This window comes from Candidatus Neomarinimicrobiota bacterium (assembly GCA_012964825.1).
In the GTDB taxonomy this organism is placed as follows: domain Bacteria; phylum Fidelibacterota; class Marinisomatia; order Marinisomatales; family S15-B10; genus UBA2125.
On the sequence record DTTI01000018.1, the window covers coordinates 1 to 46,389 of the forward strand.

The following is a 46,389-nucleotide window of genomic DNA, read 5'->3' on the forward strand; positions in this document are numbered from 1 at the left end:
AATCAGGCTGACCAGCTTATCTACCAGACTGAGAAAAACCTCAAGGAATTCGAGGGAAAACTCAGTGATGACGACAAGAAGAGTTTAGAAGAGGCTGTTGAAAAACTTAAATCGGCCTCTGCTGGAAGCAATCCGGAAGATATCAAGTCTGCCACTGAAGCCCTCAATTCGGCTTGGAACAAAATCGCCGGCAAAATGTACGAAAGTTCCAAGCAGGAGGAGGCTGGTGCTCAGGCGCCTCCTGACCCCACCGATGAACCCAAGAAAGGGGATGACAAGGAGATCGAGGACGCAGACTTCGAAGTCGTAGACGATTAACTTCGGTTTTATAACGACTAATTAAATGGCGAGTCTGTCAACTCGCCATTTTTTGTATTTGGAACTTCATTAAGTTAAATTTGTTTTGAAGTAGTCTGTTGTGAGAAGAAGACATAAAGCACTCCTCATCCTTACGCTTGTGCTGGCTCTGCTCAGCGGCAGCGTCATTTATATTGTCTTAGCTCCTGGGCGGTGGACAAGGGAGATTGTCCAATATATAAACCAATCACTCATGTCAGACAGTGGGTGGAATCTTTCGATTGGAAATTTGGAAGGCCAGTTGATCTCTGACATCCACATTGAAAATGTTTATCTCCGGAACACCGACGGCTCCCTTGTCTTCTTCTGTGAAACAAGTGATCTGAATCTCGATTTTACTCAGATAATTACCGGTAATTGGGCACTATCTAATCTTGTTCTAGACAACGTGTTGATCACGCTGAAAGACGCAGAGGGAAATGGTGAACTCAACATGGAATTTATGGAAAAATTGGCCCATAACGATCTGAAGGTAAAGTCCCTGTCTGTACTCCGGTCTTCAATTTTGGTCAAGGAAGGGACAAACGAAAGACTGTACAGCTTTGAAGCGTCCGGTCGTCTCCAACCTGATGGAGAGACAATGTCATTTCATGTCTCTCATGCCATGTTCCACGATTTTCAAACTGACAATCAGCTTAACCTAGAAGATGGTGAACTGAAACTTGGGGCATCTTTTGTCAGTGCCAGCAATGTTTTAGGTGATCTCAACGGTTATCAAATCTCACTGAATGGTGATGCTCAGTTTGCTCATGAGACAAATCTTGCAATGGAATTGAGCGTTCACAATATCGACTTAACGGAATTCAAATCGTGGCAGCTTGCAGACATCCTCCATGCGCAGAATGCTGATCTTCATTTGGACATCGAGTTTGACATAACTCAAGCGTATGTTGAGGCGCGGCTGGAAGAATCGGCCACTTCCACTCTCATTGCCAATATTGAAACTCATTTTGAGATCGATCACGGTGATTATCGGTTATTTGATTCTGTGATTGATATTAATGAGGCTCATTTTTCTGGCAGTGGTAGCTGGAAAGAAGCTTCGGGCATTTCTCTTGACCTCTATGTCTCCAATCTTGATCTCGCTGAGTTTGGTCTTTCAGCTAAGAATACCAACATTCAGGGCACCACCAAAGTTGATCTCGCTCTTACCGATGCCAATGACCTTTCCGGTCTCACAGCCAAGATTGCTCTTCAGAATGACAACTTCGGCAGCACCGAATTTTTGGCTGTCTCGGGAAAAATTGACTATAGTGAGGGGACCATTTCTTTTCCCGATTCACTGACTATAAACATGGGTTTGGGTACCCTTCAGGCAAAGGGTGAAATTGACCTGGAAAGACAGAAAATGGATCTCATCTTTGTATTACAGGAAACGGCGCTTCCGGTATTTGCTTCCTTTGTCGGTTTGGAGGGGAGCCCGGACGGCGTGGCTTACGGCACAGTGGAATTGTTTGGCTTTATCGATGACCCTTCCATCAAAGGAAATCTGACCGTTCGCAAAGCATCTTACAAAGACATTGAAGTCTCCTCTATTAAGTCAAGCTTTATGATTAACTCAATTTTCAAGACACGGCACGGTTCACTTGTAGCTGAGGCCGGCAACACAATTTTTAGGAACGTTAATGTGGATCGTGCCTCACTTAATCTTTACTTTATGGGAGACACTATTCTAATTGCTAATGCGGATGCTAAATCAGGTGACGAGTTTCTTCGTCTGTCCGGGAAAATAATGGAATTCCAATTACTGGAAGTTGATCAGATCCAATCTTCCTTACAGGGACAGTTTGTTTCCAGTTTGGAGCCTTTCTTTGTATCCCATAAAGATAATCAACTTAAGATCGGGCCAGCCCGTTTGAAGATCAATGAAGGTTCACTGGAAACAGAACTTGAATTCAAAGAGGGCCTACTTAAAGAGGGTCAATTTTCGGCAATCAATATTGATTTAGAGGGTATCAGCAAACTGTTTAATCAACCTCTTCCGATTACAGGTTCTGCCTTTGCTGAATTCACCGCCAGCACGGCCCGTGAGCAGTTGTCGATCGAAGGTTCTGTCCAGATTCGTGATGGAATTTGGGAAGGATTCGCCTTTGATGATCTCCTTTTCACCGCCACACTTGAAGGCGATCAGGTTACGGTTAAACAGATGCAACTCAGAAGAGGCCAGGATATTGCCCTCGACATTTCCGGCTTCTACACTGTTGAGACAGGGGCGGATCAGTTTCTTGCTGCAAAATCGGACGGTATTTTGAGTTTTTCAAGCAGTTTCCGGGAATTTGACCTGAAACTGCTATCACCGTACTTGCCAGAATGGTGGGCTCTAGAAGGTGAAGCGACAGGAAGTTTCGCCATGAGCGGTACCTCGAAATCATCTGAAATCGGGTTTTCATTTTCTATTACTGATCTCCGTTTTTCTCTTATCCAGGCTGAGCATATTTCTGCCTCCGGACGATACATAGATCATCGTCTCTATTTCGACGATTTTGTAGGGTTGACCGCGGCAGGGGAATACACCGGTGAGGGTTATCTCCCTGTTGACTTTGGATTAGTGCCTGAGGATGAAGACCGGTGGATTGAATCTGATCCTATCGCAATGCGATTTACATCGAGAACCTCATCTATGGATTTTCTGTCGCCCTACTTTGCAGATATCGATTCTATAACAGGTGATATTGAAATTGCACTCCAAATTGAGGGAACTCCGGGGAAACCGGTGAGGAATGGCTCTATCGATATTGCCCATGGAAAGGTTTACTACGCTTTGCTGGACATTCCCATCTCTGGTATCAACGTCAGCGCTCTTCTTAAAGAAAACATGCTTATTGTTGATAGGTTCACAGCCACTTCAAATATTCCTGATGACACCAACTGGGGGCAGAATTTGCTTTCGAACCTGGCCAAGGTTTCCGGGGGCAGGCTTTTCGGGAAGAAAAGAGAGGGAGTTCGGGACAATCTCAGGATCACCGGCACCATGGACATGACCCATTTTTTCAGTCCGAACCTGGCTTTTCTGATAGATGGTTCGGATGTTTATGTGCGAACACTTCTCGGCGAAATTGAGGGTACAGTTGATATGCATCTCTCAGTCACCGGCAAGGATACCGTTACCATTTCGGGCGAAATTGTACCCACCGAAGCGGTTTTGAGGATGGAGTTTACAGGGGGGGAAGACTACGGTGAAGTTTTCACGGAAGATGGTACAGTTTTCAATTACCGTATCAATTTCCCAATAAACGACAAGCTTTTCGTACAGAATAGCCAGATCGATGCTGAAGTGTCCGGCTATATGTCAATTCAAAAGACCGGTAATGAGCCTTACCGTTATGCCGGTGAGCTTGATGTTATTGAAGGAAAATTCTATTACTACTCCGATGTATTCAATATTGAAGAGGGTCATCTCGCTTTTGATCCCACCGAACTGAATCCCAGGCTCGACATCAAAGCCACCACAGATATTGCGGGCGAGCAGATCCTTGTTAGTCTAACGGGTGAGCTTGATGATCCTGTCCTTGTTCTTGAACACAGTGAAAACTTTTTTAGCCAGGAAGATCTGCTCCAGCTCCTGACTCTTCAGAGGCGGTTTGATGATGACATCACCAGGGGTATCGGAAGGCAGTCTGCTTTTCTTTTCGGGAGGTTTCTTGAAAATGAGCTGGAGAAAAACCTTGCCCGATCAAACCCTCTTTTCGATGAGTTTGACATTGAAGGTTCCTCGATACTTATCGATCCTACAGAAGAATCAGATCTCGCAGTGAAGGTCGGTACCCGTCTCACATCAAGTCTCTCCCTGAGCTACAAGAGAAGTTTTTCTCTTGCGCAACCGAACCAGTTGGGTGTAGAGTATCGTCTAAACCGAAACGTTTCTCTTGTGGTGACGTATGATGAAGACGGACAGGTCCACCTCAAATACCGGCGCAAGTACCGGTTCTAGATTGATCCCCAAATTCAGTACGCCTCTGGCGGCACTGGCACTAGCCGCTGTGGCATTTGTCTCTCTTCATGGTCAACTTTCCACCGTCAGATATGTTGTAGGAATTATCACGTTTGATGGGAATAAGACCATCTCAGCCAATGTTCTGAAAGAAGTGCTCCAACTGAAAGAGTCAAGACTCTGGAACTTCACAGAGTTCAATCGCAGGTCTTTGAAACTGGACGCCTTTAACTTAAGAAACTATTATATCTCGAAAGGATTCCTCGAAGTAGAAGTGGAGGAATCTTTCGAGACCCTGAATGATAACAGTGTCGATATTGTCTTTAAGATAAACGAAGGAGCAAGGTCCAGACTCCGCTCTGTCACTGTCCAGGGGAATCGCTCCCTGGAAGAGAGACAGATTCTTCGGCTTTTGGATTTGAGGATTGGGAGACCATTTAATCTTGCTGCCTTCGGTCGAAATTTCTCTGACCTGGAGTACAAATATCATACGCTGGGTAAACTTTTCTTCAACATGGAACACATTTATGCGCCCGGAACGGATATTGATCTCACACTCCTCATTGAGGAAGGTCCCGATGTATACATTGATAAGATTCAGGTTGTGGGGCTGGACAAGGTGGACAGCTCTTTTGTCCTGAGGGAGTTGGAGTTTCGCTCCGACGATTTGTACAATGCTGAAATGGTCCAACTCTCTGAGCGGCAAATATTTGAAACATCTCTCTTTTCTCTGGTAGATATTCTTCCCAAGAAAAGTGAACGGACAGGTAACTGGGTGAATGTAACAATTGAGGTTCGTGAGATGGAAAAGCGGGATCTACTCATTGAGCCAGGTTTCGCCCATATCCCATCCAGTAGTTCGGGCGGTGAGCCTTTCTCCGGTATTGAGGGTGCCGTACGCCTTGTAGACAGGAGTATCTATAATAGTGGTGTCAGGATGGGACTGAAAAGTTCGGTGGATTTTCCCATTGATGTGCTGGTCAATCGTGGATCAGTCCCTGTAATTTTCCGGTCTGATCTCTCATTCAGCGGCAACTGGTTATTAAAATTCAGGGCCCCCAATACATTGCGGTTTTTTGTGGATCGCGCTCCTGAACTTTTGCGTGTTGATGAACCGATTTTCAGATATGGCACGGAATGGACAGGGCTCCATAGATTTTCTGAAGAGTCTGTTCTAAGAGGTAGTTTGCGATGGACCCGCATCATCTCTGACCGAATGACGGAGGAGGAGCAGCAAAGAGAGCAGCAACGCAGTTTGTCCCTGCGCTTCAGGCACCGTGACCTGGATAATCTCATCACACCGCGGGAAGGGTGGTCCCTGACAATTGATTCTGAAGTAGTGGGGTGGATTCTTGGAGGAACACAGGACTACTACAAAGTTGAATTTGATTTTCGAAGGTTCCAGCCTCTTTCGCGAGGACGTGTTTTCGCTTTCCGGACAAAAATAGGTCGAATGGATCGTCTTTTCGAAGATTCGCCCTACATTCCATCTTATGGTCTGTTTTATCTTGGCGGAAGTACGAGCTTAAGAGGATGGCCGGCGCAGCGCTATCTTACATCCGAAAATGACGGTCTCGTACGTCCCTTAGGTGGCTTGATTAAGGTCCTTTTTAACAGTGAATTAAGAATTCCTCTCCGGGGTGTTCTCGGTGTTAACCTGTTTGTAGATGGCGGTATTCTTGCCGTCTCTTTGAGTGAACTGGCAAACCAGGTCGAGGCGTGGAAAGAGGGTGAAGGGTGGAATTACGGTGCCGAGCTAACGGTGAGCACACCTTTGGGCCCTATTCGACTCTATTACGCAATACCAATTACCAACCCTGGTAAAGCTGTCATGAACCTTGGTGTTCCATACGCTTTTTGAGAAGGGAACTTTTCCAGGAGTCTCTAGTATCTTTAAATAATATTCACCGGTTTCGATTTGTGGGGTCAATAGTAAGAAGCTAAATTCCGCATCTTTTTCAATGTGAGAACTGATACGAATATGACTTTGAATAGAATCTTTTATAGCTGCCTGGCGGCACTGCTCCTTGTAGTCGGATGCGTTAAAGAATCGCCTGCCGATCTTCTCTCACAGAGTAAATCCCTAATTCAGGAGAGAAAGTATTCCGACGCCATCACCGTGTTGCGTCAGTTGATGGATAAATATCCTGAATCAGAGCTAGCTGCCGAGGGGCAATACATGCTTGGTGATACGTACATTGCTTTCAACAAAAATTTTGAGCAGGCACTGAACGAGTATCGAGTTGTGGTTCAGAATTATCCAGAGACACGCTTCGCCATCAATGCACAGTTCATGATCGGCTATGTATATGCCAACTTTGTGCAGGATTACAACCAAGCCAGGATGGAGTATGAAAGGTTCCTAGAGCTATATTCAACTGAAGCTGATAGCGGTCTCGTTCAGTCTGTAAAGTTTGAGCTCGAGAATTTGGGAAGGGATTTAAACGAAATTCCACAACTCAAGCACATTTCCTCTTAGTACTCCTCAAAAGAGCAAATCATGACCGATTTTAACCTTACAGAACTCAACGATAAGATTGCCAAAGAATCAGTTTTTGTTAAGCCGCTCATAGATGAGATCGGTAAGGTCATAGTCGGGCAAAATGAGGTTGTTACAAAAATCCTCATTGGCCTTCTGTCAAATGGACACATCCTTTTGGAAGGTGTGCCGGGATTGGCAAAAACTACCATCGTAAAAACAGTGGCACAGCTCATTGAAACCAAATTTCAACGAATCCAGTTCACACCCGACATGTTGCCGGCTGATCTTATCGGCACTCTTATTTATAATCAGAAAACTGGTGGTTTCGAAACAAAACAGGGACCCCTTTTTGCCAATATTATACTTGCTGATGAGATTAATCGGTCTCCGGCTAAAGTCCAAAGTGCGCTTCTTGAGGCAATGCAGGAGCGGCAGATCACCATCGGGGAAGAGACTTTTCTTCTGGATGATCCGTTCCTTGTTTTTGCCACACAAAACCCAATTGAACAGGAGGGTACCTATCCGCTGCCGGAAGCACAGGTGGACAGGTTTATGATGAAACTGAAGGTCGACTACCCTTCTAAGGATGAAGAGTTGGAGATTCTTCGAAAAGTAGCTGTGATTAACAGTAAAACTGAACTGGTACCTGTAGTAAATCCGTCTGCCATCAAAAAAGCCAGACTGGTGGTGAGCGACATCTATGTGGATGAAAAGATTGAAAAGTATGTGGTGGATCTGATCTTGGCCACAAGGGATCCAGACAGCTATGAATTGGGCGAAATATCTGACTTAATAGCTTACGGCGGGTCACCTCGTGCAACCATTTTCCTCATTCTGGCGTCCCGTGCGCGAGCATTTCTCGAAGGCCGGGGTTATGTGATTCCGGAAGACGTGAGGTATGTCGGTTTTGACATTCTACGTCACAGAATCATACCGACTTACGAAGCTGAAGCCGAAGAAGTATCCTCAGAGGATCTGATACAACGACTCTTTGATACCATTGAAGTGCCGTAGTTCAAGGGTATGATTCCCAAGGAAATCCTTAAAAAAGTTCGACACATTGAGATTCGGACCCGGAATCTGGTGAACGACCTGTTTGGCGGTGAATACCACAGTGTTTTTAAAGGACGCGGCATGACCTTTTCTGAGGTCCGGGAATACCAACTGGGAGACGATATACGTCTCATTGATTGGAACGTCACGGCCCGATACAACGCTCCCTTTGTGAAAGTTTTCGAAGAAGAGCGTGAACTCACCGTTTTTATTGTTTACGATGCCAGCCGCTCAGGACATTTTGGAACACGGTCGCAACTCAAGTCCGAGATAGCTGCGGAGATTGGTGCTGTTCTCGGTTTTTCCGCCATTAAGAATAATGACAAAGTGGGGCTCTTGATTTTCACGGAAGATGTGGAACGGTTTATTCCACCTAAAAAGGGATCTTCCCATGTACTGCGTGTTGTAAGGGAACTGATCTATCATGAACCCCAGGCAAGGGGAACAAATATAGAGGTAGCCATGAGCTATCTCTTGAGAGTAGCCAGTCGCCGGAGTGTCGTTTTCCTTATTTCAGATTTTATGGACAGCAAATTTTACCAGACTCTGAAAATTGCTAATAAGAAACACGATATGGTGGGAATCCAGATTTACGATCCCAGTGAACAGGACATTCCTGATGTAGGGCTTGTTAAGGTACACGATGCAGAAACAGAAGAAACATTCTGGTTGGACTCCACATCCTCCCAGGCACGCAAGGAATACCGTGACATGATAGAACAAAAGGATATTGAATTCCAGAATGAGTGCCGGAAGATGAACTTCGATCTCATACCCATCTCCACAGAGGAAGATTATGTGGAGCCTCTCATGTCTTACTTTCGTTCCAGGGAGAGAAGATTTTGATGAAGTACACTAGATTAGCCACAGCGGCTCTAATTACTGCGGTGGTGCTCATAGGATGTGGCGAGAAGAAAATGGCTTCCAAATCCTTCCATGTTTACGGGATTCTGGATACAGCGGAAGTAGCCATTGGAGACATAGCCCGATTTCAGGTGTGGGCCATGGGAGCCGGTGAAAGAAATATTGAATTCCCGCGGCTTGAACTGGATGATAACAATATATCAGTAGGTGAAGGCAAAAATCTTATCGGAGAAGATGAAGGGGATAAGGGCATTGAATTCAAGTTGACCTTCTGGGATACGGGTGCATTTGAGATTCCTCCTTATGTTGTTCAGATTTTTAAGGGAAATGAACAAGAAGCCGATTATGCCATCCCCACCGATCCTTTCACTGTAACAGTTCATTCAATAATTTCAGAAGCGGAACCCACATTACGCGATATTAAACCACCGGTACCCATACCAACCATTATCTCTTGGAAGATCCTTATTTCTCTTTTGGGCATTGGGTTGTCTTTGGCGGCACTGTTTTGGATGTGGCGGAAACGTGTAAAAGAAGAGCGTGAAGAAAAGGTGGAAGTCATTATTCCTTCTCGGCCTCCCTATGAAATAGCCATGGAAAAACTGGACCAGCTTAAGGAACAGACCCCCATAGATCCTGATCAGATCAAGAATTTTTATGCTGATCTTTCTTATTTGGTCCGTGAGTACCTGGAATACCAGTATTTTGTTCGGGCCAGCGAAATGACAACTACTGAAATCGAAGAAGCCCGTTATCTTATTCCCACGGACCAGGAGAAGCTAGCTGATGTAATCGCGATCTTGAAGATAGCGGACCTTGCAAAATTTGCCCGGTTCCAACCGGATTTGAATCAATCCAAAGAAGATTTGAACATGATAGAGAATTTTCTCAAGTTCACCAGACTGTCGTGGACAAACATAAAAAATGGTGTTAAAAAGATGGAGGTTGTATGATTGAGATCAGGAATCTGACAAAACGCTATGGCTCTTTTCTTGCTGTGGATGATATCACATTTGAAGTGGACAAGGGAAAGATCCTCGGTTTTCTGGGTCCTAACGGTGCCGGGAAAACGACCACCATGCGTATTGTTACCGGTTTCATGCCGCCCACCAAAGGGACCGTAATTGTATCGGGGTTCGATGTTGTGAAGAAGCCACTCGCCGCCAAAAGACTAATTGGGTATATGCCAGAAACACCACCTCTCTATGTTGATATGACTGTAGAAGAGTACCTCAACTTTGCAGCCAAGCTAAAACAGGTGCCGTCCGGAGAGGTAAAAAGTGCCATAGGTTCTGCTTGCGAAAAGGTAGATATCCGTGATGTGCTAGGCAAAGTGATCAAGACACTTTCCAAAGGTTACAAACAGCGGGTGGGACTTGCACAGGCCATTATCCACGATCCTGAAGTGCTCATTCTTGATGAACCGACCATCGGTCTGGATCCTATTCAGATTCGAGAAGTAAGAGAACTTATCAGATCTCTTAGTGGGGAGCATACGATCATTCTTTCCACGCACATTTTGCCTGAAGTCGATATGATTTGCGATGAAGTGGTGATTATACAGAATGGTAAGATTATTGCAAAAGACACCCCGGACGGCCTTTCGAAATCCATGAAGGGGGCAGAAAGATTAACCGTTGTTGTAGAAGGTCCCACCGAGGAAGTTTCTGCTGCTGCCTCAGCCACTGAAGGCGTTATTTCAATTCTGAAATCAACGGCAGAAAATGGAAACTGTTCACTGGTCTTGGAGTGTGACTTCAAATTTCATGTAAGAAAATTACTGTCGAGTGTTATTATAGAAAAAGGATGGAGTTTGCTGGAAATGAAAGTGGAAGAGTCAACTTTAGAGGATGTGTTCATTCATATGATGTCTGGTTCTGAGGAGATGAAAGCATGAAAAATGTAATCACCATATTTAACAGGGAATTCCGGTCATATTTTTCTTCGCCCATTGCCTATGTGGTCATTGGCCTATTTCTGGTACTGACGGGCGTTTTCTTTTATTTGCTGTTGTCCTCATTCCTTCAATACTCGGCAAACCTTCAGTGGCAGGCGGCCAGGATGCGTCAGCCGGCACCTCCAGTAAATGTGAACCATATGATCATCCGGCCTCTTTTTTCAAACATCAGTGTCATTACGCTTTTTGTGGTGCCCATGATCACAATGAGAAGTTTCTCTGATGACAAAAAGACCGGGACGCTGGAACTTCTTTTGACATCACCAGTGACCACGGCTGAGATTGTTATCGGGAAGTTCCTTGCTGCCTTTTCCCTTTATGTCATCATGGTTCTCTTGACATGGGTTTATCCGCTTGTGATCGTCTTCTTTGGAGATCCCGATGTGATGCCTGTTGCTATTTCGTACATCGGCATCCTTGGTATGGGGGCTGCGTCGGTGGGTATCGGTGTTTGGATTTCGTCCATGACTGAAAACCAGATTATTTCAGCTATGGGGACGTTTGTGGCGCTGCTTTTTCTTTGGCTTGTGGGATGGTTTGCCAATTTTTCATCGGGGGCAATGGGTGGCTTTTTCCAGTATCTTTCTATTGTTGAACATTTTGACGATTTCGCTAAAGGGATCTTCGATACGGGACATCTCATGTATTACCTCTCTCTTTGTGGTATTACACTGTTCCTTGCACATCAATCCATTGAAAGCTTGAGGTGGAGGGCGTAATGAAAGATTTAAAACTTTGGCGCGGCGCAACATATGACGGACTCGGAATTTTATTTCTGGGGTGGCTTTACGGTGTATCTATTGTGAAATTTGACTGGGTTGCGTGGATCCTTATTGGTTTGGGTGGATTGTTACTGCTTTTCCCTTTGGCTACCAACTATCGGAAAGTGTTTAGCACCGTCAAATCCCGCCGAACCCAAATTGGTGCCAATACATTTGTTATCATTGTTCTAGTTCTGGTGATAGTTGGGTTGCTAGACTACCTAACAATCCGTCATTCCTGGCGGGTGGATACCACTTCACAGCGGGAGTTTTCTTTATCAGAACAGACTGTCAGCATACTCCGGAATCTGGATAGAGAAGTGACACTGGCGGCATTTGTTAGTGATGCAGAAATCCGCCAAATGGAAGACCGTATGGTGGAGTATACCCACTACTCAGGGAAATTCAATTATGAGATAATTGATCCTATCAAGGAGCCTGAACGAGTACGGGAATTCTTCGGTCCTGACAAGCGGTATCTTGACCTCCCTACTGTTGTTTTGAAAACGGAACTGAAGGATGAGGAGATTAACAGTACGGGAGAAGAAGACATCACAAACGCCCTCATTAAAGTGACCCGGGATGAGAGTCGTAAGGTTTATTTTATTCAGGGCCACGGTGAAAAGGATATTTTCCCAGATGAGCCTGGAATGGCCAGTTCAGAGTTAGTGAAGAACGAGCTGGAAAAACAGCATTTTCAGGTGGATGTTCTGAACCTTTTCCAGGAAAATAGTGTTCCGGAAGATGCAGATGTGTTGATTGTGGCCGGACCTTTAAAGCCGCTGGCCGTCAATGAGGTGGAAGCACTAGGCAATTTTCTTTCCAGCGGCGGGAACGTCCTTGCCATGCTGGATCCTGAATCAGAAAGCGGCCTGGAAGATTTGATGAATGACTGGAATGTAAAGCTTAACAGAGATTTAGTTCTTGAGTCTCACTCGAGTTTTGTTCTCACCGCTTCAGGATTGAACAGGCAGAGCAGTGTCAGTGCAGCCCCTTCATCCGCTGAGTACGGAGATCATATGATCACTAAGAATTTCCGCTATGCCACTACCTTCATTCAAGCACAGTCCCTAAGTGTCGCGGATGAGGATAATTTCGATATGGTAGTGACAGATCTTGTCTATACAAGTTCAAACAGTTGGGGTGAAATGGATTTGGATCGTTTGTACAAAGAAAAGAAAGCGGAACAGAATGAGGGAGATTCAGAAGGGCCTACTACATTGGCCATGGCAGTGGAAAAAGACGACTCTGTTAAAACTCGCTTGGTAGTTGTGGGGGACTCTGATTTTGCTTCAGATGTGTATGTGGGCCAGGCACCAGGGAATATGGATTTTTTCCTGAATATTGTGAGCTGGCTTGCTGAAGAGGAGGACCTTATCTCTGTCCGGCCAAAAGAACCTGAAAACCGATCTCTCACCATGACCATGCGTCAGCAGAAGCTGACTCTCTTTTTCCTTATCATCCTGCTCCCCATTGCGGCAGTGAGGATGGGTATCCACATCTATATAAAACGTTCCTGAGGCTCTCAGATAGATGAAAAAAATTCTAATACTTGCCAGTATCGCTGGCGTACTGGGCACCTTTGTTTACTTTTATGAGATAGAAGGAAGCAAACAGAGGGAGCAGGACGACCAGTTCGAGGCGTCACTCTTAAAGATAAAGCGTGAAGATATTCAGTCAGTTACTTTGATCCAGGAAGAAGGTGAAATCATCAAATATGAGCGTATAGGCGATGGCTGGGAAATTACCGAGCCGGTTCGAACTAATGTTGAGGAATCGACCGTCAACGGAAACTACTCGGCGTTTGCTAACGCCAACATTGAGCGCCGGTTCGATACAACTCCTGAGAAGCTAAAAAACTTCGGCCTAGAGCCGGCCTATGCGGAAGTGATCATAGAATCAATAGACGGCAATAAAGTAGAACTTCTTATCGGCGACGAAGCAGCTACCCGTGGCGACCTTTTCGTTGCTTTCCGCGATTCGAACAGTGTCTTTATCACATCCAACAATCTGAAAACACAAGCAGATAAGACACTCTTCAACCTTAGGGACAAAAAGATAGCACACTATGATAAGGATGAGGTGAACAGGATCGAGCTGGTAACTGAAGCGGATACTATCATCATTGAAAAATCAGGTGAGGAGTGGACTATGACCTCTCCCGCTTTGCCAGTAGAGGTGAGCCGTGTCAACAGCTATCTCAATTCCCTTGTGAATTATTCTGCAAAAGAGTTTGTGTCAGAGGAGTTTGACGATCCATCACAGTATGGTTTTGACAAGCCGGAGGCAAAGCTGACACTCAGTCTCGGTGAAGAAATGGCCACCAAAGAACTGGTCGTTGGTAAAGTGGTGGAAGACGGGGACGACACTGACTTTTATGCTTATGAATCAGGAAGGTCACCTGTTTTTGTTATCCGAGAATCAAACAAGAACAATATAGCTCGCGATCCCTTTTATTTTCAGGACAAGAAGCTGGCAAAGTACGATGAAGATGCCCTAAACGAGATCCGGATCTCTGGCGCCTACCAGATTACCCTGGCTCCTCAGGATACGCTGGGGTGGTTCGTTTCCGGTGATACCACCATCAAGCTGGAGCAATCGGACATGAACCGTCTGTTCTCAGCCATCAGCGGTGTTACGGCGGCGGAACTGGTTTCTGAAAAGAGTAAAAATTGGTCAGTTTACGGTCTTAAAAACCCCTTTCTGGAAGTTGTCATGACAGACACCACAGGTTTATCAACGGGTTACAGTATTGGTAACTCAGATGAAGACAATGACCGTTATGCGGTTTCCAGAGCGAGCTCTCGTATTTACAAGGTTAGCCTATTTTCAGTTGAAAGAATCGTAGACTGGATAGAGGAGATACGAGAGACCGAGCCTAACCTATCAACAGAATAATAACTCCCCCAGCCAGGGTGCAGAACAGGTTCACCGTGTCGTTATTGATGAACCTGGACCCTGACATGAGGGTAGCCTCTCCGTTACAGTGTGGGGCCACATCAACTCTTTTATTGCAGCCACTACATGAGTATGACGCCTGAATGGTAGCGCCTAGAACGGAATCAAACAGGCTCCCCGTAAAACCGGCCACCACCACAAAAGTTATCACCTCCAAATCTTTGATAAAGAACCAGGCCGAGGCTGCTATGGCGGCGGCGCCCAAAAGTGCTCCAGCAGATCCAAGAAGTGTAATGCCCCCTGATGTACCCGACTCTAATTTTCTGAAAGTAACACTGTCTCTTGGTTTCGCTCTTGAGAAGAAACCGATCTCCGTAGCCCAGGTATCAGCTGTTGCCGCTGCCACACTGGCCAGATAGCTGAAGTAGAGAATGTCCGACGGTTCGTAGAACCACCAGATGGTGATCAGAAGCGGGATACCCCCGTTGGCATAGACCTGTACAACGTCCCGCTGGGACCCTTTACCGAAAGATAGTCGGCGCTCTTCTTTCGATTTCTTTGCAATCTTTGAAAGTAAAGAGGAGACCACAAAGAATAAAACAAGCGGTATGACAAATTTCCAGCCGCCAATCCCAAAGATAAACATCCCGAGAATGAAAGCACCCATGGCACCGTCGCGACTGAGAGCCCGCAGACTAAAGGCTCCCTGTGCCAAGGCAAATGATAAAAGAATCCAGAGCAACAGGGACATCATTGTGTTATGCTGAAGGCTATAAAAAAAGAGGTCGTATCCCACAGCAGCAAGGATTGGAACCGACAAGTTGTCCGACCCCTCTTTTGAGACCGCTTCCGCAATAGTGGCTAAGGCTGCTACCAGTAACGATACAGGAACCAGCTCCTGCAGTTGCATCGGCTCCAGCCCTGCTAAGTTCCGGAAGACTATTGTTCCGATTCCCGTCAAGAGGGCTGAAGTCAAGGCCATGGTAATGTTTCCTTGAATGGTCTTCTCATCCCGCCACGGTCGGTACGTTTCGGGATTTCGCACCCATTCTCCTGCAAAAGTTGCTGCAGTGTCAGCAAAGGTGAGGAGCAGGAGGGCCACCTGAAATGTAATCTGACGGTCCCACCAGAAGAGGCAGAGGATGAGATAGGCCAGTGGGAAATAGACGGTGCCATAGGACTTTCTTTTTGTGGCGTGCATACCTTCCAACTTTTCCGAGTTGACAGCCACCAGGTTTACCGCAATAAATATGATCGCAAGGGCTACCGGCGGTCCGTTATTGATGAAAAGGAAAGGAGACATAAGGACAATCATTCCTACCAGAACGTGGACAAATTTCCTGCTCGCTTCAGGTGTCCAGTTGAGTTTAGTTCGTGCCAATTCGCTCAGGCCGATAAGTCCAAAGATCCCCAAGAGGAAAACGACAAATGTTATCCATTCGTTGGGAAAGGGAGAAATGATAGGGAGCATGAATGAAAGTACATGATAAAGTTCGAAGAGAAAAGAGACTGAGAAGGGGGATTTAACACCAAGACACGCAGTTTTTCAAGAATAGAATTCCTTCGTGACTTGGTGGTCTTCCCATGAATTATCCATCGGCAAATCACACATCAGTTCTTATTTTGCTGCGTGGATTTCACATTACTTGTCGGTTTGATCCTCGGCCTTCTCGCAGGCGGTGTGGTTGTTTTGCTGGTCACATCCCAGATGAACAAAGGCGGGCAAACGTCCGCTGAAGAGATGAAAAACGCCTTTTCTTCCCTTTCACTCGAGGCACTTGAAAAGTTCAATGTGCTTGCTTCAGAAACAGTGAAAAATCAGTTGGAAAAGAGTGAGGCGACATTAGAGGGAAAAAAGAAGCTTATAGATAGTAATCTTGAGACAGTCTCAAAAACTTTGGAGGAGTTGAAAAAACAATCCACAGTTTTGGTTACTCAACTGGGTGAAAGCCAGAAAGAGACAGGGAAACTTCGCTCAACAACGGAAGATCTTAGGAATGTTCTCTCCAGTTCACAGGCGAGAGGGCAATGGGGCGAGCGGATGGTAAAGGACATCCTGGATCTTATGGGCCTTGTGGAGAATGTGAATTACGTTTCACAAAAGTCTGTGGAGTCCGGAGAGAGGCCGGATTATACATTCAATCTTCCCAAAGACAAAAAACTGAACATGGATGTCAAATTTCCTTTGGCCCATTACGAACGATACGTCTCAGCTGATAGTGAATCAGAACGTGAGAATGAAAAGAAGGCGTTCTTGAAAGATGTGAAAGGGCATGTAAAGGATGTGGCCAGCAGGGGGTATGTTGATCCGGAGGCAGGGACGGTGGACTACGTTCTTGTCTTTATCCCAAATGAGTCCATCTATTCCTTTCTTCACAAAAATGACCCTGAACTGCTGGACTTTGCCCTCAGCAATCGGATCATTCTTTGCTCACCTATCACTCTCTATGCCGTCCTTTCTCTCATTCATCAGGCGGTAGAAAGTTTTGCCGTTGAAAAGGCGGTAGGTGAAGTGTTGACACTGATAAACGAATTCGAAAAACAGTGGCGGAAATATGTTGAGGTCATGGAAAAGATGGGTCGCCGTATTGATGATGCCAAGAAAGAGTTCGAAAATCTGACTACCACTCGGACTCGCCAGCTGGAGCGGCCATTAACAAGGATACAGAACCTTAAACTGGGCCAGGACGGAAGTTCCCTTATTGAGGAGGAATCCAAAGGAAAAGAAGACATTTAAAGTATTCTCTCCGGAGCACTATTGAGATCTTTTTTTCTTCTCACCATTTTTTTTCTTCTCACTGCTCCCCAGTTTTCACCTGATTCGTTCCGACCCTACTCTCAGACTATTGGCGGTTCTGATTTTTCCATTAACCTGGTGCCGATAAAGGGCGGCGCTTACCAAATGGGCAGCCAACCGGATGAACCGGGCAGGGGCAGCGATGAGGGCCCCATCCAAAACGTGGAAGTCCATGACTTATGGATGAGCAAAATGGAAATTTCATGGGACGTCTATGAGCTTTTTCTCTACCGGGAGATTGACAATATTCTTCAATCCAAAGGGAATGTTGACTTGGCGATAGATGGTATTTCCGGTGCTACCATGCCTTACGTCAATATTAACAGGCCGGGCTACCCGGTGGTTAATATTACTCAATATGCTGCTTCCCAGTTCTGCAAATGGCTCACAGCCAAAACAGGTTATTTTTACCGTCTCCCGACGGAAGCCGAATGGGAGTATGCTTGCCGAGCAGGGGCGCAAGGTGTTTATTCATTTACCATGGATGATCTTTTCCTGGATGATGTAGCATGGTACGAAGGAAACAGTGAGAATAAGTACCACAGGAGTGGACTCAAAAAACCAAACAACTTCGGCCTGTTCGATATGCACGGGAATGTGGCGGAATGGGTTCTGGATCACTATAACCCGGCGGGATATTCATCCACCAAGACCTTTCTCCGGGGAACCGAACTTTACCCCCGAGTGGTTCGGGGTGGTTCATTCAAAGATCAACCGGAAAGGCTCCGATCTGCTGCAAGGGGATTTTCAAGAAAGGCGTGGAAAAAGCAGGACCCACAATCACCTAAAAGCCTATGGTGGCATACGGATGCTCCTTATATAGGTTTTCGTATAGTAAGACCAAAATCCGTACCTTTCAGAGATCAAATGGAAAAATATTGGATCAAGCCTAAAAAGGAATATTGAGAAATGAATAAAGATCACAAAATAAGCCAGATAAATAGACGAAAATTCATGAAACAGTCAGCCAAAATAGCTGCCGCCGGTATTCTTATGAACCGATTGCCGGCATCAACACGGAAACAGGTTTCTCACGAAGGTGAGATTAAAGTGGCTTTAGTAGGTTGTGGAGGCCGGGGTACAGGTGCGGCTGCCCAGGCCATCCTGGCGGATGAGAACGTTCGTCTCGTGGCTATGGCCGATGTGTTTGAAGACCAGGCCCAAAGCTGTTACAAAAATCTTATTGAAAGATTTGGCGATTCCGACAAGGTGAAAGCGAGTCCGGAGACCACCTTTATCGGTTTCGACGGCTATAAGAAAGCTATTGATATGGCTGATGTGGTCATCCTCACTACGCCACCCGGATTCAGGCCGCTGCATTTTGAGTATGCTGTGGACAACAACAAACAGATTTTCATGGAAAAGCCTGTGGCAACTGATGTGGCGGGTATTAAAAAAGTTCTTGAGGCAGGGAAAAAGGCTTCCGCAAAAAAACTGAATGTTATTGTCGGACTCCAGCGTCACTACCAGAGAAACTACAGGAAAGTGAAAAAACTGTTAGACAGAAACAGGATTGGAGAAATTATCTCGGGCCAAGTCTACTGGAACAGCGGTGGAGTGTGGGTGAGACCTAGGAAACCTGAGCAGACCGAACTGGAATATCAGATGCGGAACTGGTACTACTTCAACTGGGTTTGTGGTGACCACATTGTAGAACAGCATATCCACAACATCGATGTGGCCAACTGGTTCATTGGTGCTACCCCTGTTTCTGCTCAGGGAATGGGTGGACGAGAAGTAAGGAAGGGTCCCGATCACGGCCACATCTTCGACCACCATTTCGTGGAATTTACTTATCCTGAAGGACAGGTCATCGCCAGCCAGTGCCGGCACCAGAGAGGGTGTATGAACAGGGTTGAGGAAGTATTTCAGGGTACAAAGGGGAACGTTCATGTCCATAGTGGGAACTTTGGTCGAATGGTTTCCAGCGCAGGTAGAGAGATATATGACCACAAGGGTGAAAATGATATTGACCCATATCAGCAGGAACACAATGAGATTTTTGCCGCTATCAAAGCTGGAAAGTACAAGTACAATGATGTAGAGAGGGGTGCCCACAGCACTATGACTGCTATCCTTGGTCGCATGGCTACCTATTCCGGACAGTTAATTACTTGGGAGGAGGCGATGGCATCAGATCACAAGCTGGTGCCTGAACTTCACTCCTTTAACGATACAGCCCCAGTCCTGCCCGATGAGAACGGGAACTACCCCGTGCCTGTTCCCGGGAAAACCAGATTCATCTGAAAAGAGGAAAAAAGATGAAGCGAAGAGAATTCATAAAAAAAGGGGCAGTCACGGCTGTACTACCCATTACCGGCACCGTATCTTTGGCCAAGTCGAACAACGATGTACAAAAAAAGGGGGAAACCTTCAATCTTAACTACGCTCCACATTTCGGTATGTTCAAAGAGAATGCCGGGAATGATTTGCTTGATCAAATCCAGTTCATGTATGACCAAGGATTCCGCTCCATGGAAGATAACGGGATGAAGGATCGGTCACGGTCAGATCAGAATAGTATTGCCAAGAAGATGAGTCGCCTCGGCATGACCATGGGTGTTTTCGTGGCACACAAAATCTACTGGCGAGAGCCGAACCTTGCCAACGGCGACAAGGCCCTTCAGGATGAGTTTGTTCAGAATGTGAAGGATTCGGTGGAAGTGGCCAAGCGGGTGAACGCCAAGTGGATGACCGTGGTCCCCGGCTATCTGGACTTGGGTCTGGAAATGGCTTATCAGACAGCCAATGTGGTTGAAGCCCTTCGGAGAGCCAGCGATGTACTTGAGCCTCACGGTCTAGTCATGGTGCTAGAACCACTGAACTGGTGGGCTAACCATGCGGGCCAGTTCCTCACCGAGATTCCCCAGGCCTATGAGATTTGCCGAGCGGTGGACTCTCCATCATGTAAGATCCTGTTCGATATTTACCATCAGCAGATTACTGAAGGAAATCTCATCCCCAATTTTGACAAGTCTTGGAGTGAGATCGCTTATTTCCAGATCGGTGATAATCCTGGGCGAAAAGAGCCAACCACAGGAGAGATCAATTACCTCAATGTTTTCAGTCACATTCACAGCAAGGGGTTTAAGGGTGTCTTGGGGATGGAGCACGGTAATTCCAAACCAGGGAAAGCGGGAGAGATGGATGTAATTGAGGCTTACCGGAAAGTGGACAGTTTTAATTCTAACCAGAATAGGAAAGGATGATACCATGAAAAAGGGTTTGATGTCATTAACATTACTTATCGCCGTTTCGACTGTTTTTGGAAGTGACCGCTCCCTGCCACCCGACACAGCAATTGTTTCCTCACACAGTATCACAGTGAAAGGTGATCGTTTTAACTATAAAGCAACCACTGGTACACAGCCCGTTTGGGACGAGAATGGTAAACCTATCGCTTACTGCCATTTCACTTACTACGAACGATCCAATGTAAAAAATCGAGCCTCACGGCCCCTCATGATCTCATTTAATGGCGGCCCCGGCTCCGGTTCAGTCTGGATGCATCTGGCTTATACAGGGCCCATTATACTGAAAATTGATGACGAAGGTTACCCTATTCAGCCATACGGTGTAAGGCAGAACCCCTATTCTATCCTGGACGTTGCAGATATTGTCTACGTCAATCCTGTGAATACGGGATACTCGAGAATTATGGATGAAGAAGTGAAAAGAGAGAAATTCTTTGGTGTGAATTCTGACATTAAGTATCTGTCGGAATGGATTAATACTTTTGTCCAACGACACAATAGGTGGGAGTCACCCAAGTATCTCATTGGGGAGAGCTACGGTACCACCAGGGTTTCCGGGCTTTCGTTGGCGCTGCAGGGCCGCCAGTGGATGTATTTGAACGGAGTCATACTGGTCTCCCCAACTGGACTGGGTATTGACGGCTCCATTGGAAGGAGCGGACCTATAGGTGCTGCACTCAGGGTTCCCTACTTTACAGCCGCTGCGTGGTACCACAAGAAATTACCTCCCGACTTGCAACAACTGGATCTGGCTGAAATTCTTCCTGAAGTGGAAAACTATGCTGTCAACGAACTGATAGCTGTCATTACAAAAGGTGGCTTTGTATCAGAAGGTGAAAGGGAAGAAGCGGCCAGGAAGATGGCCCGCTATTCCGGAATTTCAGAAAAAGTGATTCTCCAATACAACCTGGATGTTCCTACCTCCTTTTTTTGGAAAGAACTGTTGAGGGAGGAAGGGTACACAGTGGGAAGGCTCGATTCTCGATATAAGGGGATCGATAAGACGGATGCCGGGGATAGCCCCGATTTCAACTCAGAACTCACTTCCTGGCTCCACTCCTTTACTCCCGCCATCAACTATTATTACAAGAACGTCCTGCAATTTGAGACAGATGTGAAGTATAACATGTTTGGTTCCGTCCATCCGTGGGACTGGGATGACGATAAGACGGGTGAGAATCTGAGGCAAGCTATGGCACAGAACCCTTATCTACACACTATGATCCAGTCAGGCTACTATGACGGTGCCACCCGGTACTTTGATGCTAAGTATACTATGTGGAGGCTGGATCCCAGCGGCAGGATGAAGGCTCGTCTTAGCTTTAAGGGATACCGTAGTGGACACATGATGTATCTACGCCGGGAAGACCTTGAAACATCAAATGAAGATATTCGGATATTCATCAAGAAAACGACCCCGGGTAAGGACATACCGGCGAAGTATTAGGCAGGGTTCTCTTTAGTTACCGCTCCAGCCGCACCAGTCATCGCTGCCCATGCCGATGGGTGAACCTGCCGGTGGATCCACCGGCTCTGGCACAGTGACTGAAGACGGGTCGTCAATAAACTGCTGAATGAGATGGGTGGCATAGCCGTAATGGGCTTTTAGGCCTTCGTCCCGTTCTCTCCTCTTCTGACTATTGAGCCATTCACTCAATTCACTAATTTTCATCATAGCCACGGCCTTTACCTGGTGAGAGGCTGAACCGTGGTTGGCCAGCGCCATGAGGTAATGCAGGGTTACCATGTCTACTTCTTTCTGGATCTCACCGTCAAGACCGTTTTCACGGTTGGCATACCAGGTGTTTTTTAAAACGGTGTTAATCACTTCATCAAGCCCCGGATTTTTCGAATCTCTGGCGTGGTATTCCACAAGCCTGGCTGCTCTTTCGTGATGAAGGACCATCCGCATGGTTAACCCGGCCGCTGTTTCCGCTGCCGCAAGGGCGTCGAAAGCGACACCAGTGTGAACATTGAATGTTTCCCTTGTTCGCGGGTAACCGAAAGCTCTGGGGGGGATTAGATTAAGCACATCTGCCGGAATGGCCAGTGCCTTAGGTGTCACTGTATTCATGAGGGCATCCAGAGCTCTCCGCTGTTCTTTTGGATCTACAATCTTTACCACTGGCTGGCCGTCTCCGCGGACAGCGTAACGAAATTCCAGACCACCCACCACTTTCGAGGCGGCCTCTAGCTGATAGCGGTGATGTAGGTAAAGAGGTACCAATACCTCTTCCAGAGATGAGTAGGGTGCTCCCTCTCTAATATTGGCTTCACCAAAGTTGGACAGGGCGATGCCTCTCACCTTCATGAGGTGGTTCAGCTGATCAACAGCATTTTCACCGTTATCCCAAAGGTGTGCCTGGGGGTGGGCGCTTCCCTGCGGCCGGGCGTCCTGATCTGTGATGAACCAGAGGCCTCGATTCCAGGCATTACTTAAAACTTTTTCCAGTTCGCTGTTTTCATTGGTTCCTTTAGGAAAATCCCTGTAAGCGTACTCCACAGCCACCTTATCCCATTCACCAATATCCGTATCGTAGGCACGGGACCAGTCTAGAGTGCCGTTGCTGCGTATTTTCATCATGGGATGCGGATAGTCCATGACTGAAGCTCGGTCCTGAGTACTTGAGATGTAGTTGTGAGGAAGTCCTAAAGTGTGACCAATTTCATGGGCTACAAGCTGGCGAAGACGGGCCAGAGCCAATTCTCTTATGTCATTGGGGACTTTTGTCCCATCTTCGTAGGGTGCCATGAGACCCTCGGCAATGAGGTAATCCTGCCTTAGCCTGAGGGAACCCAATACTACGTGACCCTTTAAAATCTCTCCCGTCCGGGGATCGCGGACAGAACTGCCATAGGACCATCCTCTCGTTGCCCGGTGGACCCAGTTTACGACGTTGTAGCGAATATCCATGGGGCTGACATCTTCAGGAAGCAATTTGACCACAAACCCATCTTTATACCCCGCCGCATCGAAGGCCTGGTTCCACCACTTGGCGCCGTCGAAAGCGGCAGAGCGGACAGGTTCCGGCATGCCTGGATCGATGTAGTAAACAATGGGTTCCACCGGTTCACCGCGCCGACCGGAGGGATTCTTTCGATTGAGTCGGTGACGGCTAATCACTTTCTTTACAATGCGCTCATCCAATGGTGTGGCGTAGTCCATGTAGGTCAGACCATTCATGCCGGCACGGGGATCAAACTTCCGTGTTTCATATCCTACTTCAGGAAGTTCAACAAATGCATGGTGTTGCCGGACCGTGACAGCCGAGGCTGTAGGGGAGACATCTCGGATGTAACGCCCTTCGGGTGTTCCCACAAAAGTGAGAGTCACCTCGAATTCAGAATTTTTTGGGAAGTTCTCTGTTCCAGGTAGATAAAAAGCAGAGCGGGATTCATCTATTTTGTAGCTTCCCTGTCGCGACTGTTTCAGTCTACCGGCCACATTATGGGCATCTCGAAGGAAAAATTTTGTGGCGTTTACAAGCACGGCTTTGCCGCTTTCCGCCTCAACTTTAAAACCCCAGTGGGTGGATCGAGCGAAGGCATCCTTCACAGCATTTATTTCAGCCTGGTCTTTCGAGATAGCCCGGAAGGCGTAGTTCTGTTCCACCATAAGTACTTTGGGACCAATCAGCTCAAACACTACCAGATGACTTCCGCCCAGTTGTGCTCTGTCCAGACCGATATCGTTGGAACCGATACCGGCTGAAAGCGATCTAATATAAAGAAGTTCCTCATCGAACTTGTCGATCTTCATAAATATCTCACCGGTGGCATCATTCCAGTAAAAGTCCATGAAACCTTCATAGGGTTTCATCCCTTTCGTTTTTTCTTGAATGGAGGGCAATTCAGCACCATGGAGTGAGACTATAAAAATTGAAAGGAAGAACAATAAGGTGATGTTTTTGTTACGCATGATTAACCCCTTGTTTGTTGAAAATCTGAAAGAACAATATACAAAAGTGAGCTATGATTCCCACGCCGGGCAAGCGAGGTTTTTGTAATCACACCAGTCACAGTGGTAACCGCTGCAAGGCTCAAACCGTCCGGCACGGATGCCCCGGGCTACATCGGTAATCTTTTCCCGTGTGGCATCGAGTTCCTTTTCCGTGAAAGTGTGGCTGTGCTCAGGCTGTTCCTCATCGCGGAGAAAGTAGAGTGTTGCCGTTTCCGGGATGCCCGCCAGCTTTTCATCTTTAGTTTGCTGGAGATAGAGGCTGTAAATACCGAGCTGGACAGAGTTCTTGGCCGGTGTAGATCGCTTGCTGGTTTTGTAGTCGACCACCTTATTCCCGTTTGAGGAATTGTCTATACGATCAATCATCCCAACGATACGGATGCCATCAAGGTCGAAGGAAAATTTCAATTCCGTATCCAGAACATCTGGCGGTTCCTGTTTGGTATTTTTGACATACCGTTTCAGCATCTCCACCGCCTGTTCTTTCAGCTTTTCTTCACGTTGCATGTAGGCAAATTCCCCACTCTTCCACTCTTCATCAAGAATCTGAAGAATTTGATTTTCGGTTAAATCTCCTCCGGAACCGTGAAAGCGCTCCAGCACCTTGTGAATAATGTTTCCGAATGTGAGCTGTGGCCGGCTAGCTGATTCGGGGATTTTGTCTATCTGTTTAAATCTGTATTTCAGGGGGCACTCCAGGTAGGTTTCAACTGTACTTGCGGAGAGTGACAGGGTCTCTGCTGGAGAGGGGACAAAGCTGTCACTGAGTTCATTCTGCAACTCTGTTTCCCACGGTTCATCGCCCCACTCTATGGTGTCACCAGCCTGAAGCTTGTGGAGAACGTTCAGTGCCTTGATCATCTTTTCAGCGTTGGTGTAGTCATTCTGAGCAACTGCTCGCTGGAGCTTGTCCTGGTACCTCTTTTTCAGGTCTGACGCCATTTAAACCCCGTCCTCTGTCACCGGATTCTCCCTGTCGATTTCATGAACCAATGATTTGTCCAACTCCTTAACAAAAACTGAGGTTGCTTTCGACGGCGCTAGCAGAAAAAGCCTTTCTTGTGCTCTGGTGACAGCAACGTACATAAGGCGGCGTTCTTCTTGAAGGTGGTGATCCCGGTCAGAGAGAATGCTGTGTTTAACATACTGGACCCACTCATCGGGCGGACGGCTCACCAGCGCTTCCCGCCTGAAAGCGAGAGGAAAACTCCCGGACCGGTTGAATGGGACAAAGACAACTGGGAATTCTCTCCCCTTCACACCGTGAATGGTCTGAACGGTGACGGCATTACTGTTTTCTGAGGAGGGCAAGTGAGCCCGCCAGTTGCCGGCCGTCATCATGGATTCTAGATAAAGATTGAAACTGTGCAGTCCTCGCTCATTTTCTCTGTCACGGCTGAATTCCTGGGCTTTTTTCAAGAGATTCCCAGTGTTGATGAGAGCTATCTGGTCCTCATAATGGTGCCGTTTAACCAAAGGTCGCAATAGTGACGTTCTTTCGCAAATTTCCCACAGCATCTCGCCGGCGTTCTTTTTCTTGGAAAGCTGCTGCAGCTCTTCAACTTGTTTGAAGAGTGCTTTTGCTTCAGGTGGAAGACTTCCGTTAAGAGAGTTCAAAAGCTGAATTCTGGGTGTCGAGTCTCGTATATCGAAACGGCTAAAGAGTTCATAAGCAGTTTTATCATTGGACGCTTCACGAAGGAGCCTGTAAAGAGCCGTCTCTTTGTGCTTGCCTTCACCAACCACCTGGCACCATGCCACAAGAGTCTTGATTGAAGGAATATCGAAGAATTGACGAAAATCCGCCTGAGTCGGAATGTTGGCACCCAAGAAACTGTCAGCTAGAGATTTGGCCTGATTGCGTGTTCTGCAAAGGACAGCAATGTCTTCAAAAGAAAATTCCTTTGTCAGCAGATCAAAAATTAGTTCAATGATGATTGTTGGCTGCTCCATTTTGGTTGCCCAGATGAGTGTAGGGCGAGGTCCTTTACGCCCGCCTTCAGACTCGAGAAACTTGGCCTGTCTGTCGTCATTATGTTTTATGATATCATTGGCAAGATCAAGGATTTGCTGGTGGGAGCGGAAATTCGTTTCTAACGGCGTGGCGAGGAAATCTTTGTGGGAGCCGTAACTCTTTTCAAATGCTTTAATGTTGTAAGCGGATGCTCCGCGGAAGCTGTAGATTACCTGATCATCATCGCCTACCACGGTGACGCTCTGTCTGTTCTGGGCCAAGAGACCAACGATTTCGTTCAGGGCAAAGTTGTTGTCTTGGAACTCGTCCACAATAATGTGGTGGAAGCGGTCCCTGCACGCTTTCAGGGCTTTCTCATCAGATATCAACAGATCATGTGCCTGGAGAATCATATCGCCGTAATCCACAGCATTTAGATTCCTCTTCACCGCCTGGTAGTGGCCATAGACTCGCCTCAGGTCATTGATCTGTGCCATTATCTCGGTGTCAGTTTCATTTTGAGGATTTGGCATGGCTGCCGGGTCCAGCAGTTCGTCCCGGCACCGGCTGAAAAACGGGAGGAAGCTTTTCACCACCGCTTTTTCAGGCTCCAGGGCAAATTCCGTCGACTCGAATGGGCCCAGATCGTCAAATGTATCTAAAAGTATGTAGATCGCTTCACTCTCGTCTAGCAAGCGAGGCGCTGGAGAAACATTACCGAATTCTTTAACGGTCTGGTAGCAGACACTGTGGAAGGTTCCCACTGTCATCTTTTCAGCTGGCTGCCCAACTTCAGAAACCACCTTCTCCTTCAGTTCCCGCGCCGCCCGTTCCGTGTAAGTAATCATTAGAATATGGAATGGATCGATATTTTCATTCTCGATGAGATGCACCATGCGCTTCACCAGTGTAAAGGTCTTACCGGTACCTGCACCGGCCATGATCATGAGAGGAGAAGGAGAGTGTTCTATGGCCTGACGCTGCTGGGAGGTTGGATGGTTACTCACGGCAAAAGTTACAGACACAGCCCCGTAGAAGGAATGTCAATAATGAATTTTCAGATTGATATTCAACCGGTTGAGATATAATTTCCCGCCAGAGGATATACTCTTGCCTCGGTATACTTTAAATATAAATGGTCGGGACCGGAAGGTGTCGGTGGATGAAGATACTCCCTTGCTCTGGGTTCTTCGCGATGAGCTTGGTCTGACCGGAACGAAGTTTGGATGTGGACGGGGCCTGTGCGGTTCGTGTACAGTTCATTTGAATGGCGAGTCCACCCGTTCATGCATGACCACTGTCGATTACGCCGAAGGAAACGATATCACCACCATCGAAGGCCTTTCGCCTGACGTCACTCATTTCATTCAGGAAGCGTGGATTGCGGAAGAGGTTCCCCAGTGCGGCTATTGTCAATCTGGACAGGTCATGGCCGCCGCCGCCTTACTGGAACGCAATCCCAATCCTTCCGATCAGGATATTGATGTGGGAATGAAAATGAATCTTTGCCGCTGCGGAACATACCAGCGCATCCGGAAGGCTATCCACAGGGCAGCAGGTGAGATAAGATGAGCACCTCAGTTTCCAGAAGAGATTTTTTGAAAGTGACCTCTTCGGCCGGTGCCGGGCTGATGATGGGTGTTTACCTTCCTGGCAAACCCCGTTTCAAATCTGCAGCCGTAGACAGTTTTGAACCTAACGTCTGGATCAAAATTTCACCGGATAATAAGGTTACCATTACTTTGGCGAAGTCAGAGATGGGCCAGGGAGTCAAGACAGCCTTGCCCATGATTGTGGCCGACGAACTGGATGCGGACTGGCAAAATGTAGAAGTAGTTCAAGCCGATGCCCATCCTGACAAATATGGTGGTATGATGACTGTTGGGAGCAGAAGTGTAAGAGGCGGTGCCTGGATACGACTTCGGGAGACAGGGGCCACCGTCCGGGAGATGCTTGTCTCCGCCGCCGCAAAGCGATGGGGGGTTGACCCCGCATCCTGCCGGACAGATAACAGCTCCGTTTATCACGATGCATCAAATAGATCTCTGACCTACGGTAAACTGACAGCCGATGCATCAGGGCTAAAGGTTCCTAAGAAACCACAGCTGAAAGACCCTTCCCAGTTTAAGTACATCGGCAAATCCATACCTCAGATAGATACACCGGACAAGGTGAGCGGGAAAACTGTTTTTGGACTGGATGTGCGGCTCCCAGACATGCTTTATGCAACCGTCGTTCATCCGCCGGTTTTCGGCGCTTCCGTAAAGAGTTTTGATGATCGGGAAGCAATAAAAGTCGCCGGTGTAAAGAAAGTGTTTCAAGTCTCTCTGGGTGTGGCGGTGGTGGCCAAAAGTACATGGGCCGCCTTCAAGGGTGCCAGGGCACTCCAGATCAAATGGGACAATGGTAATTTTTCCATGGATACAAAGGACATTTCAAAAAGCTTCCGGGACTTGGCCAAAAAAAGGGGTGTAGTAGCCCGAAATGACGGGAATACAGAAAAGGCCATGAAGAAAGTTGACAGTCATCTGGAAGCGGTCTATGAGGTACCCTATCTGGCTCACGCCACTATGGAGCCCATGAACTGCACGGCCCATGTAAAGCAGGGTCGTTGTGAACTGTGGGCACCCACACAGAATCCCCAGGGATCCCAGCGGACGGCCGCCCAGCTCACAGGTTTTTCCAATGATCAGGTCACAGTTCACGTGACCCAGTTGGGGTGCGGCTTTGGCCGGAGAAGCAGAACAGATTTTATCCAGGATGCCGTTGAAACAGCCATGAAGGTCGACGCTCCTGTGCAGGTCGTCTGGACAAGAGAAGAGGATATGCAGCACGATTACTACCGGCCTGCCACTTACAATATTTTAGAAGCAGGACTCGATAAAGCGGGAAAACCTGTAGCTTGGAATCACCGTGTGGTGGCACCACCCATCGGCAGAAGGGGAGGCCCCAACAGCTTGGATCGTTCTTCTGTTAACGGTGCATCCAACCTGCCCTACGATATCTCCAATATCTTTGTGGACTATTGCAGATCCGATATACCCGTTCCCGTCGGTCACTGGCGCTCGGTAGGTCCTTCACAGAATACATTTATTACGGAAAGTTTTATCGATGAAGTCGCCTTTGCCGCCGGAAAAGATCCGTTTGAATACAGAAGAAAACTGCTGAAAAACCAGCCAAGACTCCGAAATGTTCTGGAACTGGCCGCTGAAAAATCCGGCTGGGGCGGGAAACTTCCCGAAGGCTTCGCAAGGGGCATAGCGGTGGTGGAAGATAAGGGGAGCGCCTGTGCACAGGTTGCAGAAATCTCTATTGAAAAGAGTCAAGTGAAAATTCACCGTGTCACCTGTGCTCTTGATTGTGGTCAGGTGATCCATCCAGGTATCGTGGAATCACAAACTGTCGGATCTGTGGTGTATGGACTCTCGGCCGCTCTCTATGGCGAAATCACCATCAAAAAGGGGAAGGTGACCCAGAGTAATTTTGACAACTATCCTCTCCTTGGTATTCATGAAATGCCTAAGGTAGATGTTCACCTGGTAGACAGCAATGAAGAGCCAGGTGGGGCAGGTGAACCGGCCGTACCACCTTCAGCTCCCGCTGTTACAAATGCAATCTTTGCTCTCACTGGACAAAGGATACGGAGTCTGCCAGTTTCCCTTAACGGGATGAGGACTATGTAGTCCGGAAAAACCTCTTTTTCCTCAGAAGAGGTGGCTTTAGGCAGTCCTTTTTTCTTTATTGTAAACCTGATCCTAATTATAACTGTTCTTACTATCCATTGGAAATGGGTGAAATTCCTTTTTAACCTTTTACCTAATTGCTCCGTCAAATGAGCAAATGATAAATGAAGGACGGCGACCTTGTAATACGGTTTCAAAATGGAGAAGAACAAGCATTTGATGAGCTGGTTAAAAAACATTACCCCACAACACTCAACTTACTCGTCCGCCTTGCCGGCAACAGCATGGACGCCGATGACCTTTGCCAGGAGACGTTTATTCGCGCCTACCACAGTCTCAGGAAATTCAAGGCCAAATCACAGTTTTCAACATGGCTTTACCGAATCGCTGTTAATGTGGCCAACACTCACCACAGAAAGGAAAAAACGAGGCAGTTTCTCTCATTTGGCCACGACCCGGAAGCTATGGCAGCTGATGATCCTAAGGAGCCACGTGAATTGGACCCGGAGATGTGGGATGCTATTAACAGCTTGCCACAGAAACAAAAAATGGTATTAACATTGAGAATATTTCAGGAACTTCCCTTCAAAGAGGTGGCTGGCATTTTGAACATGACTGAAAACAGTGCCAAAGTAAATTATCACCACGCCATTGAGCGACTTAAGTCAACATTAGGAGAAACCGAGTAATGTCCGTTGAAAAGCGGCTCAACTCCCTGAAAAGCCATTCAAAAGAACCGGGTGATACCGAATCTTTCCTGGCTGAGCTGAAAGGCGAGATGATTCGACGGGGTCGCAGGCGACAGAACATTGTGAATTCTATTTCCGGTTTGGTAGTGGCACTGGCTATAGGGGTGGGACTTTACATCACCAGTCCGACTGCCGATCCAACCCTTGCCAATGCTGATATGTCGGAGATAATTATTGATCTGAGCGGTCAGCCGGACTCTATCACCGTTTTTGATGATGAAGAATTCATTATGGCATCTATGGATTATCTCATTGGTGGTACAGAATTAATAAGTACGGGTTGGTCAATTATTGAAGACCTTTCATTATATGATTACCTGGAAACAGGTGAAAAGATATCTCTGGAGGAACGGTCATGAAAAGAACCATAATAGCATTTATAGCTCTCAGTTGTTTTCTGACGGCCCAACCCCGGCCTGGAAGTCCCTTGACACCGCTTCAGGATCGTCACCGCGGCAGTCGGCTGGAAATGATGAAAATGTGGCAGCTTACGGAAAGGCTGGCACTGACTGAAGAACAGGCCAGTAAATTTTTTCCGAGGTACAGTGCTCTAGAGAAAGAGCTTAGAAAACTTAGTACGGATCAGCGGGAACTACTTGGTGAAATGAGAAAAATGATGGGTGAGGACAAAGAGGTTACCGATAAGGAACTGGAAAGAATTACCAAAAAAGTGTCCAAACTGGAGCAACAGAAAATAGAGAAAAAACAGAAGTTTTTTGAAGACCTGGATGAATTTCTTACCCCGAAGCAGCGGGCCGGGTACTACGGTTTTGAACTGTGGTTCAAGGATGAGCTCCGCCGAGGATTGGAAGAAAGAAGGAAAATGGGGCCGCCTAGAAAACCCGGCGACTGGAAGAGAGATATGAAGCGACAAAAGAGGTGGAACGAGCCTTACCGCTGGTAAGAGTGTAATCGATTAACAAAAATTTAGGTTTACCGAAAAGAATGGAACGCGGTGTTCCAGAACTCACAAGATGTAAAGCCCGGGACAATTATTTAAGGAAATAATCGTTCAAAGTGTCATGATTTACTCAAGAATGAATCATCTCATCTTAATGGGCATCCTTTTAGTTATCTCTATCATGGAAGGCCCACTCACTGCGCAAATTACACAGGTTAATGACATCGTGGGCTATGTGGTAGATGCTACAAACGGTGAAGCGCTCCCATTTGCCAATGTAGTGGTGAAAGAGAAGGATCGCGGCGCTACCACTAATGAAGAAGGTTACTTCGTTATTGTCAATGTGCCGACGGGGCAATGCACCCTGAGCGTTTCCTATATGGGATATACAACAAAAGATCTTGTGGTGCAGAATCGTACCGGAAAACGACCTCCACTTCGTATAGATCTTGAAATTTCCACCCTCAACCTGGAAGCTGTTGAGGTGGTGGCCGATCAGTATCAGATCATGAAAAGTTCGGATGAAGTGAGCAAGATCACCGTAGCCCCGAGGCAGTTAAACTTTCTCCCCAATCTCGGCGAAGTGGATATCTTCCGTTCTCTCCAGCTCCTTCCAGGGGTCAGCGGGAGTGGCGACGGTTCCTCAGGACTCTATATACGCGGGGGGACTCCGGATCAGAATATGATTCTTCTTGACGGAATGTCAATCTATCAGGTGGATCACTTCTTTGGTATGTTCAGCGCCTTCAACGCGGATGCCATTAAGGATGTCCAATTGTGGAAGGGGGGCTTTCCGGCCAAATACGGCGGACGGCTCTCCAGCGTCATCGAACTGACCGGGAGGAGTGGAGATAAGAAACGGAAACGCTTCGGCCTCGGGGCCAATCTGCTGTCTGGCCAGATGCTCTACGAAACCCCCACATTCTGGAAAGGTACATGGCTCATTTCCATTCGCCGCTCTTACACCGATTACCTGCAGAGCCCGTTCTATAATCAAATGTACAAGTTTGTTTTTGGCGATGACACACCACAGTATATGCAAAACCGACGCCAGTTCAACCAGGACGGCACATCTGCTTTCCAGACGAATGTGATTCCCATCTTCAATTTTTATGACATCAATTCAAAGTTCACATTCACGCCTAATGACAAAGATGTGTTCAATGTATCCGTTTATGTGGGACATGACAATCTCGATAAAGAGACGCGCATAGAGGGTATTCGAGTTCGCCGCCGACCTGGACAGGGACAAGGTGGCTTCGGGGGAGGGAATGCCCTTACGGCGACTCGCGCCGATGACAGCAATACCCAGTGGGGGAATCGAGGTCTCAGCATGAGGTGGGCCCGCCGCTGGAGCGACCGCTTTTACAGTGGACTCCAGATGGCCACATCGCTGTTCAACAGCGATTATACCCGGAACCTCTATTCCATCGAGGCCAGCGTGGGGACACCGTTTAATCTTGCCGAACTGAATCAGGTGGCTGACATGTCCTTTCGATGGGACAATACGTGGAACGCTACAGAGAAAAATATAGTAGAATTCGGTACCAGCTTCACCGATCTTTATACTCAGTACAAAATCGATTATTACGATACTGTGACGGTGGCGGATATCACCTCCGAATCGTTCCTGCTGAATTTTTATCTTCAGGATAAATGGCAACCTATCCGTTCTATGGACATCACAGGTGGTATTCGTGTTGCCATACCGACCTATCTTGCTGACCCGTCGGCTCTATTTACCTTCAATACGGTAGAGTTTAATGCGGACAAACCCTACATCGAGCCGAGACTTTCTTTTGGTTGGAACCTTAGCGATCGTATACGTCTGAAAGGAGCCTGGGGGCACTACCATCAATTTGTGAACAACATCCGGGTGGAGGATGTTCTCCAAGGCAATAGCAACTTCTGGCTCGTCTCCGATGAAAACTTCCGCCCCGGTTTCTCTAAACATTACATTCTTGGCTTGCAATACAACAGCCCCATGTACCTTTTTTCAATGGAGGGATACTACAAGACGCTGGACAATCTCGTGGAATTCTCTCGCCGAAATACACGGAATGCAGACTACGGCAATTTCTTTTTCTTTGGAGATGGTGCAGCGCAAGGGGTTGAGTTGCTTGCTCAAAAAAAAGCGGGTGTTATCAACGGATGGATCAGCTACACATTGGCTGAGGTGTTCTACAATTTCCCCTCACTGAATGACGAAACCTATCCGGCCGATCACGATAAGCTCCACGAACTGAAGCTCATTGTCACTTATAAAAGGGGAGCATGGAATTTATCCGCAACCACCATTTATGCTTCAGGGCTTCCGTACACGTCGCCGGAGAGCCGATACTATATTCCATTGCTGAATGGCGACGAATTCAGCTATTATCATGTGAGTGACAAGAATGGCTATCGCCTGCCTGATTATCACCGTCTCGATTTGTCTGCCTACAGGAATCTGGAGACGCCGAATTTCAATTGGGATCTTGGAATCTCCCTATTCAATATTTATAACAACCAGAACGTGAGTTACCGTGAATTCGACCTCGAAACCGTGCCAGTGACCGTCTCGGATGTTTTGCTGCTCAGCTTTATGCCCACGCTCTTTTTCAAAGTGACGATGAAATAGGTGAGTGTTATGAGATCACTGTTCAGGATGATGTTTATTGCTGTTGCCGGTATCATTTTTTCCGGCTGTGATAATGAAGTGCTCATCGTTCCTGATGCAAACCTTGCAGCGATACGGGCCTACATTTACGCTGGCCAACCCGTCAATCAGATCAATATCACCTCGACACTAGCGCTGGATGATGAGTCTGAATCTGCTGAACCTATCAACGAAGCGGAAGTTTCTTTGTACAAATATGGCTCACGTTATGATCTTGTGCTCTCAGAAGGCGATAGTGGATATTATAGCTACAATGGTGAAGATTTGACTATTGAAGCGGGAGATACATTTGACATCGAGCTTGTCTGGGCCGGGAAGGTTATGACGGGCACCACTGTGGTGCCACCAAAGCCTCAAGAAGCAAGTCTCACCATTGATACTCTGGCGGTACCTGAGATTAACAGTCGGCAAGATTTTATTAACTGGATCATGTCAGGTGATAACAGGACTGAGATATCCTGGGAGAACGAAGAACGAAACTATTATTACATTACATTCGATAATGTGGAGGAAGAGCCTGAACCTATCGATCTTCAGCTTCCTCCGCGTTTCAAACGGTTCATCACTCAACCATTTCGTTGGTCAAGATACACTCTCAGTTCCGCAGTGGTCACACATTATGGAGATCATGAGTTGGTACTCTACCGCGTAAATGAAGAATATGTCATGCTCTATGAAACCAGCGGGCAGGATTCGAGAGATCTGAATGAACCGTTCTCCAATATCGAAGGGGGTCTTGGAATCTTTGCCGCTTTCAACAGCGACACCTTAAATTTCACGGTGGTAAAAGAAAGATAATGATTTACCTCATAAACTCAATAATATGAAAAGGAAATCAAGTGCGTAGGATAACTATCATAGTAACATTTCTCTGTTTCACAGTTTTATCAGCTCAGCCCCATGGTCGACGAGGTATGCAGCGCCAGCAGATGAAGGATGCACCTAAAATAGGTGTCGTTTATGGAACAGTTGTGGATTCGGCCTCAGGTCTTCCGGTCCCTTATGCATCCGTTTATGTCGTCAGCCAGCGGGGAGGAACCATTGTTACAGGCGGCATCACCAAGGAGACAGGTGAATTTCACATTACCGAAATTCCGCTGGGTCGGTATATGATTATAGTAGAATATATCGGTTACACAAAAAAAGAGCTGGGTCCCCTTACCTTTTTACCCTTTGGAGATAACAAGACCACTCACGACCTGGAGACCATTCCAATGGTGCAGAAAGTTTTGGAGATGGGGGAGGTTCAGGTGATGGGTGAACGCCCCATGTTTATCCAGACCGCCCAGAAGCGGATCTTTTCCGCTGAAGAAAATACCCTCTCAACAGGAGGATCGGCCATTGATGTTCTGCGCCAGGTTCCCGGAGTGGAAGTGGATATGGATGACAATGTGAGCCTTCGGGGAAGTTCCCAGGTGAACCTCATGATTGATGGAAAACCGTCCACCATTGCCGGCGGTGATGTGAAATCGCTTTTGCGGAGCATTCCTGCTGCCAACATTGCCGATGTAGAAGTGATGACCAATCCAGGTGCCAAGTATGATCCGGAAGGGATGGCCGGTATCATTAACATTGTTTTGAAAGAAAACAAGTTTGCCGGTCTGAACGGTAATATGAATTCCAGTGCTGATTCCAGGGGTGGAAAAAATATTTCCGGCCAGGTTAACTGGCGTACCATCACTCTCAATACCTTTGCGAATGTGGGCGTTCGGCAAAGTGTCCGTCAGTTCTCAGGTGACTCTTACCGAATTTTTCAGTTTGATTCCTATAACAATATACTCGACCAGGATAACAAGGGTGACCGAAACGGGGATAACCTTTTTCTGAAAACAGGGTTTGAATATTTCATTGATCCCATGCAATCCGTGGCCTTTTCTGCCACCCTTAACGGCGGTGATGGTATTAATAATAATCTGACCACTACTTCAGAAAGCGGTCTTTTTGATTCTGAATATTACCGAGATACGGACGGTCTCAGTGACAGGGGTGGTTACGATATCAACTTTAATTATGACAAGAAATTCAAGAACCCTAAACAGAAGCTTACTTCATTTGTTCGTTACTCTTCAGGGGGGAGTGACGGCTCCAGTGAATACTGGACAACACCTCAGTCCGGTTTTGAGGAGGTTGTGGACCCAAACGGGGCAAAAAATGGAAATGAGGGAGCGGATACCAACTTTGATCTTAAAACTGATTATGTTCACCCTTTTGAAAACGGTAATCTCCTGGAAGTCGGTTTTAACAGCAGGTTGCGAACGCGGGACGACAGTCAACTGGCCTACATTTTTGATGATGGCAACAATATCTTCGTTGATGACAGCCTCTACACCAATCAATTTCTCTACGACGAGAATATAAACGCCGCCTACGTCCAGTATACCACGACTATAGGTATTGTGGGCATGACTCTGGGGGGTCGGTATGAAAATGTATCCATGAACTCAGAACTGATAAATACCCGCGAAAAATTTGAAAACCCCTACAGTAGTTTTTTCCCCAGCCTTTCCCTCTCAGCCGGTGCGCCTCAGCTTTTGCAAGTTCAAGCCAGCTATTCCAAACGGGTAAACCGTCCTCGCTCCCGGCAGCTGAACCCTTTTACCACCCGTCAGGATATGCAAAACATGCGGGCGGGAAATCCCTTCCTGAAACCTGAGTATATTGACTCTTACGAGATTAATATTGGCCGTTTCTCAAGAGGTTTTTCAGTGACCGTGGGTCCTTATTACCGTTACACCAAGGACAAGATCGAGCGGTACAAAGAGGTTACAGACAGGGGTGTGTCCATTGCCACCTATGAGAATATCAGTGAAAAGGAAAGCAAAGGGTTGGAATATACTTTAATTGGTTCTTTGGGTATGAAATATAGGCTCATGTTCAATGGAAGTATCTACTGGGATGAAATCAATACAGACATTTTCGGGGAAGATTACAACAGGACTGCAAAGGGTCAGAGGTACAGTATTAACACAACCTGGAACATGAACCCGACGACGGAAATGATGTTCTTTATGTTTTATAGGCCGGCACGGGACATTCCTATCGGCAGAATGGGGTCCATGTCTTTCTCTGCCGTGTCGTTGAAAAAGAAGTTCCTTGATGAGAAACTGAATGTTTCAGTCCGGATGGGAGACCCGTTCAACCTGACAGGATTCCATTTCGAAACTTGGGGTGACAACTGGTCCCAGGAGGCCAACAGAGACTTTTTTAGCCAGACCTTTACTCTCTCTCTGGAATATCGCTTTGGAAAGATGGAAGACCGGAGCCGTTTCAGCAGGCAGGGAATGGAAAACGGCAACAGGGACGACTTCGAGATTTATTAAGGTCGGTTTTCCCTCTGTTATTTTTCGCCTGAACAGTTTCCCAACGGGCTCAACTCTTTATATATTCTTTTTGTCATGAACGATCTTTCCGCCGTGCTGGAGCGTTGGGAACCGGTCATAGGTTTGGAGGTCCATGCCCAACTCTCCACCCAGACAAAAATGTTTTGCGGTTGCCGGAACGTCTACGGCGCTTCTCCAAACAGTTATACTTGTCCCACATGCCTTGGACTTCCCGGTGCCCTCCCGGTAGCCAATGAAAAGGCTGTGGCTTACGCCTTGAGGCTCGGTCTGGCTTTGGGCAGTGAGATCACACAGTTTTCCCGGTTTGCCCGGAAGAACTATTTCTATCCCGACCTGACAAAAGGGTATCAGATTTCCCAGTATGATGAACCGCTCTGTGTGGGTGGAACAGTGACTGTTCGATGGAAGGGGGAGATCCGGGAAATGTCCCTTACGCGGATCCACCTTGAAGAGGATGCAGGCAAATCTCTCCACGCCGAGAAGGGAAACGGCACTAAGGTTGACTTTAACCGGTGCGGTGTTCCTCTAGTGGAAATCGTGTCTGAACCCGTTATTCGATCTCCAGGTGAAGCAAGGGCTTACCTAACCCGACTTAAACAAATACTTGAATACCTGAATATTTGTGACTGCAACATGGAAGAAGGGAATCTCAGATGTGATGCCAATATTTCACTCCGCCCCAAAGGGGAGATTGAATTTGGTGTAAAGACTGAAATGAAAAATATGAATTCATTCCGCGGTGTAGAGCGGGGGCTGGCGAGTGAAATTGTGCGCCAGGCCCAGGTGCTGGATGGCGGGGGAGAGGTAGAACAGGTAACACTTCTTTGGAATGAGGCGGAGCAAAAGGCGGAAGTGATGCGCACTAAAGAAGAGGCCCATGACTACCGGTATTTTCCCGATCCCGACCTGGTGCCTCTTTCTGTGAGTGATGGCGATCTGGATTCGGTGCGTTTATCGCTCGTGGAAATGCCGTATGAGAGAGAGGAGCGTTTTGTCAATCAGTATGGTCTCCGGCTGGAGGATGCACTGATTCTTACTTCTGAGAAATCGCTGGCTGGCTATTTTGAGGAGACGGTCTCAGCCGGAGCTAAGCCGGTGGAGGCAGCCAAATGGATATTGGGGGAAGTGCTTAGTATCATCAAAGATGGGGGGATGTCGGTGTCGTCATTTTCCGTTACACCTGATCAATTTGCCGGACTGTTGAATTCTGTAAAGAGTGGCACCATTAACAATACAACAGGAAAAGATATCTTGCGGAAAATGGTGAAGAGTGACCTTGCAGCCGCTGAGATCATCGAAAAGGAGGGTCTTGCTCAAGTGTCCGATGAAAGTGCGCTCAGTGAAGCGGTGGCTCAGGTGATAGCCGACAACCCTGATGAATTGGCCAAGTACAGAGAAGGCAAGAAGGTGCTCGTCGGTTTTTTTATGGGCGAAGTGATGAAGGCCACCGGCGGCAAGTCTGATCCCAAAGCGGTGAAAAAATTACTTACCGCTTCTCTGGAGCCTAAGTAATCTCGCGGAACTTGCCATCCTGAACGGAGTAATATATGCGTTATGTGCTATTTCGATCGTTGCAAATCATGGCTCTCATCTCAGTACTTTCAGGACTCTATATCGGTGTACGCGATAGAAACCTCATACTCGAAGTCCAAGCACTTGCCGGGGGAGCAGCACTTTTTTATGTCGCTTACTGGGCGAATAAGCGATGGGGAAAGCAATAAAAAGAATTTGTTTATACATTATACCAACACTTAATCCGTAATCAGGAGGAAAACAACATGGCAATCTGGAATGATATCAAAAAGAATATTAAAGAGGTTGGGAATGCAGCCGCTGAAAAAGCTGGGGAACTGGGTAAAGTAGCCGCCACCAAGACCGAAGAGCTGACCAAAGTCGGCAAGGTAAAGCTGGAAATTCATCAACTGGAGCGAGACCTGGACAAATGCTTTGCCAGTCTCGGCCGTTACGTTTATGGCACTACGGAAGGAGAGAACGTCTCCAACTTTACAGGAAATGATAAGTTTTTCAAGATGGTAGAAGAGGCAAAGGATTTCAAGGAAAGAATCTCCCAAAAGGAAGAGAGCCTTGAAAAGATCAGGAATGAATACAGTTCAAGTGAGGAGGAAGAGGGAACTACCGAATCTTCAGACTAGTTTGACGGCTTCGGTCCAGGTTTCCGTCTAAACTTTGGTTTCTAAGAAAACAAGTGATTCTCTCGGTCACGCCCTTGCAGTTTATTTCAGTGAAATAGAGAATACCCAGCCCCTGGAGCCCGAGGAAGAGGTCAGGCTTACTAAGCTTGTTAGGGAAGGGGACAAAGAGGCTCTCAACAAACTTATTAACGCCAATCTGAAGTTTGTGGTTTCGGTGGCGAATAAGTACCGCGTGACGGGGATTCCCCTGGAAGATCTCATCAATGAGGGCAATATCGGTCTCATTAAGGCGGCTTACCGCTTTGATGAAACGCGGGGTTTTAAGTTTATCTCCTACGCTGTCTGGTGGATACGACAGTCCATCCTGCAATTTATTTCGGATAAGGGGAGAGTGGTGCATCTTCCGGCTAATGTGGCCAATGCCGTAACTAAGATGAAAAGACGGTCCGAAGAGCTGGAGCATTCACTGGAGAGAATGCCCACGATGGAAGAGCTGGCTGAAGTGATGGAGATAACGAAACAGGAAGCTGAAAAGCTTGTGAAGTTCAATACCAGAAGCCTCTCTACTGATCAGCCCGTGGGGAGTGACGAAAAGACATCATTGCGCGATCTCCTACAATCGGATGACAGCCGTCCTGAGGCCCAGATTATGAAGGATTCGCTCACCGAAGAGATCAAACGGGTGCTGAAAACAATCCCGGATCGGGAGGCGATGATTATTGAATGCTATTTCGGGATTGACATGGACCGCCCCCTGACTCTAGAAGAGATTGGCGACAGTTTGGAACTAACCCGGGAAAGGGTTCGCCAGCTGAAAGAGAGGGCTATTCGACGCCTTCAGCACGCAACCAGGGCACATCTGCTTCGGGCATTCTTAGGCTGATTCTCTTTGGAAAATTAGCCTGATTTCCTAAAATTCCCCTACTACAACCTCGAGTATCATGCATTTATTTAGCCGAAAAGGGACATCGAGCGGTGGGATGCGTTTTGTTGTTATCAGAGATGACAGCGACGTAAACGTACACCAGTGGTCGTTCTCACAAGGAACAGTGATTGCCATATCTCTGTTATCCATTATTCTTTTTGCTTCTATTCTTTTCTTTACAACGGAATTTCTGACCCAGTTTCTTTACCAGGCGAAACTCCGGGAGGTGCGAGAGAAGAATCAGTCTCTCGTCGCCGTTCTCACAGATCTGCAAACCAATTTGGATCTAATGCAGAAAGATATGGCCGAACTGGAAGATAAAGATAAAGCTTTAAGAACTTATGCCAATTTGCCTCTCATCGATCAGGACATTCGCCGGGTCGGTGTTGGTGGATCTGCCATGAATCGAACTTCAAATCTTGAGACGCTGGTTCCTGACATTGATGCCAAGATATCGGATATTGAAATGAATATCAGCGAATTGCGCAGGAAGGTCCGTCTTGAGAAGGAGAGCTATACAGCCATCTACAATACTATCAAGGATAATTCGCAGCGCCTCTCATCAATTCCGTCCATCCGGCCACTGGAGGGCGGGTATTTGAATACAGGTCTGGGTTACAGAAACGATCCTTTTTCCGGGGAGATGCGATTCCACCACGGGCTGGATATTTCTTCCAATAAGGGAATGCCCGTCTACGCCACGGCAAATGGGAGGGTTGTCTCAGCCAGTAAGCTGGGTAATTATGGCAACACCATAAAAATCAATCACAGTCACGGTTATCATACGTTTTATGCCCATTTGCACAAGATACTGGTGAAGCGCGGTCAGGAGATCAAGCGGGGAGACCTGATTGGCCAGGTAGGGAATACAGGAAGATCCACCGCCAGTCACCTTCATTACGAAGTGCACTATTTCGGGACCCCCCAGGATCCCGAGCACTATTTTTTAGCCCGTAATCTCAGATAAAATAAGAGTCATCTCGCAGAACGAGATTCTTGACTCTCTTTCAGACGGGAGGGTAACTTTACCTCAATGAAGCGTTATTACATTGAGACCTACGGCTGCCAGATGAATGTGGCAGATTCTGAGCTGGTGGCCAGCATGATGGAGAAGAGCGGTTTTGCCCGGTCAGATTCCGAGTTCGGTGCTAATGCTGTTTTTCTCAATACGTGTGCAATCCGGGAGCATGCTGAGGACAAGATACATTCCCGCCTGGGAAAACTCAGAAAGCTGAAGAACGACAACCCAGAGATGATTATCGGCATTATGGGTTGCATGGCCCAGCATGTGAAGGATAACATCCTCGAAAATAAACCCTATGTAGATTTTGTTCTGGGCCCCGACTCATACCGCCGAATTCCTGAACTCCTGCGCCGCCATGAGGAGACAAATGCTTCTGTTGTTGACACACGCCTTTCCAGGTTCGAAGTGTATGAAAATCTCTATCCTTCCCGTCAGGAAGGGATCAACGCCTGGGTCTCCATTATGCGGGGATGTGACAAATTCTGTACATTTTGCATCGTCCCGTTCACCCGGGGACGGGAGAGGAGCTGTACTGTGGAAAGTGTTGTGGAAGAGGTCCAGCAGACGGTGGACCAGGGCTTTGTGGAGATTACACTCCTCGGTCAGAATGTGAACTCCTATCGGCACGGTGATGCCCGGTTTCCAGAACTTCTTGATGCTGTTGCGCAGATCCCCGGCGTGATGAGAATCCGCTTCACATCGCCTCACCCGCAAGACATTGATGACGATATGCTTTTCGTCATGCGGGATCACGCGAACATCTGCAATTCAGTCCACCTTCCCCTTCAGGCCGGCGCCGAGAGAATCCTAAAAAGAATGAACCGCACTTACACCCAGGCACAGTTCCTCGCTCTATCGGAGCAAATCCGGAACATCCTGCCCGGCTGTGGCATATCTACTGATATCATTGCAGGGTTTCCTGGTGAGACGGAGGAAGAATTCGGCGAGACGCTGGCTGTCATGGAAAAAGTAAAATTCGATTCTGCATTCACGTTCAAATATTCTTCAAGGCCCGGCACCAAAGCGGCCGAATACAGTGACCAAATCCCGGAAAAGGTTAAAAAGGATCGACTGGCAAAATTGGTCGACCTTCAGTATAAACACACCCTCTTCAGGAACAGAAAGGAAATCGGGAAAAAGGTGAAAGTGCTGGTTGAGAAGGAGAGCAAGAAGTCTTCAAACGAATGGGCCGGGCGGACGGACAACAACAAATGGGTCATTTTTCCCAAAGAATCAGCCGAGATACGTGATCTGGTTGATGTCAAAATTGTGGATGCCCAGGGCGTCTCTCTGTTCGGTGAAATTATTCAAGTAGGTAAAGAATCTCATGCGATTATTTAAGGCTCTTTTAGGTATTGTTGTGCTTCTGGGGCTGCTCCTTGTCCTGATGAAGAATACCGACCCGGTAGCCGTTGATCTTCTTGTGAGGAAATTTGAGAATGTCCCTGTTGCATTTGTCATCCTTGTGACTGTTGGTGTGGGAATTTTCATCGGTTACGCCCTTGCTCTATCAGTGATCATGACCAGCAAGGCTGAGACACGCCTGTTGAGAAACGAGAATAAGAAGCTGTCAGATGAAATCAATTCCCTCAGGAACATCGCTGTTGATGAAGGGATTTACGAGGTTGACGACGAGGAAGAATAGTGGATCTGCTGGGCAGACTTTTCCGCCGGAAAAAAGATTCACACGCTCTTTATACAGAAACACTGGAGTGTCTTCTTCGGGGCGAAACTGACGCCGCTTTCACCAAGCTTCGGAAACTTGTTCGGGAAGATACTGAGAACGTTCGAGCTTACCTGAAACTGGGAGACATTTTCCGGGAACGTTCCCAGACCGATCAGGCCATTAAGATACACCAAGCTCTCACTTTCCGGAGACGGCTCTCGGCGGCCATGAAGATGGAAATCTACACCAGTTTGGCAAGGGATTATTCCGCATCTGGGCGGTATGACCGGGCTGAGGAGCATGCCAACCGTGTCCTGAAACTGGACAGGAAAAACCGGTGGGCCCTCGAATATCTCATTGACATTTGTGAAAAGCAGAAGCAATGGGATAAGGCTTCGAAGTATCTGCGGCGTCTGGAAAAAGTGACCCGCGAAAAGATGCCCGGGAAACACGCCTATTACATCCTGATGCAGGGGCGAGACAGGGAAGAGGACGGCTTGCTCCAGGAAGCAAAAGGTCTTTATAAAAAGGCCACATCAGCGGACGAATCTTTTGCTGATGCATATCTCTACCTCGGGAATCTAGCCGAGAATGAGGGAAACCTTGATGAGGCGGTGGAACAGTGGAAAACATTTTCGGACAAGTCAGCTGGTGCCGGTAAACAAATTTACAGCAGACTTGAAAAGGCCCTCTTTGAACTGGGCAGGTTTGGCGAAATGGAGGAGTTCTACCGTGGACTAAGTGAAAAAGATTCCAGCAATATGGACGCATTTTCGGGGCTCATCAATGTGCTGGCGGCGAAGGGTGAGTTTGATCAGGCCATCACCATATTAGATGATCTTACGAGTCGAAACGGCCAGTCCGTCCGAATTCGCCTGGCACGGCTGAAGCTGGAACTCCGAAAGCGGAAAGAGGATGAACTGTCCAATGAAGTGGATGAAATTGTCACCCTCATACATGGGAGACGTTAATGAAACCATGATCAGGAGTTATTCAATTGTGCTCTCTTTGTCTCTACTTCTTTCAACTGTGTGGTCGCAGGATTTTTCCGATCTGTTTCGGGAAGTGGAGTCGGGCAATTTGGATGCGGTAAGGGCGCGCATCCCTCAACTAATGGACCAATACCCAAGAAATGATGCAGTCGTTTTTCTTGCAGCTCTTGTAAAAGAACGAGCGGAAGAGGCTGTCATCGCATATAAGTCGCTCATCCAGAACTATCCCGATTCACCCTATGCTGATGACGCCATCACCAAGGTAGGTGAATATCTCTACGCCCGGGGACTTTATACGCAGTCCAGCAGAGAATTGGGCAAACTACCGCGATTCTATCCCAATTCCGAGCATCTACAACGGGTTATCGATCTCCAGATCAATTCACTCCTGGCTATTGGTGAAACTGACAGTGCGAAATACTATATTCAAAGTTATGGTGCGAGGTTTCCCTCCCTCGACTTCAACTATGATTTTTCTTCTGAGCGGCCCCTGGTCAGCCGGCCTCTGGGTGACCTAGCACCTACACCGCTCTCCGAAGGGATGAAACGAGCCGATGCTTCCCAGGCGGTTTCAGCGCCACAGCGCTCTCAGGCTTCCAGTGAATCCGCAGTCTCAAGGCCGGAGGCCACCGTGCCACAGTCCAGGAGAGAGCCGCCTCCATCGAAAAATACGGAGCCGCCAGCACCTGCAAGACCTTTTGTGGTTCAGGTAGGGGCCTTCGGCGCGCGGCAAAATGCCCTTCGGCAGGTTCAGCGGCTCCAACAGAGCGGGTATGACGCTGAGGTTTGGCCCGTGACGGTAAAAGGGAAAAATCTATATGCGGTGCAGGTGATCCGTTTCGGCGACCGGACGGAAGCAGAGTTCACCGGGAAAAAATTGAAAAGAGATCTGGGCTTCAATTATCTGGTTATCAAACGACCGGAGTAGACTTGTTTGTGATTAGGTGGCTACAGTTAGGTCATATACCCTGCCATCGGATCACTTGAAAATGGGAATGATTGCGAGGCTGGTGCCCGCCACGGTCTTCAAAACCGTCGTCCCGCCGGAGAGGTGGGAGGTGAGTTCGATTCTCACACGTTCCCGCTAATGGTGTAATTGCCTATATCATAGGAGGTTACAGAAGTAAATCACTGCCATATTCACGCCGTAGCTCATTTTTCAAGCGTTCTGAAAAACAGGCTTAGGAGGGCTAATTTGGCACGTATATGGCACAAGCTTTTCCCTTGACTCCTGAGAAAAGCCCTTTGCATACCGGCCTACAGTGTTGTCCGCTATGAGCGCAATGTCCTCGTAATCTCTTTTGAGGAGATCAACGTAGTGTCGCTCAGTTACGGTAACTGTGGAATGACCGAGCCACTTGCTCACCCTGTAGATGTCAACACCGTTCTGAATTAACAGCGCCCCACAGGTTTTGCGCAGTGTATGTATGTTAGCGTCCTTTATACCCGCCCATTTGTAATACTTTTCGACAATCTTATGGCGTACTTGGTCGCCAGTATAGTCGAAAGGGTGGGAATAATAGCCGCGCCTACTCAGTATCTCCAGGAGTAAATCGCTGAGAGGTAGCGCTCTTCGCTTATTTCGCTTTCCAATTAGGACGATTTGCCGTTCGTTAGTGTCAACGTTCACCCACGTGAACTTAGGCGGAAGTATCTCAGACCGCCTTGCACCCGTCTGGAGATAGAATGTCAGAAGATAGATCGGCTGCATCAACGTCCTGTGTCATCGCCATAGCCCTGTAAAGGGATTCAATCTCATCTCCAGTCAGGAACCTGATCGACTTTTCAGGAGTGCTGACGAATTTCACGTTGTTGAACGGCGAAATGGTCAACAGGCTGGATTTTACAGCCCAATTGAACATCGCCTTGATGTGCTTTAGCTCTGAGTTCAGCCCTGCCTTTGAAAGAAACGTGCCTTTGGGCGTTTTCTCTGTTAGGCGATCACGCTTGGAAAGCGTGTGTGCGTTTACGGGTACCGCGGGTTCGAATCCCGCCCTCTCCGCTCTCTTAAGCCCGTCTCCCCGACG

General features: G+C 47.4%; 37 protein-coding genes and 1 tRNA gene. 33 read left to right on the forward strand and 5 right to left on the reverse strand.

Annotated features, from left to right (window positions below):
- The 11 genes from EYO21_01060 to EYO21_01110 all read left to right on the forward strand — a co-directional run.
- Positions 1 to 318 (forward strand): molecular chaperone DnaK (locus tag EYO21_01060; GenBank protein HIB02403.1); only part of this gene is annotated, 318 nt, incomplete at its 5' end.
- 100 nt (positions 319 to 418) lie between these two features.
- Positions 419 to 4,288, forward strand: coding sequence for a hypothetical protein (locus EYO21_01065; protein HIB02404.1), 3,870 nt, complete (start codon positions 419 to 421; stop codon positions 4,286 to 4,288).
- The gene (locus tag EYO21_01070; protein ID HIB02405.1) at positions 4,236 to 6,149 is read left to right on the forward strand and encodes a hypothetical protein; all 1,914 of its coding nucleotides are present in this window, start codon (positions 4,236 to 4,238) and stop codon (positions 6,147 to 6,149) included. Before EYO21_01065 ends, EYO21_01070 begins: the two co-directional genes overlap by 53 nt.
- A 102-nt stretch (positions 6,150 to 6,251) precedes the next feature.
- The gene (locus EYO21_01075) at positions 6,252 to 6,767 is read left to right on the forward strand and encodes a tetratricopeptide repeat protein (GenBank protein ID HIB02406.1); all 516 of its coding nucleotides are present in this window, start codon (positions 6,252 to 6,254) and stop codon (positions 6,765 to 6,767) included.
- Between the two features lie 21 nt (positions 6,768 to 6,788).
- Positions 6,789 to 7,784 (forward strand): MoxR family ATPase, encoded by a 996-nt coding sequence (locus EYO21_01080; GenBank protein ID HIB02407.1) that lies wholly within the window; start codon positions 6,789 to 6,791, stop codon positions 7,782 to 7,784.
- A gap of 9 nt (positions 7,785 to 7,793) precedes the next feature.
- On the forward strand, positions 7,794 to 8,669 hold the full coding sequence (locus EYO21_01085) for a DUF58 domain-containing protein (protein HIB02408.1): 876 nt from the start codon (positions 7,794 to 7,796) through the stop codon (positions 8,667 to 8,669).
- On the forward strand, positions 8,669 to 9,640 hold the full coding sequence (locus EYO21_01090; protein ID HIB02409.1) for a hypothetical protein: 972 nt from the start codon (positions 8,669 to 8,671) through the stop codon (positions 9,638 to 9,640). Before EYO21_01085 ends, EYO21_01090 begins: the two co-directional genes overlap by 1 nt.
- The gene (locus tag EYO21_01095; protein HIB02410.1) at positions 9,637 to 10,584 is read left to right on the forward strand and encodes an ABC transporter ATP-binding protein; all 948 of its coding nucleotides are present in this window, start codon (positions 9,637 to 9,639) and stop codon (positions 10,582 to 10,584) included. The genes EYO21_01090 and EYO21_01095 overlap by 4 nt, the downstream gene beginning before the upstream one ends.
- On the forward strand, positions 10,581 to 11,363 hold the full coding sequence (locus EYO21_01100) for an ABC transporter (protein HIB02411.1): 783 nt from the start codon (positions 10,581 to 10,583) through the stop codon (positions 11,361 to 11,363). Before EYO21_01095 ends, EYO21_01100 begins: the two co-directional genes overlap by 4 nt.
- Complete coding sequence (locus EYO21_01105) at positions 11,363 to 12,925, forward strand: hypothetical protein (protein ID HIB02412.1); 1,563 nt, start codon at positions 11,363 to 11,365, stop codon at positions 12,923 to 12,925. The genes EYO21_01100 and EYO21_01105 overlap by 1 nt, the downstream gene beginning before the upstream one ends.
- A 13-nt stretch (positions 12,926 to 12,938) precedes the next feature.
- The gene (locus EYO21_01110; protein ID HIB02413.1) at positions 12,939 to 14,303 is read left to right on the forward strand and encodes a DUF4340 domain-containing protein; all 1,365 of its coding nucleotides are present in this window, start codon (positions 12,939 to 12,941) and stop codon (positions 14,301 to 14,303) included.
- On the opposite strand, the gene EYO21_01115 is transcribed toward EYO21_01110, so the two are convergent.
- Positions 14,284 to 15,774: a DUF92 domain-containing protein gene (locus EYO21_01115; GenBank protein ID HIB02414.1), complete on the reverse strand. Its 1,491-nt coding sequence runs from the start codon at positions 15,772 to 15,774 to the stop codon at positions 14,284 to 14,286. The two genes, EYO21_01110 and EYO21_01115, sit on opposite strands and share 20 nt — an antisense overlap.
- Positions 15,775 to 15,933: 159 nt before the next feature.
- Here EYO21_01115 and EYO21_01120 point away from each other — a divergent pair, with 159 nt between their 5' ends.
- Genes EYO21_01120 through EYO21_01140 form a run of 5 tightly spaced genes read left to right on the forward strand, consistent with a single transcriptional unit; the run spans position 15,934 to position 21,801 of the window.
- The gene (locus EYO21_01120; protein ID HIB02415.1) at positions 15,934 to 17,040 is read left to right on the forward strand and encodes a DNA recombination protein RmuC; all 1,107 of its coding nucleotides are present in this window, start codon (positions 15,934 to 15,936) and stop codon (positions 17,038 to 17,040) included.
- Positions 17,041 to 17,061: 21 nt separating this feature from the next.
- Entirely contained in the window at positions 17,062 to 18,006 is a 945-nt protein-coding gene (locus EYO21_01125) for a formylglycine-generating enzyme family protein (protein ID HIB02416.1), read from the forward strand.
- 3 nt (positions 18,007 to 18,009) lie between these two features.
- A complete protein-coding gene (locus EYO21_01130; protein ID HIB02417.1) occupies positions 18,010 to 19,347 on the forward strand; it encodes a Gfo/Idh/MocA family oxidoreductase in 1,338 nt (445 codons plus the stop codon).
- Positions 19,348 to 19,361: 14 nt separating this feature from the next.
- The gene (locus tag EYO21_01135) at positions 19,362 to 20,309 is read left to right on the forward strand and encodes a xylose isomerase (GenBank protein ID HIB02418.1); all 948 of its coding nucleotides are present in this window, start codon (positions 19,362 to 19,364) and stop codon (positions 20,307 to 20,309) included.
- Between the two features lie 4 nt (positions 20,310 to 20,313).
- Entirely contained in the window at positions 20,314 to 21,801 is a 1,488-nt protein-coding gene (locus EYO21_01140) for a carboxypeptidase (protein ID HIB02419.1), read from the forward strand.
- Between the two features lie 12 nt (positions 21,802 to 21,813).
- Here EYO21_01140 and EYO21_01145 read toward each other — a convergent pair whose 3' ends face one another.
- The 3 genes from EYO21_01145 to EYO21_01155 form a co-directional block, all read right to left on the reverse strand.
- Entirely contained in the window at positions 21,814 to 24,174 is a 2,361-nt protein-coding gene (locus EYO21_01145) for a DUF5117 domain-containing protein (GenBank protein ID HIB02420.1), read from the reverse strand.
- 150 nt (positions 24,175 to 24,324) lie between these two features.
- On the reverse strand, positions 24,325 to 25,257 hold the full coding sequence (locus tag EYO21_01150; GenBank protein ID HIB02421.1) for a PD-(D/E)XK nuclease family protein: 933 nt from the start codon (positions 25,255 to 25,257) through the stop codon (positions 24,325 to 24,327).
- Complete coding sequence (locus tag EYO21_01155) at positions 25,258 to 27,276, reverse strand: ATP-dependent helicase (GenBank protein ID HIB02422.1); 2,019 nt, start codon at positions 27,274 to 27,276, stop codon at positions 25,258 to 25,260.
- A 103-nt stretch (positions 27,277 to 27,379) separates the two neighbouring features.
- Between EYO21_01155 and EYO21_01160 the strand changes: the two genes are divergently transcribed.
- The 17 genes from EYO21_01160 (at position 27,380) to EYO21_01240 (ending at position 45,449) form a co-directional block, all read left to right on the forward strand.
- Positions 27,380 to 27,841, forward strand: coding sequence for a (2Fe-2S)-binding protein (locus tag EYO21_01160; protein ID HIB02423.1), 462 nt, complete (start codon positions 27,380 to 27,382; stop codon positions 27,839 to 27,841).
- Positions 27,838 to 29,952 carry a xanthine dehydrogenase family protein molybdopterin-binding subunit gene (locus EYO21_01165; GenBank protein ID HIB02424.1) on the forward strand — a complete coding sequence of 705 codons (2,115 nt, stop codon included), beginning with the start codon at positions 27,838 to 27,840 and terminating at the stop codon, positions 29,950 to 29,952. The genes EYO21_01160 and EYO21_01165 overlap by 4 nt, the downstream gene beginning before the upstream one ends.
- A 164-nt stretch (positions 29,953 to 30,116) precedes the next feature.
- Entirely contained in the window at positions 30,117 to 30,641 is a 525-nt protein-coding gene (locus EYO21_01170) for a sigma-70 family RNA polymerase sigma factor (GenBank protein ID HIB02425.1), read from the forward strand.
- Entirely contained in the window at positions 30,641 to 31,060 is a 420-nt protein-coding gene (locus EYO21_01175; GenBank protein ID HIB02426.1) for a hypothetical protein, read from the forward strand. Before EYO21_01170 ends, EYO21_01175 begins: the two co-directional genes overlap by 1 nt.
- Positions 31,057 to 31,605, forward strand: a complete 549-nt coding sequence (locus tag EYO21_01180; protein ID HIB02427.1) for a hypothetical protein — start codon at positions 31,057 to 31,059, stop codon at positions 31,603 to 31,605. Before EYO21_01175 ends, EYO21_01180 begins: the two co-directional genes overlap by 4 nt.
- 118 nt (positions 31,606 to 31,723) lie before the next feature.
- Positions 31,724 to 34,222 carry a TonB-dependent receptor gene (locus tag EYO21_01185; protein ID HIB02428.1) on the forward strand — a complete coding sequence of 833 codons (2,499 nt, stop codon included), beginning with the start codon at positions 31,724 to 31,726 and terminating at the stop codon, positions 34,220 to 34,222.
- A 9-nt stretch (positions 34,223 to 34,231) separates the two neighbouring features.
- The gene (locus EYO21_01190; GenBank protein HIB02429.1) at positions 34,232 to 35,059 is read left to right on the forward strand and encodes a DUF4249 family protein; all 828 of its coding nucleotides are present in this window, start codon (positions 34,232 to 34,234) and stop codon (positions 35,057 to 35,059) included.
- 41 nt (positions 35,060 to 35,100) lie between these two features.
- The gene (locus tag EYO21_01195) at positions 35,101 to 37,581 is read left to right on the forward strand and encodes a TonB-dependent receptor (GenBank protein ID HIB02430.1); all 2,481 of its coding nucleotides are present in this window, start codon (positions 35,101 to 35,103) and stop codon (positions 37,579 to 37,581) included.
- Between the two features lie 75 nt (positions 37,582 to 37,656).
- Entirely contained in the window at positions 37,657 to 39,114 is a 1,458-nt protein-coding gene (gatB, locus tag EYO21_01200; protein ID HIB02431.1) for an Asp-tRNA(Asn)/Glu-tRNA(Gln) amidotransferase subunit GatB, read from the forward strand.
- Positions 39,115 to 39,380: 266 nt separating this feature from the next.
- Positions 39,381 to 39,755, forward strand: coding sequence for a hypothetical protein (locus EYO21_01205; GenBank protein ID HIB02432.1), 375 nt, complete (start codon positions 39,381 to 39,383; stop codon positions 39,753 to 39,755).
- A gap of 34 nt (positions 39,756 to 39,789) precedes the next feature.
- Entirely contained in the window at positions 39,790 to 40,638 is an 849-nt protein-coding gene (locus tag EYO21_01210; GenBank protein HIB02433.1) for a sigma-70 family RNA polymerase sigma factor, read from the forward strand.
- Positions 40,639 to 40,696: 58 nt separating this feature from the next.
- Positions 40,697 to 41,647, forward strand: coding sequence for a hypothetical protein (locus tag EYO21_01215; protein HIB02434.1), 951 nt, complete (start codon positions 40,697 to 40,699; stop codon positions 41,645 to 41,647).
- 66 nt (positions 41,648 to 41,713) lie between these two features.
- Positions 41,714 to 43,045, forward strand: coding sequence for a tRNA (N6-isopentenyl adenosine(37)-C2)-methylthiotransferase MiaB (miaB, locus tag EYO21_01220; GenBank protein ID HIB02435.1), 1,332 nt, complete (start codon positions 41,714 to 41,716; stop codon positions 43,043 to 43,045).
- Positions 43,032 to 43,349 (forward strand): LapA family protein, encoded by a 318-nt coding sequence (locus EYO21_01225; GenBank protein HIB02436.1) that lies wholly within the window; start codon positions 43,032 to 43,034, stop codon positions 43,347 to 43,349. The genes miaB and EYO21_01225 overlap by 14 nt, the downstream gene beginning before the upstream one ends.
- Entirely contained in the window at positions 43,349 to 44,341 is a 993-nt protein-coding gene (locus EYO21_01230; protein ID HIB02437.1) for a tetratricopeptide repeat protein, read from the forward strand. Before EYO21_01225 ends, EYO21_01230 begins: the two co-directional genes overlap by 1 nt.
- Positions 44,286 to 45,290, forward strand: a complete 1,005-nt coding sequence (locus tag EYO21_01235) for a hypothetical protein (GenBank protein HIB02438.1) — start codon at positions 44,286 to 44,288, stop codon at positions 45,288 to 45,290. The genes EYO21_01230 and EYO21_01235 overlap by 56 nt, the downstream gene beginning before the upstream one ends.
- Positions 45,291 to 45,353: 63 nt before the next feature.
- Positions 45,354 to 45,449 (forward strand) — tRNA-Sec (locus EYO21_01240).
- A 72-nt stretch (positions 45,450 to 45,521) separates the two neighbouring features.
- Here EYO21_01240 and EYO21_01245 read toward each other — a convergent pair.
- Positions 45,522 to 46,073 carry a site-specific integrase gene (locus tag EYO21_01245; protein HIB02439.1) on the reverse strand — a complete coding sequence of 184 codons (552 nt, stop codon included), beginning with the start codon at positions 46,071 to 46,073 and terminating at the stop codon, positions 45,522 to 45,524.
- Positions 46,074 to 46,389 lie beyond the last annotated feature (316 nt).

Excerpts from the sequence above, each read along its gene's own strand:
- EYO21_01185 (HIB02428.1), top strand. The coding sequence starts at position 31,724 with ATGATTTACTCAAGAATGAATCATCTCATCTTAATGGGCATCCTTTTA.
- EYO21_01180 (HIB02427.1), top strand. The coding sequence starts at position 31,057 with ATGAAAAGAACCATAATAGCATTTATAGCTCTCAGTTGTTTTCTGACG.
- EYO21_01245 (HIB02439.1), bottom strand. The coding sequence starts at position 46,073 with ATGCAGCCGATCTATCTTCTGACATTCTATCTCCAGACGGGTGCAAGG.
- EYO21_01105 (HIB02412.1), top strand. The coding sequence starts at position 11,363 with ATGAAAGATTTAAAACTTTGGCGCGGCGCAACATATGACGGACTCGGA.
- EYO21_01095 (HIB02410.1), top strand. The coding sequence starts at position 9,637 with ATGATTGAGATCAGGAATCTGACAAAACGCTATGGCTCTTTTCTTGCT.
- EYO21_01085 (HIB02408.1), top strand. The coding sequence starts at position 7,794 with ATGATTCCCAAGGAAATCCTTAAAAAAGTTCGACACATTGAGATTCGG.
- EYO21_01090 (HIB02409.1), top strand. The coding sequence starts at position 8,669 with ATGAAGTACACTAGATTAGCCACAGCGGCTCTAATTACTGCGGTGGTG.
- EYO21_01235 (HIB02438.1), top strand. The coding sequence starts at position 44,286 with ATGAACTGTCCAATGAAGTGGATGAAATTGTCACCCTCATACATGGGA.
- EYO21_01215 (HIB02434.1), top strand. The coding sequence starts at position 40,697 with ATGCATTTATTTAGCCGAAAAGGGACATCGAGCGGTGGGATGCGTTTT.
- EYO21_01145 (HIB02420.1), bottom strand. The coding sequence starts at position 24,174 with ATGAAACCCTATGAAGGTTTCATGGACTTTTACTGGAATGATGCCACC.
- EYO21_01165 (HIB02424.1), top strand. The coding sequence starts at position 27,838 with ATGAGCACCTCAGTTTCCAGAAGAGATTTTTTGAAAGTGACCTCTTCG.
- EYO21_01225 (HIB02436.1), top strand. The coding sequence starts at position 43,032 with ATGCGATTATTTAAGGCTCTTTTAGGTATTGTTGTGCTTCTGGGGCTG.
- EYO21_01140 (HIB02419.1), top strand. The coding sequence starts at position 20,314 with ATGAAAAAGGGTTTGATGTCATTAACATTACTTATCGCCGTTTCGACT.
- EYO21_01170 (HIB02425.1), top strand. The coding sequence starts at position 30,117 with ATGAAGGACGGCGACCTTGTAATACGGTTTCAAAATGGAGAAGAACAA.
- gatB (HIB02431.1), top strand. The coding sequence starts at position 37,657 with ATGAACGATCTTTCCGCCGTGCTGGAGCGTTGGGAACCGGTCATAGGT.
- EYO21_01190 (HIB02429.1), top strand. The coding sequence starts at position 34,232 with ATGAGATCACTGTTCAGGATGATGTTTATTGCTGTTGCCGGTATCATT.
- EYO21_01205 (HIB02432.1), top strand. The coding sequence starts at position 39,381 with ATGGCAATCTGGAATGATATCAAAAAGAATATTAAAGAGGTTGGGAAT.
- EYO21_01175 (HIB02426.1), top strand. The coding sequence starts at position 30,641 with ATGTCCGTTGAAAAGCGGCTCAACTCCCTGAAAAGCCATTCAAAAGAA.
- EYO21_01070 (HIB02405.1), top strand. The coding sequence starts at position 4,236 with ATGATGAAGACGGACAGGTCCACCTCAAATACCGGCGCAAGTACCGGT.
- EYO21_01115 (HIB02414.1), bottom strand. The coding sequence starts at position 15,774 with ATGCTCCCTATCATTTCTCCCTTTCCCAACGAATGGATAACATTTGTC.
- EYO21_01130 (HIB02417.1), top strand. The coding sequence starts at position 18,010 with ATGAATAAAGATCACAAAATAAGCCAGATAAATAGACGAAAATTCATG.
- EYO21_01100 (HIB02411.1), top strand. The coding sequence starts at position 10,581 with ATGAAAAATGTAATCACCATATTTAACAGGGAATTCCGGTCATATTTT.
- EYO21_01150 (HIB02421.1), bottom strand. The coding sequence starts at position 25,257 with ATGGCGTCAGACCTGAAAAAGAGGTACCAGGACAAGCTCCAGCGAGCA.
- EYO21_01110 (HIB02413.1), top strand. The coding sequence starts at position 12,939 with ATGAAAAAAATTCTAATACTTGCCAGTATCGCTGGCGTACTGGGCACC.
- EYO21_01135 (HIB02418.1), top strand. The coding sequence starts at position 19,362 with ATGAAGCGAAGAGAATTCATAAAAAAAGGGGCAGTCACGGCTGTACTA.
- miaB (HIB02435.1), top strand. The coding sequence starts at position 41,714 with ATGAAGCGTTATTACATTGAGACCTACGGCTGCCAGATGAATGTGGCA.
- EYO21_01080 (HIB02407.1), top strand. The coding sequence starts at position 6,789 with ATGACCGATTTTAACCTTACAGAACTCAACGATAAGATTGCCAAAGAA.